The sequence below is a fragment of the Burkholderia sp. E168m15 genome (assembly GCF_016586105.1).
Lineage (GTDB): Bacteria > Pseudomonadota > Gammaproteobacteria > Burkholderiales > Burkholderiaceae > Burkholderia > Burkholderia orbicola.
In genome coordinates this window covers 57,418-101,244 of sequence record NZ_BCPO01000034.1, presented here as the reverse complement: position 1 = coordinate 101,244, position 43,827 = coordinate 57,418, and the positions used below count along the sequence as shown (strand labels likewise).

Here is a 43,827-nt window from a genome sequence, read left to right as displayed (position 1 = left end):
TAGCGGCGCGCGAGCGCGCGACCGGCCGCGGACGGCGACGCATCGGCGCCCGGCAGCCGGCCCGCGGCATCGCGCAGCGGAAACAGGAACAGCGCGAGACAGCCGACGGCCGCCCCGGTCGGCACGTCGATCGTGTGATGCTGGTAAGTCGTCAGCACCGACACACCGATCGCCGCGAACCACAGATGCAGCACGACGCGCGCGACCGTGCCGCGCAGGTGCTTCGCATAGACGGCCCACAGCACGACCAGCAAGCCGATATGCAGCGACGGCGCCTGGTTGAACGGCTTGTCGAAACCCATCAGCAGCGTGAACAGCGCACCGGCCATGCCGCCCGCGTCGGGCCGCTCGAAGCCGAAGCGCAGCGGCCACGCGATGAAGCACGCAACCGACACCAGCTGCACGGTCAGCAGCCGCTTCACGTGATCGAGCAGATCGTCGCGGCGCGTCCAGAAGAAGAACGACAACGCATACAGCAGGTCGATCGACCAGTACGGCACGATCGTCCACGGCACGAACGGGATCGCATGCTCCCAGCCGAACGCGAAGGTCGGCACCGCGGCGCGGCGCGCGGCGAGCCAGTTCGCGAAGCCGTACGTCGAGAAGAACACGGCGCCCATCGCCGCGAGCCAGCCCAGGCGCAGCACGAACGACGCGTCGCGCGCGCCGGCCGCCGGTTCGGCCAGCCCGTCACTCGCCTCCGCGCCCGCGCCGCCGCCGAACACGCTCATGACGCATCGACCCGCTGCGCGAGGCTGACCGTGAAGATGCCCATCTCGTCGATCCGCTGGTCGAGCTTGCGGAACCCCGCCCGCGCGACGAGTTCGTCCATTTCGGCCTGCGAACGGCGACGCATCACCCAGGTCGACTCGCCGCGATGGTTGTTCAGCGCACGCGCGATGAATTCGAGCTGCGGATGCCACGGCTGCCCCGTATAGACGAGATAGCCGCCCGGCGGTACGGCCTGCGCGAGCCCGCGCAGCGAGCGCTCGATCAGCGCGTTCTCGCCGAACAGCTCGTACAGGCCCGACACGATCGCCAGCGTCGGCCGCGGCTCGAGCGTCGCGAGCGACGCCTCGTCGAACGCGTCGCCGCGCTCGAAGCGCGCGATCGGCTCGAGGCCGCGCTGCGCGATCAGCACGCGCCCGGCCTCGACGTTCGGCGGACTGTAGTCGCGCAGCGTGATGTCGTCGGGCGCCGCGCCATCGCGCTCGGCGGCCAGCGCGATCGCATCGAGCACGTAGCGCCCGTGGCCGGCGGCGATGTCGACGATCCGCACCGGCGTGCCGTTCCCGCGCAGCCGGCCGATCGCCGCGCCGATCAGCTCCTGCAGATGCACCTTGCGCTGGCGGATGCCGACCCAGCCCGGCGAATCGAGATACGTGCGGTCGATCAGCGCGCCGATGCCCAGCCGCCCCTGCGCGCGGTTGCGGTACACGTAGTCGAGCGTCGAGCCCGAATCGAAGCCGAGCCGCAACCCGAGCGCGATGCCGTCCGACAGCGCGCCGCCGGCTTTCAGGCCGGCGCGCGTGAGCGCCCAGTACGCCCGTGCGAACACGTTCGCCGGCGGCCGGGAGAGCGCCGCGTATTCGTCATGGAACGCGCCGCGCCGGTCGGCATCGGCGAGCGACACGCGCGGGCTCGGCGCATCGAACTCGCGCAGCACGAACGCCCGCAGCGGCGCGAGCGCCTGCGCGCGGTCGCGCTCGCCGAGCGTGTCGTGATAGAAGCCCGGCAGCACGATGCGCTCCTTGCGCGCCGCGCCGAGCCGCTCGAAGAAGCGGTCCTGCGGGCCGCGATGCACGACCCAGTCGGCGCCCGAGATCAGCAACAGCGTCGGCACGGTGATCGCGGCCGCGTCGGCGACGATGCGCTGCGCGGTATCGTGCAGGTCGAGCAGCATGTTGACCGCGATCGGCCGCGTGATCAGCGGATCGGACGCGTAGCTCGCGATCCGCTCGGGATCGTGCGTGAGGAATTTCGGCTTCACGTAGCTGTTCACGTAGAACAGCCCGCGCAGCTTGTGCATCAGCCGCAGCCCCGGCCGCGCGAACGGCACGTAGAGCTTGATGTGGAACGCCGGCGACGCGACCACGAGCGCGCGGATCGGCGGCGCGTAGTCGTGTACCCAGGTCGCCGCGAGCACCGCGCCGACGCTCTGGCCGACTACCGCCATCTCCTCGATCGCGATGCCGTGCGTGTCGCGGATATGCTCGACGAAGGTCTGCAGGTCGCGCACCGACGCGGCCGCGCTCGGGCTGTAGCCACGCGCGCCCGGCGAGCGGCCGTGGCCGCGTGCGTCCCACGCAAAAAACGCGAAATCCGGCAGGTCGAGCTCGTCGACGAGGTGCGCGACGCGCGCCGAGTGTTCGTGCCCGCGATGCAGCAGCACGATGGCGCCGCGGCAGCGTGCGCCCGTCGCGGGCCAGTGACGATAGAACAGCGTTTCGCCGTCGTGCGTGATGAAGTCGGCCTCGCGGGCCGTGCGTGCGCTCATGCGATCTCTCTCGTTTCGTTATACGTATCGTGTGGCGCCGCCCTCCGGCGCCCGGCCCGTCAGCCGCCCGCTTCGGTGATCCCGGCCCGGACGCGCCGCACCACCGTCACGATCGACAGCACGATCAGCAGCCGCCACAGCCAGGCGCCGACGCTGCCCACCGGCAGACCGAAGCCGATCCACAGTGCGAACGCGCCGAGGGCCAGCGCCCGGTCGCTTTTGCCGAACGGGCCGTCGTAGCGGCGCGTCGCACCGACGAGCGGGCCGATCAGCCCCGCGCATTCGACGATCACCGCCGTCAGCGCGAACAGCCAGACGTCCGCCGGAGCGAACGCGGGAATGGCGAGGAACGGCAGCACGAGCGCGACGTCGGACACGATGTCGCCCAGCTCGTTCAGGTAGGCGCCGAGCGTGCTCTTCTGCCCGTGCTCGCGCGCGAGCATCCCGTCGATCGCGTTGAGCGCCATCCGCGCGAACAGCCACAGCGGGATCAGCAGGAACAGCGCGCGGGCGAACACGCCGAGCCCGGCGAGCGCGCCGACGACGATCGAGCCGCCTGCCGCGAACAGCGTGACCTGGTTGGCCGTGACGCCGCGTTCGGCGAGCGAATCCGCGAACGGGCGCAGACGATTCTGGAATTTGGGTTTGAGTGCGTAGAGGCTCATCGTTTCGTATTCGTTTTATTCGTGCGGCCTGGCCGGATACGTTTCCCGCCGCCATGCCCCGGGCGGCGAAACGGCCTGCGTCGGCCTGGATTGAACGGCCCTCATCGTCGCCGAGCGGCCTCGATGCGTCAAGCCTGCGGGCCGGCCCGCCCGCGCGGCGCCAATCTGGCGTTTTTCGGCGAAACTCGCGATAATCCGCTGGCCCGATCGCAGCGAGATCCATTCGAACTGCAGACGGGCACTCGTGCAACAGCCAATTATCACGCCGCCGACCGGCGCATTCGCCGCGACGCGACAGCGTGCGACGGCGAATCGTCCGATTATCGCGGACCTGCGACAGGCAGCCACGAATTTGAAAAAATTTAAACAAGAGCCGTCCGGCGCGCATCCTGCCGCGCCGGCATTCCGGGGTTCCGCCCGCCGCGCATGCGCAGCGGGCCGGGCATGCACGCAGGAGGCCACACGCCGATGAACATCCTCAACGTCTGGCAGCGCGACTTCCTGCTGTCCATCGTGCGGCTCGTCGCCGGCGCGTATCCGGTCTGGCATCAGGCGCCGCCGTCCCCGACGCAGAAGATCTATTTCTCGAACCACACGAGCCACATCGACACGCTCGCGATCCTCGCCGCACTGCCGCGCGACGTGCGCGCGGTCGTGCGGCCGGTCGCCGCGCGCGACTACTGGGACAGCAGCGACCTGAAGCGCCACATCGCGCAGAAGCTGCTGAACGTCGTGCTGATCGACCGTCATCGCGAAAACGGCGGCGACCCGCTGGAGCCGGTGCGCGACGCGCTGCGACAGGGCCACTCGATCATCATCTTCCCGGAAGGCACGCGCGGCGCCGACGTGTTGCCGCAGCCGTTCAAGAGCGGGCTGTTCCATCTCGCGACCGAGTTCCCGGACGTCGCGCTCGCGCCCGTCTACCTCGAGAACCTGCAGCGCATCATGCCGAAGGGCGCGATCTGGCCCGTGCCGCTGATCTGCAAGGTGCATTTCGGTGCGAACGACGCGCTCGGCGTTCAGGAAGACAAGCCGACGTTCCTCGCCCGCATGCGCGACGCGGTCATCGCGCTCGCGCCGCCGCAACGGCCGGCCGGCTGAACGCGGCGCGCCCCCTTTCCCTTTTCCGGATACCAACCATGCGAACCCTCTTCTGGGAACTGGTCGCGGGCGTCACGGGCGTGCTCGTCGTTGCGACCGTGATCGGCGCGATCCTCGGCGCGCGCAGCGGCGGCACCAGCGCGACCATCGTCAACCTGAATCAGCGCATCCGCGCGTGGTGGGCCATGATCGCGATCATGGCCGTCGCGATCGGCCTCGGCAACAACGTCACGTACCTGGTGTTCGCGCTGCTGTCGTACCTGACGCTGCGCGAATTCATCACGCTCACGCCGACCACCGCGAGCGACCATACGACGCTCTTCATCGCGTTCTTCATCGCGATCCCCGTTCAATACCTGCTGCTCGGCATCAACTGGTACGGGATGTATTCGATCTTCGTGCCCGTGCACCTGTTCTTCGCGATGTCGCTCGTGTCGGCGCTCACGCAGGACACGCGCGACTTCCTGAGCCGCAACGCGAAGATCAACTGGGCGCTGATGGTGTGCGTGTACGGGCTGAGCCACGCGCCGGCCGTGCTGATCCTCGACATTCCGCGCTACGCCGGGCAGAACGCACTGCTGCTGTTCTTCTTCCTGTTCGTCGTGCAGATCAGCGACGTGCTGCAATACGTGGTCGGCAAGCTGTTCGGACGCCGCAAGATCGCGCCGCAGCTGTCGCCGTCGAAGACGATCGAGGGCTTCGTCGGCGGCGGCCTGCTGGCCACGCTGTGCGGCGCGTCGCTGTATCGCGTGACGCCGTTCAGCTTCGGCGCGGCGTTCGGGATCTCGCTCGCGATCGTGATCGCTGGCTTCGTCGGCGGGCTCGTGCTGTCGGCCGTCAAGCGCTCGCTCGGCACGAAGGACTGGGGCTCGATGATCGCCGGCCACGGCGGGATGCTCGATCGCGTCGATTCGATCTGCTTCGCCGCACCGGTGTTCTTCCACCTGGTGCGCTACCTGTACGTGTGATGCGCAGGCGGCGCAATGCCGCCCGTTCCCGCGCCACGGATCAGTACCCGTCGCGCAGCGCCTTCGGCACGACGTAGCGGCCGCGCGCGGCGTCGAACTTCACCGTGTAGCGTGCGTGGATCGCCTTGTCGCCGCGCGTACCGGTTTCCGTGACCATCAGCGGATAGACGTCGCCCGTGCCGGTCGTGTCCGGCGCGATCTCGAAGCGACGTTCCTCGCAGCGCGCGCGAACATGCGCGCATTCCGTCGACTCGGCATTGTCGAGCGCCTCGTCGATGCGCGCCGCCGCATGCACCAGAGAATTGCCGTATGGCAGCCAGATCGAACGAAAGCGTTGCGTGTAGCCCTGCCGCGTGTCGCTTTCGCCGATCACGAACCCGAACAGGTGCGGCCCGAGCCGCTCGATGCGCACCGTGCCCGGTTCGCCTCGCTCGCCCGATGCGATCTCCGTTTTCTTCGCGATCGGTTCGAGCGTCCTGCCGTCCGGCGAAGGCTGCAGCACGTACAGGTCGATCGCGCCCGGTGTCGCGTCCGAATCCATACCCGGCATCCCGTTCTGCACCGCTGCCTCCGTCTCGCCGCACATCGCGAGCAGCGTGCGCGGGCCATCCGCGGTCGCCACGCGCAGCACGCCGCACGGCGAATGGATGAAATCGCCCTCGTCCGCCTGCCAGCCCTTGCGGTCCGCACGCCAGTCGCCGTATGTGCCGTGGATGAAGGTTTTCAGTTGACGGTCGGGCTGGGCCGGCTCGGCGGCATGAACGGGCGACAGCGCGGCGAGCGCCGTGAGTGCGCCAAGGGCGGCGAGCGGCTTAAGACGGCGGTTCCGGTTCTGGAGGGCCATGACGAGATCAGTTCGGATTGATATGTGGCGAATTGTTGCAGACTCAACGGATCAAGGTTGCCGGGGCGCGATGCCGGTGCCGTCCGGCTTCAGCCGCGCGGTGCGCACCCACCCTTCGGCGATGCCGCGTGTGCGCGGATTCAGGTAGACGATCGACGTGAAGCGGCCGTACTCGGTCCGCGCATCGACGTGGTCGTGCTCGACGATGAAGAGCCCATCGATCCCGCATGCGTCGTCCGGTGCGGAAAAGAACGGTAGCCGCCCGTTGCCGATGACGACGCGCCCGGCGTCGCTGCCCATCACGTAATCGCCTTGCGCCTGCGCACGGCGGTTCAGCGCATCGCAATCGACGGCACTCTGTACCGGCGTCGCCGATACCGCGCACGTCGCCACGAAATGCGACAGCGCGCGCCGGTCGATCCTGAGCACGTCCGGCCGATCAGGATCGCGCGTGACGTCGAGCGCTTGCATCGCGCGCGTATCGAGCGTCACCCAGCCGACCGTCGCTTCGCGATTCGGCGTGCCCGGATGGTCGGGGCTCGTGAACAGGCGGATCCGGTAAACGTCGCCGTTGCGCTCCTCCACGGCGGCATGGATGTCGCGCCGGGCGAACGCGGTCTGCGGCAGTGCAGGCACGATCAGTGCCGTCAGTCGTTCGTTGCACGACGACGCCGGCGCGGCGGCGGCGACCTGCACGGCCAGCGAGCCGACACACGCGAGCGCGACGCGCACCGCGATGGCCGCGCACCGGCTTCGCCGTCCGGCCCCGCCCTTCGCGCCGGTCGGCGTTACGATCTCGTTCTTCACTCCAGGCTCCGTTCGGTACGCGCGGGAATCGACCCGCGAGGCCGTAGCGTACACGCAGGCGCGACGAGCCACATCCACCGACACCGGCGATGAACCTGAAGCGCGACATCGTCCAGCTTGCCGACCGCGACGGCGACACGCACGACAACCTGCTGCACGATCCTCGACTATCGTCGGGATCAGCACCTGCACGTCGCCGGCGAGCGCATCGCGCACGCGGACGGGCATCGCGAACTGCTGATCCCGTGAGTCCGAATGTGAGTGTGAACGCGCGCCCGGTTGACTATGCACACGGTCACGCCGTCACACCGGATCCGGCACCTCGATCGCCAGCAACGCCGAACTGACCGCCTTGCCGTGCGCATCGAGCGCGAGCGAGCGCGTGACGCCGCCGCCGAGCGCATCGCGCAGCACGAAGTTGAACGCACCGAGCGCCGGCAATTCGTGGCGCACGACGTCGCCGTGCACGATGCCCGCGAGTCGCGCCTTCACCGTTGCCGCATCCAGATGCATGCACAGATGGTCGTAATGACGCGGATCGTGGCAGATGACCGACACGTTCAGCGTATTGCCCTTGTCGCCGGTGCGCGCATGCGCGAGTTCACGCAGTTGCATCAGGCCTCCACGAATGAAAACGACGGCGTCACGGCCGCGCGCGGCAGCAGCACCGACTGCACCGCGATCACCTCGCGTGTCGACTTGAACGCGCCGCCGCCGCCGGCCGGCCCGTTCGTATAGAGCGTCTCGACTTCGTTGCCGATCCGCGCGGCTTCGGCGGCGTTCGTCGCGCGTCCGGCCACCCGCACGCGGACTTCACTCGGCTCACCGCGCACGGCCGGCGTCGCGTCGCCATACAGCGCATCGACGCCGATCAGGTCGAAGCGCAGCTCGCTCGCCGCGACGCCGGTCAGCGCGAGCCGCTCGCGAACGATGTCGAGTGCCAGACGTGCACGCGCGAGCGCGCCCGGGCCGCCGTACGAAATCTGGCCTTCGCCGATCCAGCCGTCGACGTAAGCCACCGACGCCTTCAGCGTATCGGGCCGCGCGGTGCCGCGCCCGCCCGTCACGCGCACGCGATCGGCCGCCTCCTCGGCAACCGTCACGCGCGTGAAATCGGCCACGACGTCGGGCTGCAGATACCGCGCCGGGTCGTGAATCTCGTAGAGCAGCTGTTCCTTGCAGGTCGCCGCGCTCACGCGGCCGCCCGCGTGCGGCACCTTCGTGATCACGACCGAGCCGTCGGCCGCGACCTCGCCGATCGGAAAGCCGAGCCGCGCGAGATTCGGCACGTCCTTGTAGCCGGGATCGGCGAAATAGCCGCCCGTCACCTGCCCCGCGCATTCGAGCAGATGGCCGACGACGGTCGCAGCGCCCAGCGTGTCCCAGTCGTCCATCCGCCAGCCGAACGCATGGATCAGCGGCGCGGCGAACAGCGACGGATCGGCGACGCGCCCGGTCAGCACGACGTCCGCGCCGGCCGCGAGCGCGTCGACGATCGGCGCGGCGCCGAGATACGCGTTCGCGGACACGATGCGGTCGCGATACGCGGCGACGTCGTCGCCCGATTCCTCGAAACGGAACGCGCCGCGCAGCACGACGTCGAGCACGTCGTCGCCTTCGACCGCCGCGACCTTCAGCCCCGCGATGCCGAGCGATTGCGCGATCTGCGCGGTACGCCGTGCGGCCGCGCGCGGATTCGCCGCGCCCATGTTCGACACGATGCGCACGCGCTTTACCGCCGCGACCGGCAGCACCGCCTGCATCCGCGCGTCGAGCAGCGGATCGTAGCCGAGCGCCGGATCGTTGCGGCGCGCCTGCTGCGCGATCGCGATCGTGCGCTCGGCCAGGCATTCGAAGACCAGGTAGTCGAGTTGCCCGTGTTCGGCCAGTTCGACCGCGGGCTCGATCCGGTCGCCCGAGTAGCCGGCGCCCGCACCGATGCGCACGCGCCGTTCAGGTTGCTTTGCTGTCATGTCCGTACCGTCATCCGGCGAGCGCATCGCCGACAAAAATCAAAACACGCCGAGCACGACGCACGCGATCGTCATCACGATCGACGCGCCGAACAGCAGCGGAAACGTGAACTTCTGGTGCTCGGCCAGTTCGATCCCGCACAGCCCGACGACGAGGAACGTCGCCGGTGTGAGCGGGCTGACCGGAAAGCCCGTCGTCATCTGGCCGAGCAGCGCCGCCTGCCCGACCTGCACGGCCGGCACGCCCAGTTGGCCGGCCACTTCGGCGATCACGGGCAGCACGCCGAAGTAGAACGAATCGGGATCGAACAGCATGCTGAGCGGCATCGACGCGAGGCCGAGCGCCACCGGTATGTGGCCGGCCATCGACGGCGGCACGAAGCCGACCGCCGCCTGCGCCATCGCCTTCAGCATCCCGCTGCCCTGCATGATCCCGGTGAACACGCCGGCCGCGAGCAGGATGCCGGCCATCATCAGCGCGGCACGCGCATGCGCGTCGACGCGCTTTCTCTGCATGTCGACGTCGGGGTAATTCACCATTAGCGCGATGCACAGCCCGACCATGAACATGATCGCGGGCGGGATCTTCTCGCCCATCACGACCATCGTGCCGAGCACGAAGAGCGTCAGCACGAGGTTGAACCAGAACAGGTGCGGCCTGCGCAGCGCCTGCTCGTCAGGCGTCAGCTCGCGTTTCGGCAGCGGAATCGACGCATCGTCGCGCGACAGGCCGAGCCGCTTCTCCTCGCGCCGCCCAAGCCAGTACGCGACGCCGAACACGAACACGAGCCCGATCGCCTGCACCGGAATCAGCGGATTGAACAGCGCCGACACCGGCAGGTGCAGCGAGGCCGACGCCCGGATCATCGGGCCCGTCCACGGCAGGAAGTTGATGCCCGCGGCCATCGACACGGCGGCGGCCAGCACGCGGCGGTCCATCTTCAGCCGGTCGTACAGCGGCAGCACCGCGGGAATCGTCACGAGAAAGCACACGGCGCCCGAGCCGTCGAGGTGAATCAGCAGCGCGAGCAGCGTCGTGCCCATCACGATGCGCGTCGGCCGCGTGCCGACCGCGCGCAAGATCCGGTCGATGATCGGGTCGAGCGTGCCGGCGTCGGTGATCGTCCCGAAATAGAGGATCGCGAACACGAACATCCCGACGACGGGCGCGAGCCCCTTCAGCCCGTCGATGACGAACTTGCTGGTGTGCAACCCGAAGCCGCCGAGCAGCGACGCGGCGATCGGCACGATGATCAGCGCGACGAGCGGCGACATCCGCTTCGACAGAATCGCGGCCAGCAGCACGACGATCGTGCCCAGCCCGAGTAACGGCAGCATCCGTGTCTCCTACCTTGTCTTTTGTTGGAGACGAGCGTAAGGTCAGCGCAGCGATAGCACAATTGAAATGATTTGATCGCAGCAATCATGAATCGTTATGGATCTGAATCTTCGCGACATTCGCGCGTTCGTCACCGTCGCGCACGCCGGCAACTTCACGCGTGCGGCCGCGCGGCTGCATCTGTCGCAGCCGGCGCTGACCGTGCAGATTCGCCGGCTCGAGGACATCGTCGGCGCGCGCCTGTTCGACCGCAACAGCCGCAGCGTCGCGCTCACGCAGACCGGCCGCGAGTTGCTGCCGCTGTTGCAGCGCTCGCTCGACGACATGGAACGCGTGCTGCGCGATGCGCGCGCGCTCGGCGAAGGCGCGAGCGGCACGGTGCGGCTCGCGTGCCTGCCGACCTTCGCGTCGAGCGTGCTGCCGGAGCTGATCCAGTCGTTCCGGCGCGACGTGCCGCGCGCGGGCTTCGAGATCCGCGACGGCGTCGCGAGCCTCGTCACCACGCTCGTGCGCAACGAGGATGCCGATCTCGGGCTGACCGGCGGCGATACGTTCGATGCGTCGCTGGAAGTGCTGTATGCGGGCGCCGACCAGCTCGTCGCCGTGTGCCCGAAGGATCATCCGCTCGCGCGCAAGCGCCGTGTCGGCACCGCCGACGTCGCCGGCGTGCCGCTCGTGCTCACCGCGCAAGGCACGAGTGTGCGCAGCGTCGTCGATGCCGCGCTGGAAGCGGCCGGCTGCACGCCCGACATCGCGTGCGAACCGACCTACATGATGACGGCGGTCGCGATGGTGCGCGGCGGCCTCGGCGTGACGATCCTGCCCGCGACCGCGCGCGAGGTGCGCGCCGAGCCCGATCTCGTCGTGAAGCCGATCGACGATCCCGCGTTCGTGCGGCCGATCGCGCTCGTCGCGAAGCGCGGGCGCACGCTGCCGCGCGTCGCGCAGGCGTTCGCCGACCTCATGCTGGCGGAATTGAAAAAGCGCGCATGACGCGCGCTCTGGTGAGGAATGGCCGACCGTCCGACGCTTACTGCGCGTCCGGATCGACGTCGACATGGAGCGATTCGCCGATCGCATAGAAATTGCCGCCCGCGATGTAGTGCAGGCTGCGCAGCGCGGGATCGGCCGATTCGAAATACCAGTGGCCGTCGCGGAACACGCGCGTGTCGGACCACGCGGCGACCACCTCGCCGATGAACAGGTCGTAGGTCTGCTGGTTGTGCGGCTCGGGAATCAGCCTGCACGCGAGCCAGCCCGAGCAGCCGGCGACGAACGGCAGGTCGTGGCCGTCGACGTCGAACAGCGTGACGCCCGCTTCGCGCAGCTTGTCGGGGCGCTCCGCGAGGCTGTAGCTGCCGACCGCATGCGTGAGCTGCAGTTGCGCGGCCGTCGGCACCTGGATCACGAACGTGCCGCTGCGCTCGACGAGTTCGCGCGTCTTCGCGGATTTGTCGAGCACGACCGTCAGCTTCGGCGGCAGGAAGTCGAGCGCGCACGCCCAGGCGGCGGCCATCACGTTGTCGACGCCGTCGTGGCGGGCCGATACGAGCACGGTCGGGCCGTGATTGAGGAGACGGTAGGCCTTGTTCAGCGCCACCGGCGCGATGTGACTGTCCATACGGGTTCCTTGGAAAACGGCGCGCACGGACGGATGCCGTGCGGCGCGGCGCCGGTCGCCGCAACTGCGCGCGGCCGGGCCGAAGGCCGCATTCTCGCACCCAATGTCGATCGGCGCTGGCGCCGCGGCCAGTCACTTCGCGAACAGCTGGCCGATGTCGCGGAACGCCTTGAATTCGAGCGCATTGCCGCACGGATCGAACAGGAACATCGTCGCCTGTTCGCCGACCTGCCCCTGAAACCGCACGTACGGCTCGATCACGAAGGTCACGCCGAACCCGCGCAGCCGCTCGGCCAGCGCTTCCCAGCTCGCCCAGTCGAGCACGATCCCGAAATGCGGCACCGGCACGTCGTGGCCGTCGACCGCATTCGTATGCGCGCCTTCCTCCGATGCGGTTTTCGGATGCTCGTGGATCACGAGCTGATGCCCGTAAAAGTTGAAATCGACCCACTGCGCGCTCGAGCGCCCCTCTTCCAGCCCGAACACGCGGCCGTAGAAATCGCGCGCGGCCGGCAGGTCGTAGACCGGAATCGCCAGGTGAAACGGGGAAAGACTCATGATGGCCTCGTGAAGAAACGCTCGCGTGACGCGAGAACGGCATCATGGTAGACAACGCCGAGCAAAAATTAAATCAATATATAGTTTTGCGATTCACAAATGGAATCGATGAATGATCCGCGAACTGAAAACCCTCGTCGCCGTCGCCCGGGAAGGCACCTTTGCCGCCGCCGGCAATCGTATCGGGCTCACGCAGGCGGCCGTGAGCGCGCAGATGCAGCGCCTCGAGGCCGAGCTCGGCTTCGCGCTGTTCGACCGGCAAGGGCGTTCGGCGCGGCTCAACGAGCGCGGCCATCACGTGCTCGACCAGGCGCAGGCGCTGATCGGCCTGTACGAGAACCTGAGCTCGACCGCGCCCGGCTCGCCGGCCGCCGTGCGCGTGACGATCGGCGCGATCGCGTCGGTGCAGAGCGCGCTGCTGCCGGCCGCGCTGGCCGATTTCCATCGCCGCCAACCCGCGTGCCGCACGCGCGTGATCCCGGGGCTGTCGATCGAGCTGGTCAACCGGGTCGACGCGGGCGAGATCGACATGGCCGCGATCATCCGGCCGCCGTTCGCGCTGCAGAGCGACCTGCACTGGACGACGCTCGCGCGGGAGCCGTTCCGGCTGATCGTGCCGCGCGGCGTGAAAGGCAAGGACTGGGCTGCGCTGCTCGCGAACGCGCCGTTCGTGCGCTACGACCGCGCGTCGTTCGGCGGCCGGCAGGTCGACCGCTTCCTGCGCAAGATGCACATCGCGGTGCGCGACACCTGCGAACTCGACGAGCTCGACGCGATCGTCAAGCTGGTCCAGAACGGCGTCGGCGTCGCGATCGTGCCGCAGACCGCCGCGTATCGTCGCTGGCCGGCTGGCGTGCGCGCGATCGACCTCGGGCATCACACGTTCCACCGCGACATCGGGCTCGTGCATCGCGCGCGGCGCACGATGTCGGAGCCCGCGCAAGCGCTGGCGCAACTGATCGAGGCAGCATCGCGGCGGCGTTCACCGCCGCCGGCCGCGTGATCGGCGCGTGGCGGCTCAGCGCCGCCCGGCCGCCCAGTCCACCGCTGCGTCGAACAGCGCGACACCGGCCGGCGACAGGTTCGTGAACGTGTCGTTGTCGAGGAAGAACATCACGCGGCGCGCCGGCGCGAGCGTTTCGTAGTCCATCGTCGCGCCCTTCTCATACGCGAAGATCGCGGCCTTGTCGGGTTGACCGTAGACGGTCGCGATCGTGATCGCGCCGAGCCCCGGCTTGCCCCAGCTCATCGGCGCCTGCTTGCCGTACGCGTTCGTCGCGCCGGCCGGCAGCCCGGCCGCGATCGGATGCGGCGCGTTGACGAGCCACAGGTAGCGCTCCTTGCCCGTTTCGCCGAAGTCGACGTCGTGCCGCTTGCCCGTCATCGCGAGATCGTCGAGCAGGTCGTTTTCCCAGGTCACGAGCGGCTTGTCGAGCATGCGCCAGCCGGGCCGCACGTTCTTCGACGATACCGTCGACGAGATCACGACGAGATCCGCGTCGCGCGCCGCCTCAGGCGTGGCCGACTCGTCGATCAGGCGCACCGCGTAGCCGCGTTCGCCGAGATGCTGGCCGATGCGTTCGTCCACCTTCAGGTTCGGGCCGTGCAGTTGCACGAGCATCGCGACGCGCGTGACGGCCGGCGACGCATCGGCGGCGAACGCGGACGCCGAGACACCGGCGCCAACAACCGCGAACAACGCGAGCGCCGAACCCGCGATCGCGCGCAACAGGCGGCGGCGCGCACCGCTCTTCATCTTCAGATTCATCTGGATTCCTCTCCGAAGCCGCGCGCCGACACAAAGGCCGCGCGGCGATTGCATGGTCAGAACTGCAGCGTGGTCAGCAGCGACACCTGGCGCGCGTCGCCGACCGCGACGAAGTAGCGGTTCGCGCTCGACGGGTAGTACGTGCGGTTGAACAGGTTCTTCACGTTGAGCTGGAACGACAGCTTCTGCTTGCCGATCCGCGTGTCGTAGGTCGCGAACGCGTCGGCGAGCACGTACGACGGCAGCGTGAAGCTGTTCGCCGAATCGCCGGGCCGCGCGCCGACGTAACGCACGTCCGCGCCGATACGCAGATCGTCGCCGCCCGCCACCGTGCCGAAGTCGTAGACGGCCGCGAGCGACGCGGTGTGACGCGCGACGTTCCACAGCTGGTTGCCCGCGTACAGCGGGTCCTCGGTCGTCTTCGCGTCGATGTACGCGTAGCTCGCGATCACGTTCACGCGCTCGCCGAGCTTGCCGGAGACGTCGAGCTCGACGCCGCGCGAGCGCGCCTTGCCCGACGTGCGCCAGTCGGTCAGCTTCGTCGCGTCGTTGTACTGCGACACGAGCACGTTCTTCTTGTCGATGTTGAACAGCGCGAGCGTGCCGGTCATCCCGCCGGCCAAGCCGAGCTTGCCGCCCACTTCCCATGCGGTCGCTTCCTCGGGCGGCGTCGCGCCGTCGATGATGTAGCCCGTCATCGGCGCGATCGACGACGACGGCTTCAGCGACTGCGAATAGCTGCCGTACAGCGAGAACGCATCGGTCCACTTGTAGACGACGCCCGCGCGCGGCAGCCACTTCGAGCCGCTGAGATCGGTGTTCGCGACGAACGGCCGGCCGCGCCCCGCCACCTGGTTGTACGTGATGTAGCGGAGGCCGCCCGACACGATCCACTTGTCGGTCAGGTGGACCGTATCCTGGAAGAACGCGGATGCATCGTGCAGCGTGTCGGTCTGGTCGCTGTCGCTCGCGGACACCGTGCTCGACGGCGGCAGCAGCCCGTACACCGGATCGATATAACTGAACGGCGTCTTCACCGCCTGACGCAGCAGGTCCTTGCGATAGATGCGGCGGTATTCGGTATCGAAGCCGACCTGCACGTCGTGCCGCATCCCCGCGAGCGTCAGCTTGCCGGTCACGTAGCCGATCCCGTAGCTGTCGGTGCTGAGCGAGCCGTGCGTCGCATCGTTGCTGCGCGTCATCGTGCCCTTCACAGGGTCGACGCCGGTCGTGCGCAACTGGTTCGCGTCGTAGGTCTCGCGGTTGTAGCTGTAGCCGAAATGCGCGCTCCAGTCCGCGTTGAACTGGTGATCGACGCTCAGTTGCGCGAGCTGCGATTCGCCGTCCATGTTGTTGAACGGCTCGTCGATGCGCCGCCGTGCGGGGATGTCGAGCGGCGCATTGGTGCGCGGGTCGAGCGCGGTGCCGCGATCGAACGGCGAATGGAACTTGCGGTACTGGTACGACACCGCGACCTGCGTATCGCGGCCGTACCACGCGAGCGACGGCGCGACGAAGGTCTGCCGGTACTCGCCGAAGTTGCGCCAGTACTGTTCGTTCGACTGGTCGACGATCAGCCGGTACGCGAGCCGCGAATCGCCGACCGGCCCGGTCGAGTCGAACGTCGCGCTGCCGCCGTTCTTGCCGTGCCCGAACGTCGACGCGCCGAGCGAGATCACGTTGTAGCGCACGAGCTGCGGCTGCTTGGTGACGACGTTGACGACGCCGCCCGGGTCCATCAGCCCGTACAGCAACGACGTCGGCCCCTTCAGCACCTCGACGCTGTCGGTCGCCGCGTTGAACGCGCGGCCCTGCACGAGCGGCATGCCGTTCTGCATGATCGAGCCGTCGCGGTTGCCGCCGAAGCCGCGCTTCATGATCGTGTCCTGCGTGCCCGCGAGCGTGTTGCCCTGCGTGATGCCGCTCACGTTGCCGAGCGCATCGTCGAGATTGCGCGGCCGCTGGTCGCGCAGCACCTGCGCGGGCACGATGTTGACGGCCTGCGCGGTGTCGAGCAGCGGAATGTCGGAGCGCAGCACGCCCGCTTCCTTCGGCGCGCGATAGCTTTCGGCGCGCAAGGCGCTGGAGCGCACGTCGATCGTCGGCAACTCGGCGGCTGGCGCGACGCCGGCCGCCACAGGGCCGGCCGCCGAGCCATCGGCGCGCATCAGCGTGTAGCCACCGCCCGGCTGGCGCAGCGCGACGAGCCCCGTGCCGGCCAGCAGGCGGTCGAACGCGCCGTCGACGTCGAACCGGCCGTGCACGCCGCCGCTCGCGAGACCGGCCGTCAACTCGGGCGGAAATGCGAGCAGGATGCCCGCGTCGCGGCCGAACCGGTTCAGCGCCGCTTCGAGCGGGCCGGCCGGAATGTCGAACGCCCGACGCGACGCGCGCTGCGTGGCGGGCGCCGCATCGGCGTCGGTGTCGGCCAGCGCGGGCAGCGGCAGCAGTGCCGACAGCAGGACGGCACCCGCCAGCCGGCGGGCAAGACGGCCCGACGCGGCCGGGCGCGACGCGCGCGGCAGATGACGGGCGGGCGCCGGACGGCGCTGATACGTGAGACGGATGGAAGCCATGATCGGAGAGTCGGTGGACGATGGGCTAGGGCTGCTTTCATTACCCATGTCACGCGAAGATCGAGAAACAGCTCAGGTCGGCGAAAAAATTTTTCGGCGCGCTCACGAATGGGTCGAATAGGCCGGCACGACGGTCGCCCAGTAACGCGTCAGGTAATGGACGTCGATCGGCAGCATCGCCATCAGCGTATCGAGCACGCGCTGCGGATCGTCGAGCGGATAGGTGCCCGACACGCGCAGGTCGGCCACGGCCGGATCGCAGCGCAGGTTGCCCCGGCGATAGCGGTCGAGCTCGGCAACGAGATCGGCCAGCCGCATGCGCGACGCGACGAGCATGCCGCTCGTCCACGCGGACGCATAGGGATCGAGCGGCGCAGGCGCCCCGATCGCGTCGCGCGTGAAATCCGCGCCCGTCCCGGCCGCGATCACGCGCGAGCCGGCCGACGCATCGACCGGCTGCACCTGGACGGCGCCGGCGAACACCTCGACGCGTGTCGCGCCGTCGCGCTGCCGCACCGCGAAGCGCGTGCCGAGCGGTCGCAGCTCGCCCTGCGCGGTCGCGACGACGAGCGGCCGCGCGGGCAGACGATCGTCGTGACCGCTGGTGATCATGATCGTGCCGCGCAGCAAGCGCAGGCGCCGCGCCATATCGTCGAAGCGCACGTCGAGCGCCGTGTCGGTATCGAGCACGACGACCGTGCCATCCGCAAGCGTCACCGTGCGCCGCTCCCCGACCGCCGTGCGTAGGTCCGCCGGCCAGATCGTCGCGCGCCGCGAAGGCTCGGCCATCCATGCGGCGCCGCCCGCGAACAGCAGCACGGCCAGCGTCTTCACGGCCGTGCGGCGGCCGGCCCGCTTCGGCAGCAGCGCGGCCTGTGCGGCCTGCGCGTCGAGCCCGGCCGCCAGCCGGCCGAACCGGCCCTGCATCGCTTCGATGTGACGCCACGCCGCGTCGTGCGCCGGATCTTCCGCGCGCCAGCGCGCGAGCGCGGCGGTGAACGCGTCGTCCGTGCGGCCGGACTGCCGGTCGACCCACCACTCGACTGCGCGACGGGCGACGTGCGGCGGCACCGCCGGCGCTCCCGGGGCGGCCATCGGTCAGGCCGCCATCGCGAAGAAGCACTGCGTGCCGGCCTTCACGAGATAGCGCTTCACCGTCGCGAGCGACACGCCGAGCTGGCGCGCGATCTCGACCTGCGTGAGCCCGTCGAGCTGTGCGAGCAGGAACGCACGCTTCGCCGCGGGCGGCAGGCCGTCGAGCAGCCGGTCGATCTCGAGCAGCGTCTCGACCATGACGGCCCGCTCTTCCGGCGACGGCCCAACCGCTTCCGGGCGCTGCGCGAGCACGTCGAGATACGCGCGCTCGATCTGCTCGCGCCGCCAGTGGTTGCTCAGCACACGCTGCGCGACCGTGGTCAGGAACGCACGCGGCTCGTCGGCGCCGATCGGCTCGTCGCGTGCGAGCAGGCGCACGAACGTGTCGTGCGCCAGGTCGGCCGCGCGGTGTGCGCAACCGAGCTTCCGGCTCAGCCAGCCGCGCAGCCACGCGTGGTGGCCGACATAGAGGGCGTCGATTTCTCGATGGAGGGACAGCTTGTCAGCGGACATGGCCGGGTTCCGGGTGCGCGAGCGTCAACGATTCTGTAAATGAGAATGATTATTATATACAAAAGTAAGATAGCGACCTCGGTTTCGGTGCGCCGGTGGCGACGCTGACGCGAAGCGGAGGATGGCGAAGCCGCGTGAGTGTCGCCCCGCGGATGGCGGACCGCATGCGGTTATCACACTCGTTCCAGCCCGGCCAATTCGATTCGTTAAATAATGATTTGACGGATCGATAACAATATTGAGATTGCGGGAATTCACGCGAAAATCGCGCCGAATTATCACGCCCCATGCAAACCGCGCTGAAAAAAACGCGAAACAGAAACCCATTGATACGCAACGATCAATAATTCAAATCCCTCAAAAATGAATTTCCGGGAATGCGCCTGTCGGCATCAGGCCACAACGGAGAATTTCATTTTTGCCGTTTTATCGCGGCTCTGTAGTCTCCTGCCATTCCGGATCACGAACCCCCACCAATGCGCCAAGGAGATGACATGAAACGCACGACCCTCTCGCTGATTTCGCTCGCGTCGTTCGCGGCGATGCCCGTCGCGCATGCGCAATCGAGCGTCACGCTGTATGGCGTGATCGACACGTCGATCACCTATGTGAATCACGCACAGGGCAAGGACAACGCGTGGATGCTCGGCAACAGCAGCGCGGGTAACCTCGCCGGCAGCCGCTGGGGCGTGAAAGGCACCGAGGATCTCGGCGGCGGGCTGAAGGCACTGTTCCAGCTGGAAAACGGCTTCGACCCGAGCAACGGCCGGCAGGGCCAGGGCGGCCGCCTGTTCGGCCGTCAGGCCTTCGTCGGCCTGACGAGCGACCGCTACGGCACGCTCACGTTCGGCCGCCAGTACGACCCGCTCGTCGACCTCGTGCAGGGCATCACCGCCGACAACTACCTGGGCAGCGCGTTCGCGACGCCGGGCGACGTCGACAACTACGACAACAGCTTCCGCGTCGACAACGCGGTGAAGTACACGTCGGCCGTCTATTCGGGCCTGCAGTTCGCGGCGATGTATTCGTTCGGCGGGATCGCCGGCAGCACCGGCGCCGCGCAGTCGTACTCGGCCGCCGTGTCGTACAACAACGGGCCGTTCAGCGTCGCCGGCGGCTACTTCCACGCGACCAACAGCCCCGCGTCAAACGGCGTGCGCAACGGCTGGACCAGCTCGTCGGACGGCACGTTCGACGGCCCGATCAACAGCGGCTATGCCAGCGCGCACTCGTTCGGCATCGCGCGCATCGCGGGCCAGTACGTCGCCGGCCCGTTCACGTTCGGCGTCGGCTACAGCAATGCGCAATACCGCCGCGACGCGAGCTCGGTGTTCGGCTCGAACGAGCACTACAACACGGGGCAAGGCTTCGTGAACTACCAGGCGACGAACGCGCTGCTCGTCGGTGTCGGCTACAGCTACACGCGCTCGGGCGGCGACACGTCGGCGACCTATCACCAGGTATCGGCCGGCGCCGACTACAGCCTGTCGAAGCGCACCGACGTCTACCTGACCGCCGCGTATCAGCACGCAAGCGGCCAGACCGGCGACGGCAACGGCGGCTCGATGGCCGCGCAGGCATCGATCGGCTCGTACGGTTATGCGGGCACGAGCTCGCAGACGATGGTCAACCTCGGCCTGCGTCACCGCTTCTGATCGCGAATCGCGATACCCGGAGACGGCCGACTGCGCTCCACGTGGCCGGTCGACTCCCGCATTGCACATACGGCGGCTTCGGCCGCCGATTTTTTGCCGCTTCCTTTTGCGCCACGAACGGCTGGCGCGCGATTTTCTCTTTCGCTCGCTTGATTGCCGGTTTCACCCGGCGAATGACGTAATACGTCAGGTTCCGGTCGCCGCCATTGCATCGGCATTCGCGCCAATGCCGGCCATTCTTACCGATCCTGCAACGCCTCGGACCCTGATCCGGCGCGATACAAATGCGCGTCGAACGCGCGGATAAATGCAAAGGAAAGTTTGACGCGAGCCATTTGCCCGGCTGCTATGGCACACTTCGCGTCTGCGTAATTTCCTTGCACCGGGCGCCCGGATTCCGCCCCATCCTGCCATGCCGCGTCATACCACTCGCCTGTTCGGCCGCCACTCGCTGCCCTTCGCCTCGACGATCGCGCTCGCGTGCGCGCTCTGCGGCGTCGCGCGGGCAGATTGCCTGGACGACGCGGCCGCGTTCCAGCACGTGAGCGTCGCCCTGATGCGCGGCATCGCGCAAGTCGAATCGGGGATGAATCCGAACGCCGTCAACACGAATACCAACGGCACGGTCGACATCGGGCTGATGCAGATCAACAGCACGTGGCTGCCGACGCTCGCCCGCGAAGGCATCACACGGGAAAGCCTGTTCGATGCGTGCACGAACGCGTACGTCGGTGCGTGGATCCTGTCGCAGAACATCCGCCAGCTCGGCCCCAACTGGAACGCGATCGGCGCGTACAACTCCGCGTCGCCCGACAAGCGCCTCGCCTATGCGCGCAAGGTCTATGATGCAATCCGGACCATGCCGGATTCGCCGGATACTCCCATGCCCATCCTTCCACCCTCCTTCACGCCGCCGCAACAGGCGCAGACGTACAACCCGTTCGCGAGCCTGAGCGTGTCGGCGCCGCCCGTCACGCGCGCACGGACGATCTCGCCGGCCTCGCCGCCGGCGCCGCCGCAGGGGGGCCCCGCCGGCCCGGCCGGTACGTACAATTTCGGATGGACGGTCACCGGCGCCGATCAGGCCAAGCCGACCCAGGTGTTCGACGACGGTGCGCGCGTCTACGTGCAGTTCAGCGACATGAAGCACGTGCCGGCGATCTTCACCGAGACGTCGGCCGGGCGCGTGCTGATGTCGTGGGAGCTGCAGTTTCCCTATGCCGTCGTGACGCGTCCCGCGCAAACGTTGATCTTCCAGCTCGGGCCGTTCGAAGCGCGCGCGCAGCGCAGTGCGGCGGCCGCAGGCATGACCGCGCAGGCCGGGACGGCCGGCACGGCGACGGCCGGCGCATCGGCCCCGCCATCGAGGAAGCCGGCCGGTGCGGCAGCGAATGCCGCGACGAACACGGCAGCCAATACGGCAGCGAAACGCACCGCCTCGGCCGATGCGCTGTGGTACGTGAATACGCCGTCCACGTCGGGAACGGCGGCGGCCTCGCCTTCGACCGCGAATATTCCTGCCACGCTGCCGACGGCCATCACGTCGAACACGCCGCCACTCGCGCCGGCTCAAGCACCGGCCGCGGCCGCTCAGCCGTCGCGCGCCAGCGCGGACGCGCTGTGGTACATCTCGAAGTAACGCGCGTCCGATCGCACGCGCATCGCGGCGATCATTTCCGTGCGGTCAGCGGCAGTTCCGACGCGCCGGGCTTCATGACATACCCGCGCAGATCGCGCGACGTCGACGATTCCGGTGACGCAATCGTCACACGGCCCTCACCCGCGCCGCACCCAGATCACCTTGCCGTCGCGAATGCCGAGATTGCGGCGCTCCTCGCGGTAGTCCATCGTGCCCGGCAACGACTTGCCGTCGCGCTCGAGCACGCGCCACAGGCAGCCGTCGAGCAGCGCGGTCGCATCGGCCTCGGTCTTGCCGACCAGCGCATCGTCCGGTGCGGCGTCCGCCTTGCATGCCTGCGCGGCGCCCGACTGCAGAGGGGGCCTGGCCGCGCCGCCCGCGGTGGCGTTGGGGTGTTTCGTGTCCATGTCCGCACATCCTGCAAAAGTTGCACTCGCAACGAGTGCAACGAGCATCGCGATCGTGTTCTTCATCGGTTTCTCCCTGTCGCGGGCCCGGCGGTCCATGTGCGGCACTCGTGCACGACCGGGCATCGCATGCGTGATCGATTCCGCACGCTGCCGGCCGTTTCCTGACGGAGCCGGCCAGCGCATGGCTGCCTTTCGCGAGCCGGCCGCGCCGCTCCGGCGCACCCGCGTCGCAAGCCCGGCCTGACGCCGAACCCGAGCGCATGTTACCGCACGCGGTTCGCGCCCCCGCAATCCGTTCAGAACTTGTACGTCACGCCCGCGATGCCGTAGTAGTTGCTGCGCGACTGCACGATCGGGCTGTCGCCGGCGCGGCCGAGCAGCCGCGTCACGCCGCCGGTCGCGAGCACCGACCAGTGCCGCGACAGCGTCCAGTTCCACGCGACCGCCATCGATGCGCTGTCGATCCCGCCGCTCACCGAATACGGCCGGAACCGGCTCGTCATCGACTGTGCGTCGGTCACGCCGTAGAAGGTCTGCATGTAGCGTCCCGAGCCCGCGTGCACGGTGCCCGTCACGATGATCTCGTGCTGCGACGTCTTGAGCACCGGCACCGCGAGATCCACGTGCCCCGACACGCCGCGCGACGTATGCGTCACGGGGGTATCGATCGTGACGCTCAGCTCCGCCGCATCGAAGAGCGTCACGCCGGCACGCACGCCGACCAGCACCGAGCCCGGAATCCGCCCCATTCCCTTCAGGTAGTCGGAGCCCGGCAGGTCGAAGCGGTTCTCGTCCGCGCGGCCCGCGTCGTAGCTCACCGCCGCCGACACGAACGCCCCGTGCGGCAGGTCCAGCCGGTAGCCGGCACCCTCCGTGCTGTCGACGAAGAAGCCATTGCCGAACTTCGCGGAAAACGACGGCGCAACCACGCCGCGATACTGTTTGCTGCCCTGGTAGCGCGGTGCGAACCCGCCGCCGAGCGACAACGAATACTGGTTTTCCGCGTGGGCGGCGGCGGCGAGGGTCAGGCCGGCGAGCGGCATGCAATAGCGGTAACGGCGAAGTAATGGGCGCACAATATTGAGATAAAAGTGACGAAGCCCGCAGTCTAGGTGCCGCCCCGCGCCGAGACTGTCCTGAATGTGCGGCGAATCTGTGCGCAATTGTGTTCGATTGTTGGAGATTGTCGCCCCGCTGCCCCGGCGGTCGATCGGCCGGATAGAATTCGCGTGCCGCGCCGCGCATCGGTCTGCCGGGTGGGAGATGGCGCGTGCATCCCGAGGAGTCCATGAACGAAGTTCCACTCAAATACCGTGTGCTGCTGATCGAGGACGACGATCGCCTCGCGCAGCTCGTCCGCGAATACCTCGACGGCTATGAATTCGCGGTGACGGTCGTGCGGCGCGGCGATCTCGCCGTCGCGGCGGTGCGCGAGCACCAGCCGGCCCTCGTGATCCTCGACCTGATGCTGCCGAATCTCGACGGCATGGAAGTCTGCCGGCGCATCCGTGCGTTCACCAACGTCCCGGTGCTGATCCTGACCGCGCGCGCGGACGTGTACGACCAGGTCGCCGGGCTCGAGACGGGCGCCGACGACTACGTGACGAAGCCGATCGAGCCGCGCGTGCTCGTCGCCCGCGCCCGCGCGCTGTTGCGCCGCGCGCAGCCGGCCGCGGCGGAAGCGCCTGCGGTCGCGCCCGACGCGCTCGTCTTCGGCGAGCTCGCCATTTCGCCGCCGAACCGCACCGTCACGTGGCGCGGCGAGCCGGTCGAGCTGAAGACCGCCGAATTCAACCTGCTGCTGATCCTCGCGCGTGCGGCCGGCACCGTGCTGAGCCGCGACGACATCCTGAAGCAGTTGCGCGGGATCGAATTCGACGGGCTCGACCGCTCGGTCGATTCCGGCATCTCGAAGCTGCGCCGCCGCTTCGAGGATGCGTCATCGGAGCCGCACAAGATCAAGACGATCTGGGGTCGCGGCTACCTGTTCAGCCCTTCTGCGTGGGACGAGTAAATGCTGCGCCCGTTGCTCCGGTTGTACCTCGTCGTGATCCTGTTCGTCGGTGCGTCGATCATCTTCATCCAGCTGTCGTTCGACCGGATCTTCTATGAACGCGGCGCGCAGGCGCAGCGCGATTCGCTGACGACCTATTCGTTCGTGCTGAACGACTACCTCGAACGCCATCCGGGCGCGCAGCGCGAGCTCGCATTGCGCGAACTCGCGCTGCATGGCCGCGAAGGATTCGGCTTCATGTCGATGGCCGACGCGCGTGCGCAACTGAGCGGCGCGCCGTTGCGCGATCTCGATGCCGGCAGGATCGCGATCAGCTACAACGGCAAGGATTACTACATGCCGCTCGCGGACGGCTCGGTGCTGCATGCCCGCCCGATCGAAGCGCCCGACCTCGACATCCGGATCTATGCGTACATGCTGCTCGCGCTCGCGACGCTGTTCGCGGTCGTGCTGTGGATTCACTATCACTGGCGCGACATTCGCCGGCTGCAGGATGCCGCGCGCGCGTTCGGCGCCGGAATGCTGTCGACACGCGTGAAGCTGTCGGGCAAGTCGAACATCTACGAGCTGTCGCAGCAGTTCAACGACATGGCCGCGCGTATCGAGGCGTCGATCAAGCAGCAGCGCGAAATGATGCACGGCATCTCGCATGAACTGAAAACGCCGCTCGCCCGGCTCGAATTCGGGCTCGCGCTGCTCGCCGACGCCGACGAGACGGGCCGGATGCGCGAGCGCCGCGACGCGCTGCGACGCGACGTGCGCGAACTCGACGAGCTCGTCACCGAGTTGCTGACGATCGGCCGGCTCGAACAGGGTGCGAGCGAGCTCGCGCCGATGGAAGTCGTCGTCGATGCGCTGATCGACAGCGTCGCCGGCAACGTCGCGGACGACATCGCCGATCGCGGCATCGCGCTCGACGTGTCGACGTTCGACGCGCCCGCGACCCACGTCTGCGATCCGAAGCTCGTCGCCCGCGCGCTGCTGAACCTGATTCGCAACGGCGCCCGCTATGCGTCGCGCAAGGTCGTGCTGGCCGCGACCCGCGACCCGTCCGGCGCGCTCGTGCTGAGCGTCGACGACGATGGCCCCGGCATTCCGGCCGCCGAACGCGCCCGCGTGTTCGAGCCGTTCCAGCGGCTGGATTCGAGCCGCGACCGTCAGACCGGCGGTTTCGGGCTCGGGCTCGCGATCGTGCGGCGCGTCGCGCAGGTGCACGGCGGCGACGTGCGGCTCGAGGATTCGCCGCTCGGCGGCGCGCGCTTCGTGATCACGCTGCCCGTGCGTGCGCTGCCGGACAGTCTGTTCGACGTCGCGCAGCACGTGGAAAGCACGCATGCCGATGCGCGCCGCCGCAGCGGCACGGGCACGGTCGTCCCGCTTCGATGAAAACGGCGGCGGGCGCCTACCCGCCCCCGCGTGACCGCGCCTTCGCTCAGCGCCGGCGCAACAGCGCGACGAAGAACAGGCTGCCGAACAGCGCGGTCACGATGCCGATCGGCAGGTCCTCCGGCGCCGCGAGCGTGCGCGCGGCGACATCGGCCCACACGAGCAGGATCGCGCCGGCCAGCGCGGCGACCGGCAGCAGCCGGCCGTGCTCCGCGCCGACGACGCGACGGCACAGATGCGGCGTCACGAGCCCGACGAAGCCGATCGCGCCGCTCACCGCGACCATCGCGCCCGTCGCGAACGACGCGACGACGAACACCTCGCGCCGCATCCGCGCGCTCGGCACGCCGAGCGACGCGGCGGCGACGTCGCCCGACATCAGCGCATTCAGTTCGCGTCGGCGCGCATGGAGCGCGCCGCCGGCGAGCACCGCGCACACGGTCGGCACCGGCAGCAGGTCCCAGCGCGCGAGCCCGACGCCGCCGAGCATCCAGAACAGCACCGACGACGCGGCGCGCTGGTCGCCGAGATACAGCAGCAGGTTGCCGAACGCGGCCATCATGAACGACACCGACACGCCCGCGAGCAGCAGCCGGTCCGATTCGAGCCGGCCGCTCCGGTAAGCGAGCGCGACCACGCACGCGGTCGCCGCGAGCGCCCCTGCAAACGCGGCGGCCGACAGCGTGAACGGACCGAACGCCGCGCCGGCCACCACCGTGACCGCGATCGCGCCGAGCATCGCGCCCGCGCTTACGCCGAGCAGGTGCGGATCGGCCAGGCGGTTCGCGGTCGCCGCCTGCAACGCGACACCGACCGTCGCCAGCGTCGCGCCGACGAGCGCGGCCAGCAGCGCACGCGGCATCCGGATCAGCCACACGATGCTGTCGTTGCCCGGCGCCGCCGCAAACGCATCGGCGCCGCCGAACGCCGACGCGACGTGCGCGGCGACGATCCGCACCGCGGCCGGCATCGCGATCGGCGCGGGACCGAACGCGGCCGACACGACGATCGACACGATCAGCAGCACGGCCAGCCCCGGCAGCACCACGCGCATGTCGAGCCGCGCCGCCTGCCCGCGCACGCTCATCGTGCCGCTCCGGCGAATGCGGCCGGATACAGCGCGCGGGCCAGCGTCTCGACCGCCGCGACGTTCTCCGGGCCGGGCGTCGCGGCATCGTACGGAATCACGACGAAGCGCCGCTCGCGAATCGCGGCCACGCGCGCGAGCGCCGGCTGGCCCGCCAGGAACTGCTGCTTCTGCGCGGCCGTGACCGCCGAATAGTCGACGATCACGATCACCTGCGGATCGCGCGCGACCACGCTTTCCCAGCTCACCTGCGTCCAGCTGCGCGGCAGGTCGTCCATCACGTTGCGCGCGCCCGCCGCCGCGAGCAACGCGGTCGGCATCGCGAGCCCGCCCGCGGTCATCGGCTTGTCGGTGCCGCTGTCGTACACGAACACGCGCAGCGGCGCCGGGCGCCCGATCGCGCGCGACACCGCCGCGAGCCGCGCGCGCATCCCGGCGACGACCTGCGCGGCGCGCGCATCGACACCGAAGATGCGACCGAGATTGGTCAGGTCGCGGAACACGTCGTCGAACGACGCGGCCGACTGCTTCATCACGTGCGAACACGATTCGGTCAGTTCGTAGGTGCGGATGCCGAACGGCGCGAGCGTCGCCGGTGTCACCGGCCCGCCGACGTGCATCCCGTAGTTCCAGCCCGCGAGATAGAAATCGGCGCGCGCGGCGGCCAGCACTTCCAGCGACGGATACTGGCTCGCCAGTTCGGGCACGCCGCGCAACGCGTCGCGCACGCGCGCGGTGCCCGTCTTCCAGCCGCCGATGCCCGTATAGCCGACGAGCCGGTCCTTCAGGCCGAGCGCGAGCATCATCTCGGTCAGGTTCACGTCGTTGCTCACCGCGCGCGTCGGTGCGCGCTCGAACGTCACGTCGCGATCGCAACTGCGCACGGTGACGGGATAGGCGAACGCGTGCGCGGCCGCGCCGCCGAGCACGGCAGCTGCGACCAGCCGGCGGGCGACGAAAGACAGGAGAGGAAACGGCATGGTGGTCATTCCGGATGAAGCGGCGTGATGCGCGGGCGGCCCGTGGCGGGATGGCGATCGACGAGCGCGGCGACGCCGAACACGTCGCGCAGCAGCGCTTCGGTCAGCACGTCGTCCGGCGCGCCGGACGCGACGACGCGGCCGTGCGCGAGCACATGGAGCCGGTCGCAATACGCGGCCGCGAGATTGAGGTCGTGAATCGTCGCGAGCGTCGCGATGCCGAGGCGGCGCACGCGCGCGAGCAGTTCGAGCTGGTGACGCAGGTCGAGATGGTTGGTCGGTTCGTCGAGCAACAGCAGTTCGGGCTGCTGCGCGAGTGCGCGGGCCAGCAGCGCGCGCTGCTTCTCGCCGCCCGACAGCGACGCAAAACGCTGCGCGCGACGCTCGACGAGGCCCACATCGTGCAGCGCGGATTCGACGATCCGGCGGTCGTCGGCCGACTCCGCATCGAACGCCCGCTTGTGCGGCGTGCGGCCCATGCCGACCAGCTCGTCGACCGTCAGCCCGAAATCGTCGGGCGTTTCCTGCTGCAGCACCGCGATGCGCTGTGCGACCGCGCGCGGCCGCATGCGCCACACGTCCTGCGCGTCGAGCGCGACGCGGCCCGCGTCGGGCCGCGCGTAGCGGAACACGCAGCGCAGCAGGCTCGTCTTGCCGCTGCCGTTCGGGCCGACCAGCCCGACGAACTCGCCTTCGGCCACCGTCAGCGTCACCGAATCGAGCACGTCGACCGCGCCGCCGGGAGACCAGCTCACGCGTTCGATGTCGAGCATGTGTTTGACGGGACGCATGTCGTGCCGCCCTAGAAGCGCATCGTCGCGACGAGCTCCGCCGAGCGCGACGGGCCGAGCAGCCATTGCTCGCCGCCGTTCGACGTCGTTACCGCATACGTGCGGTTCGCGAGATTGCGCAGATACAGCGCGAGCTCGGTGCGCGACGTCGGCTGCCAGCGCAGCGACGCATCGAACACCGTATACGACGGCACCCGCACGCGATTCGCATCGTCGCCGTAGGTCGCGCCGACGTAACGCACGCCCGCATTCACGTGCCAGCGCTCGGCGAATGCCCAGCCGAGCCACAGGTTCGCGGTCTGCTGCGGCACGCCCGACGGCACGTTGCCGGCCCGCGACACCGTCGCGCCGCCGACCGTCTGGTTGAATGCGTCGTAGCGCGCACGCAGCAACGCGACGTTCGCATCGATCGTCCAGCCGTGCGACAGCCGCGCGCCGCCGGTCAGATCGACGCCGCGCGACGACTGCCGGCCGACCTGCTGGCGCAGCGCCGGATTGAACGGATCGGTGCTGAGCAGGTTGCGCTTCGTGATGTCGTACACCGCGACCGTCCAGTACGCGCGCCCGTCGAGCAGCGTCTGCTTGAGCCCGGCTTCCCACTGTTCGCCGGTCGCGAGCCGGACGTTCATCTGCGACGCGGACAGCGTCACGAGCGAGCCGACGCCCTCCGCGCCCGTCGTGTACTGCGCATAGGCGGTGAACGCCGGCGCGATATCGAACACGACACCGGTGCGCCAGCCGACGTTCGCGAACCGCTTGTCGAAGCCCGCGCCGGTCGCCGCCTGCTCGCGACTGAACGCGATGTGGTCGTAGCGCAGCCCGCTCACCCACGCGAGCCGCGGCAGCACCTCGAGCCGGTTCTCCGCGAATACCGCCGCCTGCCGTGCGCGCGTGCTGAATTGCGGCACGGTCGGGTCCGGGCTCGTGAACACACCAGGATCGAAGCCGTGCGCGGGCACCGTCGTTTCGCCACCATACGGCGAATTGTTGGTACCGCTGAACGTGATCTGGCTGAATTCCGTGCCGACGACGAAACGGTTCGCGCGACCGAACAGCATCCCGTCGAAACGCGCGCTCAGCCGATCGCCGATCTGCCGCTGATGATGGCCGATGTCGAGATAGTCGCCGCGCGTGACGCGTCCCGTCGCGAGGTCGAGCACATATGACTCGGCGTTACGCCAGTGACGGTTCGATGTCAGGTAGTAGAGCTGGTTGCTGATCGTCACGCCGGGCGCGGGCCGGTAGCTGGCCGACAGGCGCGTCCACTGGTCGTAGTACGAAATCGTCGCGTCGCCGACCGTGTAGTTCAGCTTGCGCAGCGACGGATCGAGCACGCCGTGCGGCGCCGGCACGCCATAGTAGGTCGCCGGCATCTGGCGCCCGTAGTCGTAGTCGAGCGTCAGCGTGAGCTGCGGGCTCACGTCGAATGTCAGCGCGCCGCCGATGGCCGTCGTATGGGTGTCGGCCCGCTCGGCGAGACCGTTCGCACGCGCATCGCTTGCGTAGAAGCGGTACGACAGCCGCGGGCCGAGCGCGCCCGTCGTATCGAACGCGAAGCGCTTCGCGCCGTCGGGGCCGACGCCCGCCTGCAGCGTCGTCTCGCGCGTGCGCTGCGGCCGCTTCGGCACCACGTTCACGACTCCGCCGATCGCCCCTTCGCCGTACAGCACCGATGCCGGGCCGCGCAGCACCTCGATGCGCGCGACCGACCACGTGTCGAACGGAAACGTGATCGTGCCGGCCGCCGGCATCAGCCGCACGCCGTCAAGCAGCGTCATCACCGATTCCTGCCCGCTGAAGCCGCGCACGCTCAGTGCGGTGCCGCCGGTGCCCGGTGCGATCGCGCTCGCAAAGCCGGCCGTGCGCGTGACCGCGTCGAGCACCGTGCGATCGCCGCGTGCGTCGATCGTGTCGGCCGTGACGGTTTCGACGCTCGCGGGCGTGTCGAGACTGGCAAGCCCGAGCCGCGAGCCCGTTTCGAGCGGTTGCGTCAGCGGATCGGCCGGCGCGGACGACGCGGTGACGTTGATCGCCGGCAGCGCGTGCCGGTCATCCGGCGCCGACGCCGCAGCTTCGGCGGCCAGCGCGCCGGTGGTGGCCATCGCGCAGCCCAGCAAGGTCGTGCAACTGCGTGCCGCGCATGCGCGCCAGGCGCCCGTGTTCCGGCGCGGCGCGGCATGGCGCCGCGCCCCGCGCGCCGGGGTATGTCCGGTTCTCGTCACGTCGTATCGATCTTCGTTGGTGTCGCCGCACGCGGCCGGCCCGGGTAGCCCGGCCGGCCGGCGACGAAAACGTCAGATGATACAATATATCAACTTGATCCGTCAGGGTTTCGACAGCTTGAGTTATCGCCCCGCGCGGCTACAGCGGCAAGTCGAACTTGTCGCGCTACGGCCGGTTACGTGCCGCGAACGCGAGCATCCGCGCACGCGCATGCCCGCCGCGCGCCTCGTCGAGGCCGCGCACAACCTCGCGCGCGGGGCTCCGCAACGCGGCCGCAAGTCGGTTGCACGCTAGCCGCCACCCCGCTCAACCGCCGGTCTTGAACGCCGGCAACTGCTGCCCGAGCCGCGCGCCCATCTCCGCGCCGAGCGCCTGCAGCGCATTGAACGGCCGGATCATCACCTCGAAGTCGACGATCCGGCCGTCGTCGTCGAAGCGGATCATGTCGATTCCCTTCAACGCCTTGTCGCCGATGGTCGCGCCGAACTCCAGTACGACGCTCTTGCCGTCGTCGGTCGCGAACTGGCGGTGATACGTGAAGTTCTCGAGGATCGTGATCACCGTGCGCAGCGCCATCAGCAGCGCGGGTGCCGGCCCGTACGGCTTGAACGCCATCGGCGAACGGAACGTGGCGTCCGGATGGACGATCGATTCCAGCGTGCCGAAATCCTTGCGTTCGACCATCGCGTGCCATGCGTCGAGCGATTTCGCGACGGCGGGATGAACATTCAGCGGCGAGTGCGTCATCGCAGTCTCCAGTAACGTGGTTGGACGGGGGAAGAAACGAATCGGTATCAAAGGGTCGCGGCCAGCGTCGTGCCCTGGTGAATCGCGCGCTTCGCATCGAGTTCGGCGGCCTCGCATGCGCCGCCGATCAGATGCACGCGGCATCCGGCTGCCTGCAGTTGCTCCGCCAGCTCGCGCGACGGCTCCTGCCCCGCGCAGATCACCACGTTGTCCACCGGCAGCATCTGCTCGACGCCGTCGATCGTCACGTGAAGACCTTCATCGTCGATGCGCCGGTACGTGACCGCCGACGACATCCCGACGCCGCGCGCCTTCAGCGCCGTACGGTGAATCCATCCGGTGGTCTTGCCGAGCCCGTCGCCGACCTTCGACGCCTTGCGCTGCAGCAGATGTACGTGCCGCGCCGCCGGCTCGGGCCGCGCGACACCCAGCCCGCCGGCATTCGCATACGACCGGTCGACACCCCATTCGCTGAAGAACCGGTCAGCGTCGACACGTTCGCCAGCGTCGCGATGAACGAGATATTCGGCGACGTCGAAGCCGATGCCGCCCGCGCCGACGATCGCGACGCTGCGGCCCACGGCCTTGTCGTCGCGCAGCACGTCGAGATAGCCGAGCGCTTTCGGATGTCCGATGCCGTCGATCGGCGGCGTGCGCGGCACGATGCCCGTCGCGATCACCACTTCGTCGAATTCGCCCTGCAACAGCATCTCGGCGGTCGCGCGCGTGTTGACGTGCAGCGCGATGCCGCGCAATTCGATCTGCCGACGGAAATAGCGCAGCGTCTCGTTGAACTCTTCCTTGCCGGGCACCTTCTTCGCGATGTTGAACTGGCCGCCGATCTCGGCGCCCGCTTCGTACAGCGTGACCGCATGACCGCGTTCGGCCGCCGTGACCGCGAAGCCGAGGCCCGCCGGCCCGGCGCCGACCACCGCGATCCGCTTGCGCTGCGGCGCGGGCTGGATCACGAGCTCGGTTTCATGACACGCACGCGGATTCACGAGGCACGACGTGATCCTGCCGCTGAACGTATGGTCGAGGCACGCCTGGTTGCAGCCGATGCACGTGTTGATTTCGTCCGCGCGCCCTTCCCGCGCCTTGCGAACGAACTCGGCATCGGCAAGGAACGGCCGCGCCATCGACACCATGTCGCAATAGCCGTCGGCGAGCAGTTGCTCGGCGACTTCCGGCGTGTTGATCCGGTTGGTCGCGACGAGCGGGATGCCGACCTTGCCCATCAGTTGCCGCGTCACCCACGCATACGCGGCGCGCGGCACCTTGGTCGCGATGGTCGGAATGCGCGCCTCGTGCCAGCCGATGCCGGTATTGAGGATCGTCGCGCCCGCCGCCTCGATCGCCTGCGCGAGCCGGATCACCTCGTCGAGCGTCGAGCCGCCTTCGACGAGATCGAGCATCGACAGCCGGTAGATGACGATGAAGTTCGTGCCGACACGCTCGCGCACCCGCCGCACGATCTCGACCGCGAAACGGATGCGGTTCTCGTACGCGCCGCCCCACGCATCGTCGCGATGGTTCGTGCGTGCGGCGATGAATTCGTTGATCAGGTAGCCCTCGGACCCCATGATCTCCACGCCGTCGTAGCCCGCATGCTGCGCGAGCGCCGCGCATCGCACGAAATCGGCGATCGTCTCGTCGACCTCGTCGCTCGTCAGCGCATGCGGCGTAAACCGGTTGATCGGCGCCTTCAGCGCACTGGGCGCCGCGAGCGCCGGGTGATACGCGTAGCGCCCGAAATGCAGGATCTGCAACGCGATCCTGCCGCCCTCGGCCTGCACTGCACGCGTCACGACGCGATGGCGTTCGGCTTCCGCTTCGGTCGTCAGCATCGCGCCGCCGGGCGCAGGACGGCCGCGCTCGTTCGGCGCGAAGCCGCCCGTGACGATCAGGCCGGCCTCGCCGCGCGCACGCTCCGCATAGAAGGCGGCCATCCGCTCGAAACCGTTCGGCGCTTCCTCCAGGCCGACGTGCATCGACCCCATCAACACGCGGTTCCGGAGCGACGTGAAGCCGAGTTCGAGCGGGGTCGTCAAATGCGGATAACGGGAAGCCATCGGGTGTCTCCATGTTTATGCAACAAGTTGCATTGATGGTAGCTCGTCGGCTTTGTTTGTGCAACATGTTGCATAAAAGCACCCGCGTCGTTTGTGCTGCGGCCCCGATATGGCAAGATGCGGTTCATTCCGCAGCCTTCGCCGATTCGACATGTCCCTGCCGCACGCGCTTCTCACCGCCCTCGCCGAACGCCCGGGTTCGGGGTCCGAGCTCGCCGACCGTTTCGATCGCTCGATCGGCTATTTCTGGCAGGCGACGCACCAGCAGATCTATCGCGAACTCGGGCGTCTCGAGGAAATGGGCTGGATCGAATCGCTGCCCGCCGAGTCCGGCCGCGGCCGCAAGCGTGCGTATCGAATCCTGCCGGCCGGCAAGAAGGAATTGCGCCGCTGGATCGCCGAACCGGAAGATCCGACACCGCTGCGCGAAGCGTTGATGGTGCGCCTGCGTGCGGAAGCCGTGCTCGGGCCGGCCGGCCTCGAGGACGAGATCCGGCGGCGCATCGCGCTGCATCAGGAAAAGCTGGACTTGTATCTGCAGATCGAGGCGCGTGACTTTGTGGCGCCCGGCGATACGGCGACCGGCGACCCGGCGGCCGGCGATTCACGCACGAAGCGCCTGCAGCATCTGGTGCTGCAGGCCGGCATCGCGAACGAGCGATTCTGGGTCGAGTTCTCGCAGCATGCGCTCGACACGCTGCGTCTGCCGAAGGATTGAAGCGGCTGACGAAGAACGCACGTTGTCCGTTTCACCGCCGGTCGACATTGCGCGCCGGTGTAGCGGATCGCCACGCTCTACAGCAGCTCGCGCGCCGCGCCCGACGTCGTGAAAAATCCGCCGCCCGGCCAGCATTGAATCGCCGCGCGGCGAGCCCCGATCACGCGTCCGGAAAAATCACCACCTTGCCCTTCACCTGCCGGTTCGCCATCCGCGCGATCGCCTCGGCCGCGCCGTCCAGCGACACGCGCTCGGTGATCGCGGGCCGCACCTTGCCGGCTGCGAACCATTCGGCGAGCAGCCGCATGTTCGCGGCATGCTGTGCCGGGTCGCGCCGCACCGCATCGCCCCAGAACACGCCGAGAATGTCGCGTTCCTTCAGCAGCGCAAGGTTCAACGCGATCTTCGGAATCTCGCCGGCCGCGAAACCGACCACGAGGAACCGGCCGCGCCACGCGGTCGCGCGCAGCGCCGCTTCGCTGTACGCGCCGCCCACCGGATCGTAGACGACGTCGGCGCCGCGCCCGCCGGTCAGTTCGTCCACGCGGCGGCGCAGGTCCTCGGTCGCGTAGTCGATCGTCTCGTCGGCGCCCGCTTCACGGCATAGCGCGAGCTTGTCCGCGCTCGACGCTGCCGCGATCACGCGCGCACCGAGCGCCTTCGCGATCTCGATCGCGGCGATCCCGACGCCGCCGGCCGCGCCCAGCACGAGCAGCGTCTCGCCCGCCTGCAGGCGCGCACGCTGCTGCAACGCATGCAGCGACGTGCCGTAGGCGAGCACGAGCGCCGCGCCCTGCTCGAACGTCATGCCGGGCGGCAGCGCGGCGAGCTGCCGCGCATCGGCCACGCACTGCTGCGCGAACCCGCCGTGCCCGGTAAACGCCATCACCGAATCGCCGACCCGCCACGCGGTGACGCCCTCGCCGACCGCGTCGATCACGCCGGCGAACTCGGCGCCCGGCGAAAACGGCAGCGCCGGTTTCACCTGATACAACCCCTGGACGATCAGCGCGTCGGGAAAATTGAGCGATGCCGCCTTCACCTGAATCCGGACCTGCCCGGCAGCCGGTTCGGGAATCGCGACGTCCTCGATGCGCAAGCGGTCGATCGGGCCGAATGCGGTACACAACAGGGCTTTCATGCGCTTCTGTCTCCTTGCGCGGCGTGGCCGGGCATCGGTACGGTGTGCGGGATGGCCCCGCGCGGCCGGTTCACGACGAGCATGCGATGACCATCGCATCGGCGAGATCGTCGGTATTCCGGAATGTCGTTGAAACCACGTTCAGAACCACGCGTCGCGCATGTCGAGCGTCGTCGTGTCGACGCTCGACAGCAGGTCGAGCTGCGCATCCACCTTCGGCAATTCCCAGCGGAAGAAGTAACGGGCCGCCGCACGCTTGCCGTCGTGGAAATCGCCGTCCTGCCCGTGCGCGGCGAGCGTCACGTCGAGCCACAGCCACGCAACGACGAGATGGCCGAACGCTTCGAGATACACGCTCGCGTTCGCCAGCCGCGTCCGCGGATCACCGATCGCGTTCAACTGATGCGTCACGTCGCACAGTCTCGCCCAACGCTGCGCCAACGCATCGGCCTGCTCGCGCGTGCCGGCATCCAGTGCCCGCGCGCGCTCGACGGTCGCGCCGATCCGCGCATCGAGCGCGCGCAGCGACGCGCCGTCGTCCTGCGTGACCTTGCGGCCCAGCAGATCGAGCGCCTGGATGCCGTGCGTGCCTTCGTGAATCGGATTCAGGCGGTTGTCGCGATAGAGCCGTTCGACCGCGTAGTCGCGCGTGTAGCCGTAGCCGCCGTGCACCTGGATCGCGAGATCGTTCGCGGCCAGACACCACTGCGACGGCCAGCTTTTCGCGATCGGCGTCAGGATGTCGAGCAGGCGCGTAGCCTCGGCGCGCGCCGTCGCATCGCCGTGCGCGCGCGCTTCGTCGACCAGTTTCGCGCAGTACAGGATCAACGCGAGACCGCCTTCGACATAGGCCTTCTGCGCGAGCAGCATGCGCCGCACGTCCGGATGGTCGACGATCGGTGCCTGCGGCGCGGCCGCATCCTTGGCCGCAGGCCCGAGCGGGCGGCCTTGCGGGCGGTTGCGCGCGTAGTCGAGCGCGTGCAGATAACCGGTGTAGCCGAGCGCCACCGCGCCCGCGCCGACCCCGATACGCGCCTCGTTCATCATATGGAACATGTAGGCGAGGCCGTGATTCGGCTGGCCGACCAGATAACCGATCGCACCCGCGCGCCCTTCCGGCCGATAACGCGTCCCTTCGCCGAAATTCAGCAGACAGTTGGTCGTGCCGCGATAGCCCATCTTGTGGTTCAGCCCGGCGAGCACGACGTCGTTGTGCTCACCGCTCGCGTCGCCATCGGTGCCGGTCAGGAACTTCGGCACGATGAACAGCGAGATGCCGCGCGTGCCGGGCTGCAGCCGGCCATGTTCGTCGGGGATCTTCGCGAGCACGAGGTGAACGATGTTTTCCGCCAGCTCGTGCTCGCCGCCGGAAATCCACATCTTGTTGCCGGTCAGCCGGTAGCGCGGGCCGAGCGGGGAAGCGCCTTCGAAATCGGCGCGCGTCGCGATGTCGGACAGCGACGAGCCGGCTTGCGGTTCGGACAGGCACATCGTGCCGAGGAAACGCCCTTCCAGCTCCGGGCGCGCGAACGCGTCGATCTGCGCGGCGCTGCCGTGCGCGACGAGCAGGTTCGCGTTGGCGACGGTCAGGAACGGATACGCGGCGGTCGCGATGTTCGCGGCCTGGAAGAACAGGAACGACGCGGCTTCGACGAGCTTCGGCAAGCGCATGCCGCCGAGTGCTTCGTCGTGACCTGCGGCGATCAGCCCGGCGTCCGCGAACGCGCGCACGGCCGGCTCGACTTCCGGGATCAGCGTCACGCGTTCGCCGTCGAACCGCGGCTCCTCGCGATCGCCGCGCGCCGCGTGCGGCGCGAACAGGTCTTCGGCAATCCGCTCGCTGGTGTCGAGCACCGCGTCGAAGGTCTCGCGACTATGCTCCGCGTAGCGCGGCAGCGCGACGAGCGCTTCGGCGTCGAGCCAGTCATACAGCAGGAACGCGAGATCGCGTCGCGACATCAACAGACTCATCGTGCTGCCTCCCGGGTTGCCGGCCGTGTCAGCCGAATGAAGGGTTGCGTGACTGCAAGCGCTGGCAGGAATTTAGCACGGTCGTTCGCAAACGACAACGACGCGCAAGCTAGTCCGCGTATCCGGGATTACGCCGATCGAGCTGGCGCAGCAATCCGGGCCAGACGAGCGCCCCGGCGCCCATTCCGCGCGTGACCGCGGCGATCTGCTGCTTGATGCCGTCGAGAATCGGCTGCGCGATCGGCAGCAGCGTCGAGCCGCCCGCCTGCGCGCGCACCTGGATCATGCAGGCCGCTTCGAAGAAGTACATCGCGACGAACGCATCGGCCGGCGTCGCACCGACGGTCAGCAACCCGTGGTTGCGCAACATCAGGTTCGTGTTGCCGCCGAGGTCGCGCACGAGGCGCGCCTTCTCGCCCTCGTTGAGCGCGATGCCCTCGTAGTCGTGATAGCCGAGCGACGCCAGCACGCCGAGCGACTGCTGCGACAGCGGCAGCAAGCCCGCTTCCTGCGCCGAGACGGCCACGCCGTTGATCGAATGCGTGTGCATCACGCATTGCGCATCGTCGCGGGCCGCATGCACCGCGCTGTGGATCGTGAAGCCGGCCGGGTTGATCTCGTACGGCGATTCGGACACCTTGCGTCCGTCGAGATCCACCTTGACCAGCGACGACGCCGTGATCTCGTCGAACATCATCCCGTACGGGTTGATCAGGAAGTGGTGCTCGGGGCCGGGCACCCGCGCGGAAATATGGGTGAACACGAGATCGTCCCAGCCAAACAGCGCGGTGAGGCGATACGCGGCCGCCAGGTTGACTCGTGCATCCCATTCGGCGGGAGAAACCGTCTGTTTCACACTGACATCGGATGAGGTCACGTCATGCTCCTTGTTCAGGGCTCGAAGTGAGCCGGGCCGCACGATGCGGCCCGGCGCGGGACAGATGCTGCGTCAACCGGCCTGCGGTTTCGCGAGCTGATCGGCCACCGGCAGGCTGCGGATACGCGTGCCGGTCGCCGCGAAGATCGCGTTGGTCAGCGCCGGCGCGACGGGCGGCAGGCCCGGTTCGCCGACACCGCCGAGCGGCGTCGCGTAATCGTCCGGCGCGACGAGATGCACGCGGATCTCGCGCGGCGCCTCGTTCATTCTCAGCACCTGGAAGCCGTTGAAGTTGCTCTGCTCCGGGCGGCCGTCCTTGAACGTGATCTCGCCGTGCAGCGCGATGCCGAGCCCCATCACCACCGCGCCCTCGAGTTGCGAACGCACGCGCTCCGGATTGACCTGCGGCCCGCAGTCGATCGCGATGTCGACGCGCGGCACCGAGATCCTGCCGTCCGCATCGACCTGCACCTCGCACACCGCGGCCGTGTACGACACGAAGCTGCGATGCGCGGCGATCCCGAGCCCGTGCCCCTTCGGCAGCTTGCGCCCCCACCCGGCTTCGCGCGCGACCGTCTCGACCACGCGCCGCAGCCGCCCCGTATCGACCGGATACAGCGCGGGGTCCTCGCCGTAGTTCACGTTTTTCACCGTGATGTGCGGCTCGAAACGCCGCGCGGGCCCGATCAGGTCGAGCAGGAAATCCTTCGGATCGCGGCCGGCCGCATGCGCGAGCTCCGATACGAAACTCTGGATGCCGAACGCATGCGGAATGTTGTACACCGAGCGGAACCAGCCGATCCGCGTGTGCGCTTGCGCGGCCGGATTCTCGATCCGCACGTTCGGAATCGCGAACGGCAGATCCGCGATGCCTTGCGCGAGCTCGCCCGGCTGCTCGTGCACGACGCCGGGCCGGAACGTCGACTGGATCGATGGCGCGACCGTGCGATGCTGCCACGCGACCACCTTCCCCGACGCATCGATCCCGCCGTCGAACGCTTCGAGCGACACCGCGTGGAAGTAGTCGTGCGCGATGTCGTCCTCGCGCGTGAAGGTCAGCTTCACGGGTGCGCCGACCGCCTTCGACAGCAGCGCGGCTTCCACCACGTAATCGGGCTTGGACTTGCGGCCGAACCCGCCGCCGAGCAGCGTCACGTTGACCGTCACGCGCTCCGTCGGCAAGCCGAGCGCCTTCGCGATTTCGTCGCGCGTGGTCTGCGGCGCCTGCGTGCAGGTCCATACTTCGCAGCGGCCGTCGGCCACCCGCACGACGGCCGCGGGCGGCTCCATCGTCGCGTGCGCGAGATGCGGAATGTAGTACGTCGCGCGCACGCGTTTCGCCGCACCGGCGAGTGCCGCCGCCGCGTCGCCGTCGCTGCGGATCACGTCGCCCGGCTGCGCGGCAGCCGCTTCGAGCGCCTTGCGATATTCGGCCGAGTCGTAGCCCGCGTTGGGTCCGTGCTTCCAGTCGATCTTCAACTGCGCGCGTGCCTGGATGGCCGTCCACGTATCGTGCGCAATCACGGCCACGCCGCCGAGCGGCTGGAAGCCGGAAGGCAGCGGCGTCGACGCCAGTTGCACGACCTTCACGACACCCGGCAGCTTCCCGGCAGCCGATGCATCGAACGACGCCACCGTATCGCCGTAGACCGGCGGGCGCGCGACGACCGCGTACAGCATGCCGTCGAGCCGCGTATCGATCCCGTACTGCGCCCGCCCGCCTACGATGTCGCGTCCGTCGATCAGCGCCGTCTTGCCCTTGCCGATATAGCGGAATTCGGCCGGCGCCTTCAACGCCACGCTTTTCGTATCGGGCACCGGCAGCGCGGCGGCTTTCGCGGCCAGTTCGCCGAAGCCGAGCTTGCGGCCGGTTTTCGTGTCGACGACCTCGTGCACCGTCGCCTTCACCTGGCGCACGTCGACGCCCCACGTCGCTGCCGCGGCTTGCTCGAGCATCGTGCGCGCGGCCGCGCCCGCTCGGCGCAGCGCGGCGAAGCTCTGGCGCAGGCTGCGCGAACCATCGGTGTTCTGGTTGCCGTAGCGCGGCTCGTCGCCTACCGCTTGCGCGACCTTCACGCGCGCCCAGTCCGCGCCGAGCTCGTCGGCCACCACGAGCGCCACGCTCGTGCGCACGCCCTGCCCCATCTCGGAGCGGATGCAGGTCACCGTGACGGTGCCGTCCGGGGCGATCGCCACGAACAGGTTCGGATCGTCGCGCAAGCCGTGCGGCATCCCTGCGCCGCCGTACTGCGGATTCGCGCTGACGGGCGGCTGCACCGGCGCGGCCGCCTGCGCGAGCGACGGCACGCCGAACGCGAGCAACAGCCCGCCCGATGCGAAGCCCAGCAGCAGCGCGCGACGGCTTGCGTTGTGCACGGAGAGTTCGGACGCGCTCATGCGGCACCTCCGCGCCGCACGGCCAGCCGGATCGCCGCGCGAATGCGCGTATAGGTGCCGCAACGGCAGATGTTGCCGGACATCGCATCGTCGATGTCGGCGTCGGTCGGATGGGGATTGGTCTTCAGCAGCGACGCGGCCTGCATGATCTGCCCGGACTGGCAGTAGCCGCATTGCGCGACGTTCAGCTCCTGCCACGCCTGCTGCAGCGGGTGCGTGAGGTCCGTCGACAAGCCTTCGATCGTCGTCACGCGCTTGCCGGCGGCGACCGCGACGGGCGTGATGCACGCGCGGATCGCCACGCCGTCGAGATGCACAGTGCACGCGCCGCACAGCGCCATCCCGCAGCCGAACTTGGTGCCGGTGTGGCCGAGCACATCGCGCAGATACCAGAGCAACGGCATGTCGGGATTGCCGTCGAAATGCTGCTCGCTACCGTTGACGGTCAGCGTGATCATCGTTCACCTCCTGGTTGCGATGCCCGCCGGGCAGGCATCGGGTGGGGATTCGAACGGCGCGGCGCACATTCCGAACGATCAGGCAGGCGTGGCACCGTTTCGTCGACCGTGTCGCGTGCAGCACGGTCGGGCTGATGCTGCGAACGATGCTGTCGGCCGGTTGCCTGCGCAACCTTTCAACGTCACGCCGGCCAGACGCTCGTCCGCATGGATCGCCGTCCGCATTATCGAACCATTTCGGATTTGACGTCGGATCGACGCGGTTCGGGAGTTTTAGGCAAACGGCACGGGAATTCGGCCGGAAACGGCATGCGTCGACGGCCGATCGCGCCCGTCAGTCGACCAGCACCACGGGCTTGCCCGAGAACCGCCGATGCCGGAGCCCTTCCAGCTGTGCGGGCAACTTCTCGAAGTCGCCCGTGACGCGTGCTTCGGGTTGCATCCGGCCGTTCGCGATACCGGCGAGCAGCATGCTGCCCGCCGTGGTCGTCTCGAGCCACGCCGCATCGTCGCCATACGTGTGCAACGCATTCAGCGCGACTTCATGAAGCGACGCGCTCGACGTGAACGGCGGCAGCGGCGGCGTGTCGAAGCGCCCCTGGATGCACACGATATGCCCGTTCGCGGCCACTGCAGGTGCCCAGCGGGCCGCATACCGCGCATCGATGCTGTCGAACACCGCATAGAAACGCCGGGCCAGTTCGGGCGTCGCGCCGATCGTTTCATCGACGGCGCCCGGCAGGAAATGGCTTGCCCCTCGCTCGCGCAGGCGCTCCCAATGTCGTTCGTGGCTCGACACCGACACCACGAACCCGCGATCGGCGGCGATCTGCACCAGGTAGTTGCCGACCGCGCCACCCGCGCCGCTGACGAGGATTTCCCTCGCCACGCGGCACGGTACCTTCTCGAGCGCCTGCCATGCGGTCAGCGCCGGGCACGGGACGCTCGCCGCCGTTTCGAAATCGAGCGTGTCGGGCACCGTCAGCAGCACGCCGGCCGCAACCGGCGTGTATTCCGCGAAACTCCCGTGCTCGCCGAGCGCCTGATGATAGGCGACGCGGCGGCCCAGCAGGTAGCGCATCGCGTCGTCCGCAACCGCGACCACCGTGCCCGCGCCATCGACGCCGGGCACATGCCCGAGACGCCAGTTCACGAGCGCGCCGCCAAGCACTTTCCAGTCGACCGGATTGAGACCGATCGCGTGGTTGCGGACCAGCACCTGGCCGGGCTTCAGCCCCGGCATTTCGCGTTGTTCGAGACGCAACTGCGCGGGATGCTCGCTGCCTTGCCAGGTCCACGCCCGATAGCGGGCCGGCAATGATGCTTGATGAATGAATTGAGTCATGGGGATGGGCATGGTGTGACACGCGACGGGCGCTCGGCGATCCCGTGCAAGTGCGAATGCAACGGACCCCGCATCGGAGTTCCGCCCGTCGATGCGATTTTCGGAAGAGGCGGGTTGGATATCCGCAGAAGTATCCGTGCGCGGTGCCGTTCCGCGAAAGAGGCTTCCCGCGAAAACACTTTTGAATGCATCGGGAAAATGGGTTCCGGGTCGCATACAGGCAAACATCCGGCCGACCTCGCGGCCGGACCGGATGTTTGACGCCTGCGTCGAACGCGCCGGCAGGCGCTACCGCGCGTCCTTCTTCACGGCGAGCGCAACGCCTGCAATCCGAGCGTGAGCGCGTTGAACGGCATTTCCGCGGCGCCCATCGCAAAACTCGTCGTCTTCGTCGGCACGCCGGGCGTGCGCATCAGCGCGTGAACGATCCGCTCGCTCGCATGGCCGTCGCCGTACGGATTGCTCGCGCGCGACATTTCCTCGTAAGCGCTCTCGCTGTCGAACAGCCGCGACGCCTCCCACACGATCCGCTCCTGGTCGGTGCCGACGAGCCGCGCGGTGCCGGCCTGAATCGCTTCGGGCCGCTCGGTCGTCTCGCGCGTGACGAGCACCGGCTTGCCGAGCGCCGGCCCTTCTTCCTGAATGCCGCCCGAATCCGTGATGATGAAATACGCGCGCGACATCAGGAATACGAACGACAGATATTCCTGCGGCTCGATCAGGTAGATGTTGGGAACGCCGCCGAGCCGTGCGCGTGCTGGCTCCCGCACGTTCGGGTTCAGATGCAGCGGATAGACGAACTGCGCATCGCGATAGCGGCTCGCCAGTGTGCACAGCGCGTCGCAGAAATGCCGGAACGGTTCGCCGAAACTTTCACGGCGATGGCCGGTGATCAGCACGACGCGCCGCGACGGTTCGAGGAACGGGAAGTAGGCGGCGATCCTGTCCGACAGCGCGGCGGTGCGATCCAGCATGCGCTTGACCTCGTGCAACGCATCGATCACGGTATTGCCGGTCAGCGAGACCGCCCCGCCCGGCACGCCTTCGCTCAGCAGGTTGTCGCGCGCCTGCCCGGTTGGGGCGAAATGCCATGACGACACCGCATCGGTCACGCGGCGATTCAGTTCCTCCGGCCACGGCGACCAGATGTCGCCGCTGCGCAAGCCGGCTTCCACGTGACCGACCGGCAGATAGCGATAGAACGCCGCCAGGCTCACCGCGAGCGTGGTCGTCGTATCGCCGTGCACCAGCACGATGTCCGGTCGCAATTCGTCGAAGACCATGCCGATCGCCTGGAGGATGCCGGTCGTCACGTCGGTCAGCGTCTGGCCTTGCCGCATCAGGTTGAGATCGTAGTCGGGCTTGATGTCGAACAGCGTCAGCACCTGGTCGAGCATTTCGCGATGCTGTGCGGTCACGCACACCCGGGCGTCGACATCCGCCTGCGCCTTCAGCGCGCGCACCAGCGGCGCCATCTTGATGGCCTCCGGCCGAGTCCCGAACACAAGCAAGATCTTCTTCATCGTTATCCTCGTTTAGCCACTTCGCGCCTGGCGATCCGGCACGTGGCGCGAAGCATGTATTCGGGCGG

At 68.5% G+C, this 43,827-nt stretch carries 39 protein-coding genes and 1 pseudogene; 11 read left to right on the top strand and 29 right to left on the bottom strand.

Annotation, left to right across the window (positions count from 1 at the left end; all coding sequences use genetic code 11):
- From JMF86_RS06470 to JMF86_RS06460, 3 genes and pseudogenes are all read right to left on the bottom strand, one after another.
- Window positions 1-731: pseudogene (locus tag JMF86_RS06470) on the bottom strand (serine/threonine protein phosphatase); the annotation flags it as partial.
- On the bottom strand, window positions 728-2,497 hold the full coding sequence (locus tag JMF86_RS06465; protein ID WP_011545157.1) for a bifunctional alpha/beta hydrolase/class I SAM-dependent methyltransferase: 1,770 nt from the start codon (window positions 2,495-2,497) through the stop codon (window positions 728-730). The pseudogene JMF86_RS06470 and the gene JMF86_RS06465, both read right to left, overlap by 4 nt.
- A gap of 59 nt (window positions 2,498-2,556) precedes the next feature.
- Window positions 2,557-3,162: a CDP-alcohol phosphatidyltransferase family protein gene (locus JMF86_RS06460; RefSeq protein WP_011545156.1), complete on the bottom strand. Its 606-nt coding sequence runs from the start codon at window positions 3,160-3,162 to the stop codon at window positions 2,557-2,559.
- Window positions 3,163-3,285: 123 nt separating this feature from the next.
- On the opposite strand from JMF86_RS06460, the gene JMF86_RS34990 reads away from it, so the two are divergent.
- From JMF86_RS34990 to JMF86_RS06445, 3 genes are all read left to right on the top strand, one after another.
- Window positions 3,286-3,528 carry a hypothetical protein gene (locus JMF86_RS34990; protein WP_226292131.1) on the top strand — a complete coding sequence of 81 codons (243 nt, stop codon included), beginning with the start codon at window positions 3,286-3,288 and terminating at the stop codon, window positions 3,526-3,528.
- A gap of 102 nt (window positions 3,529-3,630) precedes the next feature.
- Complete coding sequence (locus JMF86_RS06450; RefSeq protein WP_011545155.1) at window positions 3,631-4,263, top strand: lysophospholipid acyltransferase family protein; 633 nt, start codon at window positions 3,631-3,633, stop codon at window positions 4,261-4,263.
- Window positions 4,264-4,301: 38 nt separating this feature from the next.
- Window positions 4,302-5,231, top strand: a complete 930-nt coding sequence (locus JMF86_RS06445; protein ID WP_012328300.1) for a phosphatidate cytidylyltransferase — start codon at window positions 4,302-4,304, stop codon at window positions 5,229-5,231.
- A 40-nt stretch (window positions 5,232-5,271) separates the two neighbouring features.
- On the opposite strand, the gene JMF86_RS06440 is transcribed toward JMF86_RS06445, so the two are convergent.
- Window positions 5,272-6,075 carry a hypothetical protein gene (locus JMF86_RS06440; RefSeq protein ID WP_011545153.1) on the bottom strand — a complete coding sequence of 268 codons (804 nt, stop codon included), beginning with the start codon at window positions 6,073-6,075 and terminating at the stop codon, window positions 5,272-5,274.
- 51 nt (window positions 6,076-6,126) lie between these two features.
- Complete coding sequence (locus JMF86_RS06435; protein ID WP_226292133.1) at window positions 6,127-6,882, bottom strand: hypothetical protein; 756 nt, start codon at window positions 6,880-6,882, stop codon at window positions 6,127-6,129.
- Between the two features lie 117 nt (window positions 6,883-6,999).
- Between JMF86_RS06435 and JMF86_RS35265 the strand changes: the two genes are divergently transcribed.
- Window positions 7,000-7,131: a hypothetical protein gene (locus JMF86_RS35265; RefSeq protein WP_023475552.1), complete on the top strand. Its 132-nt coding sequence runs from the start codon at window positions 7,000-7,002 to the stop codon at window positions 7,129-7,131.
- A gap of 54 nt (window positions 7,132-7,185) precedes the next feature.
- Here the strand turns inward: JMF86_RS35265 and JMF86_RS06425 are convergent, their stop codons facing one another.
- From JMF86_RS06425 to JMF86_RS06415, 3 genes are read right to left on the bottom strand one after another with little or no spacing between them, the layout of a single operon-like run.
- Complete coding sequence (locus tag JMF86_RS06425) at window positions 7,186-7,497, bottom strand: hypothetical protein (protein WP_011545151.1); 312 nt, start codon at window positions 7,495-7,497, stop codon at window positions 7,186-7,188.
- The gene (locus JMF86_RS06420; protein WP_041489296.1) at window positions 7,497-8,855 is read right to left on the bottom strand and encodes an acyclic terpene utilization AtuA family protein; all 1,359 of its coding nucleotides are present in this window, start codon (window positions 8,853-8,855) and stop codon (window positions 7,497-7,499) included. Before JMF86_RS06420 ends, JMF86_RS06425 begins: the two co-directional genes overlap by 1 nt.
- A gap of 39 nt (window positions 8,856-8,894) precedes the next feature.
- The gene (locus JMF86_RS06415; protein WP_011545149.1) at window positions 8,895-10,193 is read right to left on the bottom strand and encodes a CitMHS family transporter; all 1,299 of its coding nucleotides are present in this window, start codon (window positions 10,191-10,193) and stop codon (window positions 8,895-8,897) included.
- 97 nt (window positions 10,194-10,290) lie between these two features.
- Between JMF86_RS06415 and JMF86_RS06410 the strand changes: the two genes are divergently transcribed.
- The gene (locus JMF86_RS06410; protein ID WP_011545148.1) at window positions 10,291-11,187 is read left to right on the top strand and encodes a LysR family transcriptional regulator; all 897 of its coding nucleotides are present in this window, start codon (window positions 10,291-10,293) and stop codon (window positions 11,185-11,187) included.
- Window positions 11,188-11,224: 37 nt separating this feature from the next.
- On the opposite strand, the gene JMF86_RS06405 is transcribed toward JMF86_RS06410, so the two are convergent.
- Window positions 11,225-11,815 (bottom strand): flavin reductase family protein, encoded by a 591-nt coding sequence (locus JMF86_RS06405; protein ID WP_011545147.1) that lies wholly within the window; start codon window positions 11,813-11,815, stop codon window positions 11,225-11,227.
- Window positions 11,816-11,947: 132 nt separating this feature from the next.
- Window positions 11,948-12,373 carry a VOC family protein gene (locus JMF86_RS06400; RefSeq protein WP_011545146.1) on the bottom strand — a complete coding sequence of 142 codons (426 nt, stop codon included), beginning with the start codon at window positions 12,371-12,373 and terminating at the stop codon, window positions 11,948-11,950.
- A gap of 112 nt (window positions 12,374-12,485) precedes the next feature.
- Between JMF86_RS06400 and JMF86_RS06395 the strand changes: the two genes are divergently transcribed.
- Window positions 12,486-13,376, top strand: a complete 891-nt coding sequence (locus JMF86_RS06395; RefSeq protein WP_201316816.1) for a LysR family transcriptional regulator — start codon at window positions 12,486-12,488, stop codon at window positions 13,374-13,376.
- Between the two features lie 15 nt (window positions 13,377-13,391).
- On the opposite strand, the gene JMF86_RS06390 is transcribed toward JMF86_RS06395, so the two are convergent.
- The 4 genes from JMF86_RS06390 to JMF86_RS06375 are packed head-to-tail and all read right to left on the bottom strand — an operon-like array spanning window position 13,392 to window position 18,325.
- Window positions 13,392-14,141: a hypothetical protein gene (locus JMF86_RS06390; protein WP_041489187.1), complete on the bottom strand. Its 750-nt coding sequence runs from the start codon at window positions 14,139-14,141 to the stop codon at window positions 13,392-13,394.
- Window positions 14,142-14,197: 56 nt separating this feature from the next.
- A complete protein-coding gene (locus JMF86_RS06385) occupies window positions 14,198-16,765 on the bottom strand; it encodes a TonB-dependent receptor (RefSeq protein ID WP_011545143.1) in 2,568 nt (855 codons plus the stop codon).
- Window positions 16,766-16,819: 54 nt separating this feature from the next.
- The gene (locus tag JMF86_RS06380) at window positions 16,820-17,812 is read right to left on the bottom strand and encodes a FecR domain-containing protein (RefSeq protein WP_054927601.1); all 993 of its coding nucleotides are present in this window, start codon (window positions 17,810-17,812) and stop codon (window positions 16,820-16,822) included.
- Between the two features lie 3 nt (window positions 17,813-17,815).
- Window positions 17,816-18,325 (bottom strand): sigma-70 family RNA polymerase sigma factor, encoded by a 510-nt coding sequence (locus JMF86_RS06375; RefSeq protein WP_011545141.1) that lies wholly within the window; start codon window positions 18,323-18,325, stop codon window positions 17,816-17,818.
- A gap of 494 nt (window positions 18,326-18,819) precedes the next feature.
- On the opposite strand from JMF86_RS06375, the gene JMF86_RS06370 reads away from it, so the two are divergent.
- Window positions 18,820-19,980: a porin gene (locus JMF86_RS06370; protein ID WP_011545139.1), complete on the top strand. Its 1,161-nt coding sequence runs from the start codon at window positions 18,820-18,822 to the stop codon at window positions 19,978-19,980.
- A gap of 412 nt (window positions 19,981-20,392) precedes the next feature.
- Entirely contained in the window at window positions 20,393-21,619 is a 1,227-nt protein-coding gene (locus JMF86_RS06365) for a transglycosylase SLT domain-containing protein (protein ID WP_011694255.1), read from the top strand.
- A gap of 137 nt (window positions 21,620-21,756) precedes the next feature.
- Here JMF86_RS06365 and JMF86_RS06360 read toward each other — a convergent pair whose 3' ends face one another.
- Both JMF86_RS06360 and JMF86_RS06355 read right to left on the bottom strand, forming a co-directional pair.
- Window positions 21,757-22,092, bottom strand: coding sequence for a hypothetical protein (locus JMF86_RS06360; protein WP_011694254.1), 336 nt, complete (start codon window positions 22,090-22,092; stop codon window positions 21,757-21,759).
- Between the two features lie 233 nt (window positions 22,093-22,325).
- On the bottom strand, window positions 22,326-23,072 hold the full coding sequence (locus tag JMF86_RS06355; RefSeq protein WP_011694253.1) for a MipA/OmpV family protein: 747 nt from the start codon (window positions 23,070-23,072) through the stop codon (window positions 22,326-22,328).
- 245 nt (window positions 23,073-23,317) lie between these two features.
- Between JMF86_RS06355 and JMF86_RS06350 the strand changes: the two genes are divergently transcribed.
- Together JMF86_RS06350 and JMF86_RS06345 are read left to right on the top strand one after the other, a co-directional pair.
- Window positions 23,318-24,043: a response regulator gene (locus JMF86_RS06350; protein ID WP_011545135.1), complete on the top strand. Its 726-nt coding sequence runs from the start codon at window positions 23,318-23,320 to the stop codon at window positions 24,041-24,043.
- Window positions 24,044-25,429: an ATP-binding protein gene (locus tag JMF86_RS06345; RefSeq protein ID WP_011694270.1), complete on the top strand. Its 1,386-nt coding sequence runs from the start codon at window positions 24,044-24,046 to the stop codon at window positions 25,427-25,429.
- A gap of 46 nt (window positions 25,430-25,475) precedes the next feature.
- Here JMF86_RS06345 and JMF86_RS06340 read toward each other — a convergent pair whose 3' ends face one another.
- From JMF86_RS06340 to JMF86_RS06315, 6 genes are all read right to left on the bottom strand, one after another.
- Window positions 25,476-26,516: an iron ABC transporter permease gene (locus tag JMF86_RS06340; RefSeq protein ID WP_011545133.1), complete on the bottom strand. Its 1,041-nt coding sequence runs from the start codon at window positions 26,514-26,516 to the stop codon at window positions 25,476-25,478.
- A complete protein-coding gene (locus JMF86_RS06335) occupies window positions 26,513-27,505 on the bottom strand; it encodes an ABC transporter substrate-binding protein (protein WP_011545132.1) in 993 nt (330 codons plus the stop codon). The genes JMF86_RS06340 and JMF86_RS06335 overlap by 4 nt, the downstream gene beginning before the upstream one ends.
- Window positions 27,502-28,287: an ABC transporter ATP-binding protein gene (locus JMF86_RS06330; RefSeq protein ID WP_011545131.1), complete on the bottom strand. Its 786-nt coding sequence runs from the start codon at window positions 28,285-28,287 to the stop codon at window positions 27,502-27,504. Before JMF86_RS06330 ends, JMF86_RS06335 begins: the two co-directional genes overlap by 4 nt.
- Window positions 28,288-28,298: 11 nt before the next feature.
- The gene (locus JMF86_RS06325) at window positions 28,299-30,389 is read right to left on the bottom strand and encodes a TonB-dependent siderophore receptor (RefSeq protein ID WP_011545130.1); all 2,091 of its coding nucleotides are present in this window, start codon (window positions 30,387-30,389) and stop codon (window positions 28,299-28,301) included.
- A gap of 427 nt (window positions 30,390-30,816) precedes the next feature.
- On the bottom strand, window positions 30,817-31,257 hold the full coding sequence (locus JMF86_RS06320; protein WP_011545128.1) for a nuclear transport factor 2 family protein: 441 nt from the start codon (window positions 31,255-31,257) through the stop codon (window positions 30,817-30,819).
- Window positions 31,258-31,304: 47 nt separating this feature from the next.
- The gene (locus tag JMF86_RS06315; RefSeq protein WP_011545127.1) at window positions 31,305-33,329 is read right to left on the bottom strand and encodes an FAD-dependent oxidoreductase; all 2,025 of its coding nucleotides are present in this window, start codon (window positions 33,327-33,329) and stop codon (window positions 31,305-31,307) included.
- A 151-nt stretch (window positions 33,330-33,480) separates the two neighbouring features.
- Between JMF86_RS06315 and JMF86_RS06310 the strand changes: the two genes are divergently transcribed.
- The gene (locus JMF86_RS06310) at window positions 33,481-34,047 is read left to right on the top strand and encodes a PadR family transcriptional regulator (protein WP_041489186.1); all 567 of its coding nucleotides are present in this window, start codon (window positions 33,481-33,483) and stop codon (window positions 34,045-34,047) included.
- A gap of 160 nt (window positions 34,048-34,207) precedes the next feature.
- On the opposite strand, the gene JMF86_RS06305 is transcribed toward JMF86_RS06310, so the two are convergent.
- The 7 genes from JMF86_RS06305 to wecB form a co-directional block, all read right to left on the bottom strand.
- Window positions 34,208-35,188: an NADPH:quinone oxidoreductase family protein gene (locus JMF86_RS06305; RefSeq protein WP_011545125.1), complete on the bottom strand. Its 981-nt coding sequence runs from the start codon at window positions 35,186-35,188 to the stop codon at window positions 34,208-34,210.
- Window positions 35,189-35,329: 141 nt separating this feature from the next.
- The gene (locus JMF86_RS06300; protein WP_011545124.1) at window positions 35,330-37,159 is read right to left on the bottom strand and encodes an acyl-CoA dehydrogenase; all 1,830 of its coding nucleotides are present in this window, start codon (window positions 37,157-37,159) and stop codon (window positions 35,330-35,332) included.
- A 109-nt stretch (window positions 37,160-37,268) separates the two neighbouring features.
- Complete coding sequence (locus tag JMF86_RS06295) at window positions 37,269-38,036, bottom strand: class II aldolase/adducin family protein (RefSeq protein WP_011545123.1); 768 nt, start codon at window positions 38,034-38,036, stop codon at window positions 37,269-37,271.
- 72 nt (window positions 38,037-38,108) lie between these two features.
- Window positions 38,109-40,433 carry a xanthine dehydrogenase family protein molybdopterin-binding subunit gene (locus JMF86_RS06290; protein WP_011545122.1) on the bottom strand — a complete coding sequence of 775 codons (2,325 nt, stop codon included), beginning with the start codon at window positions 40,431-40,433 and terminating at the stop codon, window positions 38,109-38,111.
- Complete coding sequence (locus JMF86_RS06285) at window positions 40,430-40,891, bottom strand: (2Fe-2S)-binding protein (protein ID WP_011545121.1); 462 nt, start codon at window positions 40,889-40,891, stop codon at window positions 40,430-40,432. Before JMF86_RS06285 ends, JMF86_RS06290 begins: the two co-directional genes overlap by 4 nt.
- Window positions 40,892-41,225: 334 nt before the next feature.
- Window positions 41,226-42,236, bottom strand: a complete 1,011-nt coding sequence (locus JMF86_RS06280; protein ID WP_011694252.1) for a zinc-binding dehydrogenase — start codon at window positions 42,234-42,236, stop codon at window positions 41,226-41,228.
- 305 nt (window positions 42,237-42,541) lie between these two features.
- Window positions 42,542-43,759: a non-hydrolyzing UDP-N-acetylglucosamine 2-epimerase gene (wecB, locus tag JMF86_RS06275; RefSeq protein WP_011545118.1), complete on the bottom strand. Its 1,218-nt coding sequence runs from the start codon at window positions 43,757-43,759 to the stop codon at window positions 42,542-42,544.
- Between the last annotated feature and the right edge of the window lie 68 nt (window positions 43,760-43,827).

Bases quoted from the DNA above. Each gene is read 5' to 3' on its own strand.
- JMF86_RS06290 (WP_011545122.1), bottom strand. From the start codon at position 40,433: ATGAGCGCGTCCGAACTCTCCGTGCACAACGCAAGCCGTCGCGCGCTG.
- JMF86_RS06330 (WP_011545131.1), bottom strand. From the start codon at position 28,287: ATGCGTCCCGTCAAACACATGCTCGACATCGAACGCGTGAGCTGGTCT.
- JMF86_RS06420 (WP_041489296.1), bottom strand. From the start codon at position 8,855: ATGACAGCAAAGCAACCTGAACGGCGCGTGCGCATCGGTGCGGGCGCC.
- JMF86_RS06465 (WP_011545157.1), bottom strand. From the start codon at position 2,497: ATGAGCGCACGCACGGCCCGCGAGGCCGACTTCATCACGCACGACGGC.
- JMF86_RS06440 (WP_011545153.1), bottom strand. From the start codon at position 6,075: ATGGCCCTCCAGAACCGGAACCGCCGTCTTAAGCCGCTCGCCGCCCTT.
- JMF86_RS06450 (WP_011545155.1), top strand. From the start codon at position 3,631: ATGAACATCCTCAACGTCTGGCAGCGCGACTTCCTGCTGTCCATCGTG.
- JMF86_RS06300 (WP_011545124.1), bottom strand. From the start codon at position 37,159: ATGAGTCTGTTGATGTCGCGACGCGATCTCGCGTTCCTGCTGTATGAC.
- JMF86_RS06425 (WP_011545151.1), bottom strand. From the start codon at position 7,497: ATGCAACTGCGTGAACTCGCGCATGCGCGCACCGGCGACAAGGGCAAT.
- JMF86_RS06350 (WP_011545135.1), top strand. From the start codon at position 23,318: ATGAACGAAGTTCCACTCAAATACCGTGTGCTGCTGATCGAGGACGAC.
- JMF86_RS06320 (WP_011545128.1), bottom strand. From the start codon at position 31,257: ATGACGCACTCGCCGCTGAATGTTCATCCCGCCGTCGCGAAATCGCTC.
- JMF86_RS06395 (WP_201316816.1), top strand. From the start codon at position 12,486: ATGATCCGCGAACTGAAAACCCTCGTCGCCGTCGCCCGGGAAGGCACC.
- JMF86_RS06405 (WP_011545147.1), bottom strand. From the start codon at position 11,815: ATGGACAGTCACATCGCGCCGGTGGCGCTGAACAAGGCCTACCGTCTC.
- JMF86_RS06325 (WP_011545130.1), bottom strand. From the start codon at position 30,389: ATGGCCACCACCGGCGCGCTGGCCGCCGAAGCTGCGGCGTCGGCGCCG.
- JMF86_RS06365 (WP_011694255.1), top strand. From the start codon at position 20,393: ATGCCGCGTCATACCACTCGCCTGTTCGGCCGCCACTCGCTGCCCTTC.
- JMF86_RS06390 (WP_041489187.1), bottom strand. From the start codon at position 14,141: ATGAATCTGAAGATGAAGAGCGGTGCGCGCCGCCGCCTGTTGCGCGCG.
- JMF86_RS06445 (WP_012328300.1), top strand. From the start codon at position 4,302: ATGCGAACCCTCTTCTGGGAACTGGTCGCGGGCGTCACGGGCGTGCTC.
- JMF86_RS06285 (WP_011545121.1), bottom strand. From the start codon at position 40,891: ATGATCACGCTGACCGTCAACGGTAGCGAGCAGCATTTCGACGGCAAT.
- JMF86_RS06400 (WP_011545146.1), bottom strand. From the start codon at position 12,373: ATGAGTCTTTCCCCGTTTCACCTGGCGATTCCGGTCTACGACCTGCCG.
- JMF86_RS06280 (WP_011694252.1), bottom strand. From the start codon at position 42,236: ATGACTCAATTCATTCATCAAGCATCATTGCCGGCCCGCTATCGGGCG.
- JMF86_RS06335 (WP_011545132.1), bottom strand. From the start codon at position 27,505: ATGACCACCATGCCGTTTCCTCTCCTGTCTTTCGTCGCCCGCCGGCTG.
- JMF86_RS06415 (WP_011545149.1), bottom strand. From the start codon at position 10,193: ATGCTGCCGTTACTCGGGCTGGGCACGATCGTCGTGCTGCTGGCCGCG.
- JMF86_RS06370 (WP_011545139.1), top strand. From the start codon at position 18,820: ATGAAACGCACGACCCTCTCGCTGATTTCGCTCGCGTCGTTCGCGGCG.
- JMF86_RS06355 (WP_011694253.1), bottom strand. From the start codon at position 23,072: ATGCCGCTCGCCGGCCTGACCCTCGCCGCCGCCGCCCACGCGGAAAAC.
- JMF86_RS06385 (WP_011545143.1), bottom strand. From the start codon at position 16,765: ATGGGTAATGAAAGCAGCCCTAGCCCATCGTCCACCGACTCTCCGATC.
- wecB (WP_011545118.1), bottom strand. From the start codon at position 43,759: ATGAAGAAGATCTTGCTTGTGTTCGGGACTCGGCCGGAGGCCATCAAG.
- JMF86_RS34990 (WP_226292131.1), top strand. From the start codon at position 3,286: ATGCGTCAAGCCTGCGGGCCGGCCCGCCCGCGCGGCGCCAATCTGGCG.
- JMF86_RS06460 (WP_011545156.1), bottom strand. From the start codon at position 3,162: ATGAGCCTCTACGCACTCAAACCCAAATTCCAGAATCGTCTGCGCCCG.
- JMF86_RS06380 (WP_054927601.1), bottom strand. From the start codon at position 17,812: ATGGCCGCCCCGGGAGCGCCGGCGGTGCCGCCGCACGTCGCCCGTCGC.
- JMF86_RS06345 (WP_011694270.1), top strand. From the start codon at position 24,044: ATGCTGCGCCCGTTGCTCCGGTTGTACCTCGTCGTGATCCTGTTCGTC.
- JMF86_RS06410 (WP_011545148.1), top strand. From the start codon at position 10,291: ATGGATCTGAATCTTCGCGACATTCGCGCGTTCGTCACCGTCGCGCAC.
- JMF86_RS06305 (WP_011545125.1), bottom strand. From the start codon at position 35,188: ATGAAAGCCCTGTTGTGTACCGCATTCGGCCCGATCGACCGCTTGCGC.
- JMF86_RS06315 (WP_011545127.1), bottom strand. From the start codon at position 33,329: ATGGCTTCCCGTTATCCGCATTTGACGACCCCGCTCGAACTCGGCTTC.
- JMF86_RS06310 (WP_041489186.1), top strand. From the start codon at position 33,481: ATGTCCCTGCCGCACGCGCTTCTCACCGCCCTCGCCGAACGCCCGGGT.
- JMF86_RS06340 (WP_011545133.1), bottom strand. From the start codon at position 26,516: ATGAGCGTGCGCGGGCAGGCGGCGCGGCTCGACATGCGCGTGGTGCTG.
- JMF86_RS06375 (WP_011545141.1), bottom strand. From the start codon at position 18,325: ATGTCCGCTGACAAGCTGTCCCTCCATCGAGAAATCGACGCCCTCTAT.
- JMF86_RS06360 (WP_011694254.1), bottom strand. From the start codon at position 22,092: ATGAAGAACACGATCGCGATGCTCGTTGCACTCGTTGCGAGTGCAACT.